The 57,487-nt window shown below is 43.0% G+C and carries 60 protein-coding genes and 1 tRNA gene (1 of these 61 cut by a window edge); 42 read left to right on the top strand and 19 right to left on the bottom strand.

Annotated elements, in window-relative coordinates; genetic code table 11:
• The 6 genes from queC to H3V11_RS09420 all read left to right on the top strand — a co-directional run.
• Window positions 1–493: the 3' portion of a 7-cyano-7-deazaguanine synthase QueC gene (queC, locus tag H3V11_RS09445; protein WP_198224626.1), read on the top strand. The gene continues 170 nt to the left of window position 1, outside the view; 493 of the gene's 663 nt are visible here — the last part of the coding sequence; the start codon falls outside the window, past its left edge; the stop codon is at window positions 491–493.
• A gap of 110 nt (window positions 494–603) precedes the next feature.
• A complete protein-coding gene (locus tag H3V11_RS09440; protein ID WP_025330038.1) occupies window positions 604–876 on the top strand; it encodes a YbeD family protein in 273 nt (90 codons plus the stop codon).
• Window positions 873–1,517, top strand: a complete 645-nt coding sequence (lipB, locus tag H3V11_RS09435; RefSeq protein ID WP_025330039.1) for a lipoyl(octanoyl) transferase LipB — start codon at window positions 873–875, stop codon at window positions 1,515–1,517. The genes H3V11_RS09440 and lipB overlap by 4 nt, the downstream gene beginning before the upstream one ends.
• Entirely contained in the window at window positions 1,514–2,470 is a 957-nt protein-coding gene (gene lipA, locus H3V11_RS09430) for a lipoyl synthase (protein WP_025330040.1), read from the top strand. Before lipB ends, lipA begins: the two co-directional genes overlap by 4 nt.
• Before the next feature lie 460 nt (window positions 2,471–2,930).
• Window positions 2,931–7,397, top strand: coding sequence for a glutamate synthase large subunit (gltB, locus tag H3V11_RS09425; protein WP_198224611.1), 4,467 nt, complete (start codon window positions 2,931–2,933; stop codon window positions 7,395–7,397).
• Between the two features lie 49 nt (window positions 7,398–7,446).
• Window positions 7,447–8,856: an FAD-dependent oxidoreductase gene (locus H3V11_RS09420; protein ID WP_198224609.1), complete on the top strand. Its 1,410-nt coding sequence runs from the start codon at window positions 7,447–7,449 to the stop codon at window positions 8,854–8,856.
• A gap of 77 nt (window positions 8,857–8,933) precedes the next feature.
• On the opposite strand, the gene H3V11_RS09415 is transcribed toward H3V11_RS09420, so the two are convergent.
• Both H3V11_RS09415 and H3V11_RS09410 read right to left on the bottom strand, forming a co-directional pair.
• The gene (locus H3V11_RS09415; RefSeq protein WP_198224607.1) at window positions 8,934–10,562 is read right to left on the bottom strand and encodes an FAD-dependent oxidoreductase; all 1,629 of its coding nucleotides are present in this window, start codon (window positions 10,560–10,562) and stop codon (window positions 8,934–8,936) included.
• A gap of 13 nt (window positions 10,563–10,575) precedes the next feature.
• Window positions 10,576–12,087, bottom strand: coding sequence for a polyamine aminopropyltransferase (locus H3V11_RS09410; RefSeq protein ID WP_198224605.1), 1,512 nt, complete (start codon window positions 12,085–12,087; stop codon window positions 10,576–10,578).
• 194 nt (window positions 12,088–12,281) lie between these two features.
• On the opposite strand from H3V11_RS09410, the gene H3V11_RS09405 reads away from it, so the two are divergent.
• From H3V11_RS09405 to speD, 4 genes are read left to right on the top strand one after another with little or no spacing between them, the layout of a single operon-like run.
• On the top strand, window positions 12,282–12,680 hold the full coding sequence (locus H3V11_RS09405) for a DUF350 domain-containing protein (protein WP_110413902.1): 399 nt from the start codon (window positions 12,282–12,284) through the stop codon (window positions 12,678–12,680).
• Between the two features lie 31 nt (window positions 12,681–12,711).
• Window positions 12,712–13,755 (top strand): SPFH domain-containing protein, encoded by a 1,044-nt coding sequence (locus H3V11_RS09400; RefSeq protein ID WP_370570182.1) that lies wholly within the window; start codon window positions 12,712–12,714, stop codon window positions 13,753–13,755.
• An 8-nt stretch (window positions 13,756–13,763) separates the two neighbouring features.
• Window positions 13,764–15,602, top strand: a complete 1,839-nt coding sequence (locus tag H3V11_RS09395) for a DUF4178 domain-containing protein (RefSeq protein ID WP_198224603.1) — start codon at window positions 13,764–13,766, stop codon at window positions 15,600–15,602.
• Complete coding sequence (speD, locus tag H3V11_RS09390) at window positions 15,590–15,967, top strand: adenosylmethionine decarboxylase (protein ID WP_084551310.1); 378 nt, start codon at window positions 15,590–15,592, stop codon at window positions 15,965–15,967. The genes H3V11_RS09395 and speD overlap by 13 nt, the downstream gene beginning before the upstream one ends.
• A 287-nt stretch (window positions 15,968–16,254) precedes the next feature.
• Here speD and H3V11_RS09385 read toward each other — a convergent pair whose 3' ends face one another.
• On the bottom strand, window positions 16,255–17,061 hold the full coding sequence (locus tag H3V11_RS09385) for an outer membrane protein assembly factor BamD (protein ID WP_038648650.1): 807 nt from the start codon (window positions 17,059–17,061) through the stop codon (window positions 16,255–16,257).
• On the opposite strand from H3V11_RS09385, the gene rluD reads away from it, so the two are divergent.
• From rluD to H3V11_RS09285, 20 genes are all read left to right on the top strand, one after another.
• Window positions 17,060–18,190, top strand: a complete 1,131-nt coding sequence (rluD, locus tag H3V11_RS09380) for a 23S rRNA pseudouridine(1911/1915/1917) synthase RluD (RefSeq protein WP_198224601.1) — start codon at window positions 17,060–17,062, stop codon at window positions 18,188–18,190. The genes H3V11_RS09385 and rluD overlap by 2 nt on opposite strands.
• A 9-nt stretch (window positions 18,191–18,199) precedes the next feature.
• Window positions 18,200–18,991, top strand: coding sequence for a peptidoglycan editing factor PgeF (gene pgeF, locus H3V11_RS09375; RefSeq protein WP_198224599.1), 792 nt, complete (start codon window positions 18,200–18,202; stop codon window positions 18,989–18,991).
• 319 nt (window positions 18,992–19,310) lie between these two features.
• Window positions 19,311–19,838 carry a DUF6882 domain-containing protein gene (locus H3V11_RS09370; RefSeq protein WP_198224597.1) on the top strand — a complete coding sequence of 176 codons (528 nt, stop codon included), beginning with the start codon at window positions 19,311–19,313 and terminating at the stop codon, window positions 19,836–19,838.
• Window positions 19,839–20,239: 401 nt separating this feature from the next.
• Window positions 20,240–20,971: a beta-ketoacyl synthase chain length factor gene (locus H3V11_RS09365; protein ID WP_037392580.1), complete on the top strand. Its 732-nt coding sequence runs from the start codon at window positions 20,240–20,242 to the stop codon at window positions 20,969–20,971.
• 41 nt (window positions 20,972–21,012) lie between these two features.
• Complete coding sequence (locus H3V11_RS09360; RefSeq protein ID WP_232335809.1) at window positions 21,013–21,738, top strand: 1-acyl-sn-glycerol-3-phosphate acyltransferase; 726 nt, start codon at window positions 21,013–21,015, stop codon at window positions 21,736–21,738.
• Window positions 21,739–21,741: 3 nt separating this feature from the next.
• Window positions 21,742–21,999, top strand: coding sequence for a phosphopantetheine-binding protein (locus H3V11_RS09355; RefSeq protein ID WP_037392583.1), 258 nt, complete (start codon window positions 21,742–21,744; stop codon window positions 21,997–21,999).
• A gap of 37 nt (window positions 22,000–22,036) precedes the next feature.
• Window positions 22,037–22,294, top strand: coding sequence for an acyl carrier protein (locus tag H3V11_RS09350; RefSeq protein ID WP_025330056.1), 258 nt, complete (start codon window positions 22,037–22,039; stop codon window positions 22,292–22,294).
• Entirely contained in the window at window positions 22,287–22,835 is a 549-nt protein-coding gene (locus tag H3V11_RS09345; protein WP_025330057.1) for a membrane protein, read from the top strand. Before H3V11_RS09350 ends, H3V11_RS09345 begins: the two co-directional genes overlap by 8 nt.
• Window positions 22,836–22,837: 2 nt before the next feature.
• Window positions 22,838–24,541, top strand: coding sequence for an AMP-binding protein (locus H3V11_RS09340; RefSeq protein WP_172397100.1), 1,704 nt, complete (start codon window positions 22,838–22,840; stop codon window positions 24,539–24,541).
• Window positions 24,538–25,278: a glycosyltransferase family 2 protein gene (locus H3V11_RS09335; RefSeq protein ID WP_084564741.1), complete on the top strand. Its 741-nt coding sequence runs from the start codon at window positions 24,538–24,540 to the stop codon at window positions 25,276–25,278. The genes H3V11_RS09340 and H3V11_RS09335 overlap by 4 nt, the downstream gene beginning before the upstream one ends.
• Window positions 25,271–26,221: a glycosyl transferase family 2 gene (locus H3V11_RS09330; protein ID WP_078474298.1), complete on the top strand. Its 951-nt coding sequence runs from the start codon at window positions 25,271–25,273 to the stop codon at window positions 26,219–26,221. The genes H3V11_RS09335 and H3V11_RS09330 overlap by 8 nt, the downstream gene beginning before the upstream one ends.
• Window positions 26,205–26,654, top strand: a complete 450-nt coding sequence (locus H3V11_RS09325; RefSeq protein ID WP_084551338.1) for a thioesterase family protein — start codon at window positions 26,205–26,207, stop codon at window positions 26,652–26,654. Before H3V11_RS09330 ends, H3V11_RS09325 begins: the two co-directional genes overlap by 17 nt.
• 1 nt (window position 26,655) lies before the next feature.
• The gene (locus H3V11_RS09320) at window positions 26,656–27,258 is read left to right on the top strand and encodes an outer membrane lipoprotein carrier protein LolA (protein ID WP_078474300.1); all 603 of its coding nucleotides are present in this window, start codon (window positions 26,656–26,658) and stop codon (window positions 27,256–27,258) included.
• On the top strand, window positions 27,242–29,590 hold the full coding sequence (locus H3V11_RS09315; RefSeq protein WP_078474301.1) for an MMPL family transporter: 2,349 nt from the start codon (window positions 27,242–27,244) through the stop codon (window positions 29,588–29,590). The genes H3V11_RS09320 and H3V11_RS09315 overlap by 17 nt, the downstream gene beginning before the upstream one ends.
• Window positions 29,577–30,830, top strand: a complete 1,254-nt coding sequence (locus tag H3V11_RS09310; protein ID WP_084551340.1) for an NAD(P)/FAD-dependent oxidoreductase — start codon at window positions 29,577–29,579, stop codon at window positions 30,828–30,830. Before H3V11_RS09315 ends, H3V11_RS09310 begins: the two co-directional genes overlap by 14 nt.
• Window positions 30,824–31,264: a hypothetical protein gene (locus H3V11_RS09305; RefSeq protein ID WP_025330065.1), complete on the top strand. Its 441-nt coding sequence runs from the start codon at window positions 30,824–30,826 to the stop codon at window positions 31,262–31,264. The genes H3V11_RS09310 and H3V11_RS09305 overlap by 7 nt, the downstream gene beginning before the upstream one ends.
• A complete protein-coding gene (locus H3V11_RS09300; protein ID WP_198224595.1) occupies window positions 31,257–32,477 on the top strand; it encodes a beta-ketoacyl-ACP synthase in 1,221 nt (406 codons plus the stop codon). The genes H3V11_RS09305 and H3V11_RS09300 overlap by 8 nt, the downstream gene beginning before the upstream one ends.
• Window positions 32,458–32,925 (top strand): hypothetical protein, encoded by a 468-nt coding sequence (locus H3V11_RS09295; RefSeq protein WP_078474304.1) that lies wholly within the window; start codon window positions 32,458–32,460, stop codon window positions 32,923–32,925. Before H3V11_RS09300 ends, H3V11_RS09295 begins: the two co-directional genes overlap by 20 nt.
• Window positions 32,918–33,652: a 3-oxoacyl-ACP reductase FabG gene (fabG, locus tag H3V11_RS09290; protein WP_025330068.1), complete on the top strand. Its 735-nt coding sequence runs from the start codon at window positions 32,918–32,920 to the stop codon at window positions 33,650–33,652. The genes H3V11_RS09295 and fabG overlap by 8 nt, the downstream gene beginning before the upstream one ends.
• Complete coding sequence (locus H3V11_RS09285; protein ID WP_198224593.1) at window positions 33,646–34,872, top strand: beta-ketoacyl-ACP synthase; 1,227 nt, start codon at window positions 33,646–33,648, stop codon at window positions 34,870–34,872. The genes fabG and H3V11_RS09285 overlap by 7 nt, the downstream gene beginning before the upstream one ends.
• On the opposite strand, the gene H3V11_RS09280 is transcribed toward H3V11_RS09285, so the two are convergent.
• Window positions 34,856–35,500 (bottom strand): 4'-phosphopantetheinyl transferase superfamily protein, encoded by a 645-nt coding sequence (locus H3V11_RS09280; protein ID WP_198224591.1) that lies wholly within the window; start codon window positions 35,498–35,500, stop codon window positions 34,856–34,858. The genes H3V11_RS09285 and H3V11_RS09280 overlap by 17 nt on opposite strands.
• A 33-nt stretch (window positions 35,501–35,533) precedes the next feature.
• Between H3V11_RS09280 and H3V11_RS09275 the strand changes: the two genes are divergently transcribed.
• The 11 genes from H3V11_RS09275 to H3V11_RS09225 all read left to right on the top strand — a co-directional run bounded on the left by H3V11_RS09275 (window position 35,534) and on the right by H3V11_RS09225 (window position 45,845).
• Window positions 35,534–35,959, top strand: a complete 426-nt coding sequence (locus tag H3V11_RS09275; protein WP_025330071.1) for a hypothetical protein — start codon at window positions 35,534–35,536, stop codon at window positions 35,957–35,959.
• A 239-nt stretch (window positions 35,960–36,198) separates the two neighbouring features.
• A complete protein-coding gene (locus H3V11_RS09270; RefSeq protein ID WP_025330072.1) occupies window positions 36,199–37,989 on the top strand; it encodes a 2-isopropylmalate synthase in 1,791 nt (596 codons plus the stop codon).
• Between the two features lie 480 nt (window positions 37,990–38,469).
• A complete protein-coding gene (gene ureA / locus H3V11_RS09265) occupies window positions 38,470–38,772 on the top strand; it encodes an urease subunit gamma (RefSeq protein ID WP_025330073.1) in 303 nt (100 codons plus the stop codon).
• Window positions 38,773–38,863: 91 nt separating this feature from the next.
• Window positions 38,864–39,178: an urease subunit beta gene (locus H3V11_RS09260; RefSeq protein ID WP_025330074.1), complete on the top strand. Its 315-nt coding sequence runs from the start codon at window positions 38,864–38,866 to the stop codon at window positions 39,176–39,178.
• Window positions 39,179–39,281: 103 nt separating this feature from the next.
• Window positions 39,282–41,003 (top strand): urease subunit alpha, encoded by a 1,722-nt coding sequence (ureC, locus tag H3V11_RS09255; RefSeq protein ID WP_198224589.1) that lies wholly within the window; start codon window positions 39,282–39,284, stop codon window positions 41,001–41,003.
• A 30-nt stretch (window positions 41,004–41,033) separates the two neighbouring features.
• Window positions 41,034–41,555 (top strand): urease accessory protein UreE, encoded by a 522-nt coding sequence (gene ureE / locus H3V11_RS09250; protein WP_198209803.1) that lies wholly within the window; start codon window positions 41,034–41,036, stop codon window positions 41,553–41,555.
• A gap of 13 nt (window positions 41,556–41,568) precedes the next feature.
• On the top strand, window positions 41,569–42,288 hold the full coding sequence (locus H3V11_RS09245) for an urease accessory protein UreF (protein WP_198207580.1): 720 nt from the start codon (window positions 41,569–41,571) through the stop codon (window positions 42,286–42,288).
• 22 nt (window positions 42,289–42,310) lie between these two features.
• Window positions 42,311–42,868 (top strand): HupE/UreJ family protein, encoded by a 558-nt coding sequence (locus tag H3V11_RS09240; protein WP_198209801.1) that lies wholly within the window; start codon window positions 42,311–42,313, stop codon window positions 42,866–42,868.
• A gap of 151 nt (window positions 42,869–43,019) precedes the next feature.
• Window positions 43,020–43,655, top strand: a complete 636-nt coding sequence (gene ureG / locus H3V11_RS09235) for an urease accessory protein UreG (protein ID WP_041879290.1) — start codon at window positions 43,020–43,022, stop codon at window positions 43,653–43,655.
• The gene (locus tag H3V11_RS09230) at window positions 43,655–44,467 is read left to right on the top strand and encodes an urease accessory protein UreD (protein WP_198224587.1); all 813 of its coding nucleotides are present in this window, start codon (window positions 43,655–43,657) and stop codon (window positions 44,465–44,467) included. The genes ureG and H3V11_RS09230 overlap by 1 nt, the downstream gene beginning before the upstream one ends.
• 268 nt (window positions 44,468–44,735) lie before the next feature.
• Window positions 44,736–45,845, top strand: a complete 1,110-nt coding sequence (locus H3V11_RS09225) for a hypothetical protein (protein ID WP_198209797.1) — start codon at window positions 44,736–44,738, stop codon at window positions 45,843–45,845.
• 100 nt (window positions 45,846–45,945) lie between these two features.
• Here H3V11_RS09225 and H3V11_RS09220 read toward each other — a convergent pair whose 3' ends face one another.
• From H3V11_RS09220 to mltG, 6 genes are read right to left on the bottom strand one after another with little or no spacing between them, the layout of a single operon-like run.
• Complete coding sequence (locus tag H3V11_RS09220; RefSeq protein ID WP_198224585.1) at window positions 45,946–46,737, bottom strand: MBL fold metallo-hydrolase; 792 nt, start codon at window positions 46,735–46,737, stop codon at window positions 45,946–45,948.
• A gap of 2 nt (window positions 46,738–46,739) precedes the next feature.
• Window positions 46,740–47,516: a TatD family hydrolase gene (locus tag H3V11_RS09215; protein WP_198224713.1), complete on the bottom strand. Its 777-nt coding sequence runs from the start codon at window positions 47,514–47,516 to the stop codon at window positions 46,740–46,742.
• Window positions 47,516–47,875 (bottom strand): PilZ domain-containing protein, encoded by a 360-nt coding sequence (locus H3V11_RS09210; RefSeq protein WP_025330085.1) that lies wholly within the window; start codon window positions 47,873–47,875, stop codon window positions 47,516–47,518. Before H3V11_RS09210 ends, H3V11_RS09215 begins: the two co-directional genes overlap by 1 nt.
• A gap of 9 nt (window positions 47,876–47,884) precedes the next feature.
• Entirely contained in the window at window positions 47,885–48,874 is a 990-nt protein-coding gene (gene holB, locus H3V11_RS09205) for a DNA polymerase III subunit delta' (protein WP_198224583.1), read from the bottom strand.
• Window positions 48,871–49,497, bottom strand: a complete 627-nt coding sequence (tmk, locus tag H3V11_RS09200) for a dTMP kinase (protein WP_198224575.1) — start codon at window positions 49,495–49,497, stop codon at window positions 48,871–48,873. Before tmk ends, holB begins: the two co-directional genes overlap by 4 nt.
• 15 nt (window positions 49,498–49,512) lie before the next feature.
• Window positions 49,513–50,517 carry an endolytic transglycosylase MltG gene (mltG, locus tag H3V11_RS09195; protein ID WP_198224573.1) on the bottom strand — a complete coding sequence of 335 codons (1,005 nt, stop codon included), beginning with the start codon at window positions 50,515–50,517 and terminating at the stop codon, window positions 49,513–49,515.
• Between the two features lie 239 nt (window positions 50,518–50,756).
• Here mltG and H3V11_RS09190 point away from each other — a divergent pair.
• Window positions 50,757–50,832, top strand: a tRNA-Ala gene (locus H3V11_RS09190).
• Between the two features lie 167 nt (window positions 50,833–50,999).
• Here H3V11_RS09190 and H3V11_RS09185 read toward each other — a convergent pair.
• The 9 genes from H3V11_RS09185 to H3V11_RS09150 form a co-directional block, all read right to left on the bottom strand.
• A complete protein-coding gene (locus tag H3V11_RS09185) occupies window positions 51,000–51,671 on the bottom strand; it encodes a site-specific integrase (RefSeq protein ID WP_174829821.1) in 672 nt (223 codons plus the stop codon).
• Between the two features lie 776 nt (window positions 51,672–52,447).
• Window positions 52,448–52,855, bottom strand: a complete 408-nt coding sequence (locus tag H3V11_RS09180) for an ORF6C domain-containing protein (RefSeq protein WP_174829822.1) — start codon at window positions 52,853–52,855, stop codon at window positions 52,448–52,450.
• Between the two features lie 96 nt (window positions 52,856–52,951).
• A complete protein-coding gene (locus H3V11_RS09175; RefSeq protein ID WP_084585135.1) occupies window positions 52,952–53,521 on the bottom strand; it encodes a hypothetical protein in 570 nt (189 codons plus the stop codon).
• Between the two features lie 143 nt (window positions 53,522–53,664).
• A complete protein-coding gene (locus H3V11_RS09170; RefSeq protein ID WP_084585134.1) occupies window positions 53,665–54,132 on the bottom strand; it encodes a single-stranded DNA-binding protein in 468 nt (155 codons plus the stop codon).
• 12 nt (window positions 54,133–54,144) lie between these two features.
• A complete protein-coding gene (locus H3V11_RS09165) occupies window positions 54,145–54,396 on the bottom strand; it encodes a hypothetical protein (RefSeq protein WP_174829823.1) in 252 nt (83 codons plus the stop codon).
• 215 nt (window positions 54,397–54,611) lie between these two features.
• Window positions 54,612–54,746, bottom strand: coding sequence for a hypothetical protein (locus tag H3V11_RS11985; protein ID WP_255454428.1), 135 nt, complete (start codon window positions 54,744–54,746; stop codon window positions 54,612–54,614).
• 235 nt (window positions 54,747–54,981) lie between these two features.
• A complete protein-coding gene (locus tag H3V11_RS09160) occupies window positions 54,982–55,806 on the bottom strand; it encodes a hypothetical protein (protein ID WP_084551454.1) in 825 nt (274 codons plus the stop codon).
• Window positions 55,807–55,968: 162 nt separating this feature from the next.
• On the bottom strand, window positions 55,969–56,307 hold the full coding sequence (locus H3V11_RS09155; protein WP_084551453.1) for a hypothetical protein: 339 nt from the start codon (window positions 56,305–56,307) through the stop codon (window positions 55,969–55,971).
• Window positions 56,308–56,390: 83 nt separating this feature from the next.
• Window positions 56,391–57,227 (bottom strand): hypothetical protein, encoded by an 837-nt coding sequence (locus tag H3V11_RS09150; RefSeq protein ID WP_198224571.1) that lies wholly within the window; start codon window positions 57,225–57,227, stop codon window positions 56,391–56,393.
• Window positions 57,228–57,487 lie beyond the last annotated feature (260 nt).

The raw sequence follows: 57,487 nt of genomic DNA, 5'->3' as shown, positions 1-57,487 counted from the left end.
TCTGGGCGTGGCACAGACAGTGATGGATTTGTCGCTGTTGCAAAGTATTACCCATAATGCGCTGATGGATAAACAGCAGGCGATTGAGGCACCGGCTGAAGGGTTGCCCAATACTTTTGTCGACGGACGGAATGCGCTGTTTTTACTTTATGCGGCTATTTTTGCTAAGGGTCAGGGTATTCATGATGTTATTGCCGGTGTCTGTGAAACAGATTTTTCCGGCTATCCTGATTGCCGTAATGTGTTTGTCCAGTCTATGAATGTAACGCTGAATCTGGCTATGGATTATGAATTCAGGCTGATAACGCCGCTGATGTATCTGGATAAGGCGCAAACATGGGCATTGGCGGATGAGCTGGGCTATCTGGACTATGTACGGAAACACACACATACCTGTTATGATGGTATAGAGGGCGGTTGTGGTAAATGCCCGAGCTGTGTGTTGCGCGAACGGGGATTACAGGCCTATCTGGCACAAAAAACAGGTGTTTAGTCTGGCTGTACAGCTGTTCTTAGCTTTGGATTAAAAAAATTTACGTGAATAAGCCTGTTTTGCATGGGATTTACATGGTACAAACGTGAGCAGACAGGAAAGGTACAGAAATGAGTGATAATCTGAAAACCAGTATTATTGAATTTCCGCTGGATTTCCCGATTAAGGTAATGGGTGCACAGCATCCGGAATTTGAGGCTAAAGTGCTGGAGGTGGTGCAGCAGCATGCACCGGATACAGCGGCAGAAAATATTAATACCCGTCCGAGCAGTAAGGGTAATTATATTAGTGCAACGGTGGTGGTTCGTGCTGAAAATCAGGAACAGCTGGATAATATTTATCGTGCTTTAAGCAGCCATCCGATGGTGAAAGTTGTACTATGAAAGTGGTGCAGCTGGGTTTACGCTCCTATCAGCCGGTTTTTGCGGCTATGCAGGAATTTACTGCACAGCGTACGGCTGATACTGAAGATGAATTGTGGGTAGTTGAACATCCGCCGGTTTTTACTCAGGGTATGGCTGGTAAGCCCGAACATATTCTGGTGCATGATGATATTGAGGTAGTGCAGATTGACCGTGGCGGACAGGTCACTTATCACGGTCCGGGGCAGCTGGTGGTATATACGCTGATTGATTTCAAGCGCCGGCATATTACTGTGCGTGAGCTGGTCAGCCGGCTGGAAAACAGTATTATTGCTACGCTGGCTGATTACGGAATTACAGCGGTGAATGATCCGAAACGTCCCGGTGTTTATGTGAACGGGCAGAAAATTGCTTCGCTTGGTCTGCGTATTAAACAAGGCGCGGTGTATCATGGGCTGGCACTGAATGTGAATATGGATCTGACTCCGTTTACACATATTAATCCGTGCGGTTATGCCGGTTTGCATATGACCCAGATAGCGGATTTTGTTAAGCCCTGCCCTGAGCTGGCCGATGTGGCTGAGCGTTTAACCGGCTACCTGACTTTAGAATTGAATGCACCTCCGCCTGAGCGGAAATCTACACAGAAAGTTGTACTATGAATCAAGATAACAGCCAAGGGGTAAAACATAAAGGTGCGGAAAAAACTGCGCGCATTCCGATTAAGGTTGTGCCGCTGGAAGAAAAACTGAAAAAGCCGGAATGGATACGGGCACGACTGCCAAGCAGCCAGAAGTTTTTTGAAATTAAAAGCATTGTGCGTGAGCAGAAGCTGCATACTGTATGCGAAGAAGCCAGCTGTCCGAATATTGGTGAATGTTTCAGCAAAGGTACGGCAACATTTATGATTATGGGTGATATCTGCACCCGCCGCTGTCCGTTCTGTGATGTGGGGCATGGCCGTCCTAATCCGCTTGATCCGCAGGAACCAAAGCATCTGGCTGCTTCAGTGAAGGCAATGAATTTACGTTATGTAGTGATTACTTCGGTTGACCGTGACGACTTACGCGATGGCGGAGCACAGCATTTTGCCGACTGCATTACTGCCATCCGCGAATCCAGCCCGCATACACAGATAGAAGTGCTGGTGCCTGATTTTCGCGGCCGTCTGGATACTGCGCTGGATATTCTGGCACAGACACCGCCGGATGTACTGAATCACAATCTGGAAACCGCACCGCGCCTGTATAAGCAGGCTCGCCCCGGAGCCGATTATCAGCATTCACTGAAACTGCTGAAACAGTACAAGGCATTAAGGCCGGAAGTGGCGACCAAATCCGGTCTGATGGTAGGGCTGGGAGAAAGTGATGAGGAAATTCTGGAAGTTATGCAGGATTTACGTGCTCATGATGTGGAAATGATTACTATCGGCCAGTATTTGCAGCCAAGTAACAGCCATTTGCCGGTATTGCGTTATGTTACGCCGCAGCAGTTTAAGGAGTTTGAAAAGCGTGCTTACGAGATGGGCTTTAAGCATGGTGCCATTGGTGCCATGGTACGCTCCAGTTATCATGCTGATGTTCAGGCTGAACATGCGGGTGTCGTTAATGAGTAATATTTATCAGGGAGATGCCGGCATCTCCCTTTTTTATTCATTACAGCGGAAAAGTATAAAAACAGGATGCGCCTGTTTTTTTATATTTAAAGCCGGAAATAATTAAATCAGATAATTTTATATTGTTGAATTAGAATAATAATTGATTATTATTCTCAATTAAAATAATTTGCCAATAGCATAATTTGTGCTTTTGGCAATTTTTTTTGGCTGTTTAGGCCGTTATTATTAATTATCTCTAAATTGGTGAAAAATAGCAGATATTGTACTCAATTCCATTTTTATACGCAGTAAAACGGATTATCGTAGTGATTTAATCTAAATTTAAATGAAATCACAGAGTTTTTTTTGCGGTGCCGGAGAAAAAAGGTTTTGACGCTTATAGGTAAATTTTTGTATGTTTGTTACCTTGTCTAATTAATTTGTGCTTTGCAGTTAGTGCAGCAAATGAGGTTTCCCGATGTCCAGCTTATACGACCATTCTCTGGTAAAAGAAAACTGCGGTTTTGGATTGATTGCCAATATTGAAGGCGAAGCCAGCCACAAGGTGGTGCGTACCGCAATTCTTGGGCTGTCACGCATGCAGCATCGCGGTGCGATTTTATCGGATGGCAAAACAGGTGATGGTTGTGGCCTGTTACTGCAAATGCCGAAAAAATTCTTTCAGGCTGTTGCCGAAGAAGAAGGAATTACGCTGGCCAAAAACTTTGCCGTAGGGATGATTTTCTTTCCCCGTGATGAGGCTTTGCTAGAAGAATATAAAGCAATAATTGAGGAAGAACTGACCCGTGAAACGCTGAATATTTCATTCTGGCGGCCTGTTCCCACTAATCCGAAAATGCTTGGTTCCATTGCTCTGGCGGATATGCCTTATATTCAGCAGGTGTTTGTTAATGCGCCTGCCGGCTGGCTGCCGCGTGATTTGGAACGGCGGCTGTTTATGACCCGCCGGCGTGTTGAAAAACGGATTAATCATCGTGATTTTTATATTTGCAGCTTATCCAATCAGACGATGATTTATAAAGGGCTGTGTATGCCCAAGGATTTGCCGCGGTTTTATCCTGATCTGGCTGATTTGCGCATGCAAAGTGCTATTTGTCTGTTTCACCAGCGGTTTTCAACCAATACATTGCCACGCTGGCAGCTGGCACAGCCATTCCGTTATCTGGCACATAATGGTGAAATTAATACTATTTCAGGGAATCGTGCCTGGGCGCGCGCACGCTCGTATAAATACCATACTCCGCTGATTCCCGATTTGCAGACTGCTGCGCCGTTTGTCAATGAAACCGGTTCGGATTCCAGCTCTCTGGATAATATGCTGGAGCTGTTTGTGAACGGCGGTATGGATTTGTTCCGGGCTATGCGTCTGCTGGTACCGCCGGCATGGCAGCACAATCCGGATATGGATGAGGATTTGCGTGCATTTTACGATTTTAATTCCATGCATATGGAACCGTGGGACGGTCCGGCCGGTATTGTACTGAGTGACGGCAGGTATGCGGCCTGTACGCTGGACAGAAATGGTTTACGGCCGGCACGCTATGTTATTACTCAGGATAAACTGATTACGATTGCCTCTGAAGTAGGTATCTGGGATTACGCACCGGATGAAGTACTGGAAAAAGGCCGTGTCGGACCGGGTGAGTTGCTGGTGATTGATACGCGTGAAGGCCGGCTGATGCATTCGGCGGATATCAATACTGAGCTGAAAACCCGGCATCCGTATAAAGAATGGCTGGATAGAAATGTATTATCGCTGATTCCGTTTGAAAAACTGCCGGATGAAGAGGCCGGTACCTCCAGTTTGTCAGCAGACCAGTTGATGGTTTACCAGAAACTGTTCGGTTATGACATGGAAGAGCTGGAAAATGTGGTGCGGATACTGGGAGAAAACGGACAGGAACCGGTAGGATCAATGGGTGACGATACGCCATTTGCGGTGTTGTCACAACGGCCGCGGGTACTGTACGACTATTTCCGTCAGTATTTTGCTCAGGTAACCAATCCGCCGATTGACCCCCTGCGCGAAAAACATGTGATGAGCCTGAATACTTGTATCGGGCGCGAAATGAGTGTGTTTTTTGAAGCTGAGGGAATGTCACACCGGGTGAATTTTAAATCGCCGGTATTGCTGTACTCTGATATGCAGCAGTTATTGCAGCTATCAGCTGAGCATTATCAGCATCATCATCTGGATGCTGTCTATAACCCGAATGAAACCAGTTTGCAGGAAGCGCTGGTACATTTATGCGATGAAGCTGTGGCTGCTGTCAGAAACGGTGCTGTTCTGCTGGTGATATCAGACCGCAATGTCAGCCGGAATGCTATTGCTATTCCTGCTGTTTTCAGTGTCGGTGCTATTCAGCAGCGTCTGGTCGAAACCAATTTGCGCTGTGATGCCAATATTATTGTTGAAACTGCCTCGGCACGTAATCCGCACCATTTTGCGGTACTGATTGGTCTGGGTGCCACGGCAGTGTATCCGTATCTGGCGTATGAAAGTCTGGCCAGAATGGTTAGCATTGGTGCAATTACCAAACCATTACGGCAGGTAATGCTGAATTTCCGCAATGGTATTAATAAGGGACTGTATAAAATCATCTCCAAAATGGGTATTTCAACGATTTCTTCCTATCGTTGTGCCTGTTTGTTTGAAGCAGTGGGCTTTCATCACGAAGTGATGCAGTTATGCTTTAAGAATATGATTAACCGGATTGAAGGTGCAACATTTGCCCAGCTGGATGATGAGCTCAGATGGCTTCACAAGCGGGCATGGCAGAAAAGCCGCGGACTGGAAATCGGCGGTTATCTGAAATACAAGCCGCAGGGTGAGTATCATGCCTATAATCCTGAGGTGGTGAATACATTGCAGGCGGCCATAAATACCGGAGACTATAGCCGTTACCGTCGCTATGCAGATGCAGTTAACCACCGTCCGCCTGCTATGCTGCGAGATTTGCTGCGTCTGAAAACTGATAATGCAACGCCGGTTAAACTGGAACAGGTAGAAGCCGCAGAAAATCTGTATAAGCGCTTTGACAGTGCGGCAATGTCTATCGGTGCACTGAGTCCGGAAGCGCATGAAGCGCTGGCTACTGCGATGAACCGTCTGGGCGGTTTCTCCAATTCAGGAGAGGGTGGCGAAGATCCGAACCGCTACGGCACTGAACGGGTATCACGGATTAAACAGGTGGCTTCCGGCCGTTTTGGTGTAACACCGGCTTATCTGATGAGTGCAGATGTTATTCAGATTAAAGTGGCACAGGGTGCCAAGCCGGGCGAAGGTGGTCAGTTACCCGGCGATAAGGTGACTCCGTACATTGCTCAGCTGCGCTTTGCCGTTCCCGGGTCTACGCTGATTTCACCGCCACCGCATCATGATATTTATTCAATTGAAGATTTGGCACAGCTGATTTTTGACTTGAAACAGATTAATCCGCGTGCGCTGATTTCAGTTAAGCTGGTGTCTTTACCGGGTGTGGGTACGATTGCTACCGGTGTGGCTAAGGCATATGCGGATCTGATTACTATTTCCGGCTATGACGGCGGTACCGGTGCCAGTCCGATAACCAGTGTGAAATATGCAGGCAGCCCGTGGGAACTGGGTCTGGCTGAAACTCAGCAGGCTCTGGTAGAAAATAATCTGCGCCATAAAGTGCGCTTACAGGTTGACGGTGGTCTGAAAACCGGGCTGGATATTGTGAAGGCAGCTATTCTGGGGGCTGAAAGTTTTGGTTTTGGTACCGGACCGATGATTGCACTGGGCTGCCGCTATCTGCGCATTTGCCATCTGAATAACTGCGCTACCGGTGTAGCGACACAGGATGATACTCTGCGCCATGAACATTTCCACGGCCTGCCTGAGAAAGCAATGAATTATTTCAAATTCATCGCACAGGATGTACGCGAAATTATGGCGCAGCTCGGTGTAACTCAGTTAACGGATTTAATCGGCCGTACTGAGTTACTGGAAATTGTTTCCGGAATTACGCCTAAACAAGGTACGCTGGATTTGAGCAAGCTGCTGTATTCCCCGAAAGTACCGGATGGCAGCTCACGCTACTGTACTCAGACCAATCCTCCGTTTGATCCGGGACGCCTTAACCGTACCATCATGCAGGATATTGGTGATGCGATACAAAGCGGTGAGGATGTTGAATTAAATTATGATATTAATAATACCGACCGTTCAGTAGGTGCCTCATTGTCCGGCCGGATTGCAGAAACTTACGGTAATCGTGGTCACGTACCTCAGCGTTTTGATATCTATCTGACCGGAACAGCCGGACAAAGTTTTGGCGTATGGCTGGCCGGAACTGTAAATTTATATCTCACCGGGGATGCCAATGATTATGTGGGTAAAGGTATGGCCGGCGGCAAAATTGTGATTCATCCGCACGGCGGCACAGCTTTCCGTCCTGAAGACACGACAATTATCGGCAATACCTGTCTGTATGGTGCTACCGGTGGCAAGCTATTTGCTTCCGGTAAGGCCGGTGAACGTTTTGCCGTGCGCAATTCCGGCGCTACGGTGGTCGTAGAAGGCATTGGTGACAATGGCTGTGAATATATGACTGGTGGTGTGGTATGCGTACTCGGTAAAACCGGAATTAATTTTGGTGCCGGTATGACCGGCGGCTTTGCCTATGTACTGGATGTAGACGGCTGCTTTAAACAGCGGATTAATCCGGAGCTGGTGGAAGGGCTGGATATCAGTGAATTAACTATGCATCAGGAAAATCTGCGCGGGTTAATTGCCGAGCATGTAGAAAATACCCACAGTCCGTTAGGGGAGCGCATTCTGGCAGAATGGGATAATTATGTCAGCCGTTTTGTGCTGGTTAAACCGAAAGCCAATGATGTTGATGCGTTACTGGGACATAAGCCGCGTACAGTTACAGAACTGCGTGCAGTGACCCAGTAAGCTCGCCGGATAATGCAGAAATAATTAGAAATATTGCAAGGAACACCAGATGAGTCAACGCGAAAATGTTTATCAGTTTATTGATGTGCCGCGTGTGGATCCCCCGAAAGAACCGCTGACTGTACGTCGGCATGAGTTTGCGGAAATTTATCAGCCGTTTACTACTGCACAGGCTATTGCGCAGGCAGACCGCTGTCTGGCCTGTGGTAATCCGTACTGTCAGAATAAATGTCCTTTACACAATAATATTCCCAACTGGCTGCGACTGGCCAATGAAGGAAGAATTATCGAAGCAGTTGAACTGGCACACTCTACCAACAGTCTGCCGGAAGTCTGCGGACGGGTTTGCCCGCAAGACCGCTTGTGTGAAGGTGATTGCACGCTGAATGCTGAATTCGGAGCGGTTACGATTGGAGCCATTGAGAAATACATTACTGAGCAGGCTTTTGCACAGGGATGGCATCCCGATATTAGTAAGGTGGAAAAAGTAGGCAAAAAAGTGGCGGTAGTCGGTGCCGGTCCGGCCGGGCTGGGTTGTGCCGATGTACTGATTCGCAATGGTGTGGATGTTACAGTTTACGAACGGGCGACAGAAATCGGCGGTTTACTGACTTTCGGTATTCCGGCTTTTAAACTGGAAAAAGAAGTGATGATGCGCCGCCGTCATGTACTGACTGATATGGGTATTGAGTTCAGACTGGGGGTAACAGTAGGTGAAGACGTTACCCTGCAGGGACTGGAACAGCAGTATGATGCGGTATTTCTGGGTGTAGGTACTTATCAGGGGCTGCGTGCAGGAATTGAAAATGAAGATGCCGCTGGTGTTTATCTGGCATTGCCTTATTTAATCGGCAATACCGAACATTTACTGAATATTCCCAGTAAAGATTATGTTTCTATGGCTGATAAGCGCGTAGTGGTTCTTGGCGGTGGTGATACTGCCATGGATTGTGTGCGTACAGCTTTACGTCAGCAGGCAAAAGAGGTTATCTGTGCCTATCGCCGCGATGCGGCCAATATGCCCGGATCAAAAAAAGAATTCAATAATGCGCGTGAAGAGGGTGTTCAGTTCAAATTCAATGTGCAGCCACAGGCAGTAGTGACTGATGCTGATGGCACAGTAAGCGGTATTCAGGTAGTAAAAACCATAATGGGCGCGCCGGATGAGCGCGGGCGCCGGCGTGCTGAAATTGTTGCCGGCAGTGAAGAAGTGATTGCCTGCGATGCGGTGATTGTGGCGTTTGGTTTTGCTCCGCACAGTATGCCCTGGTTAAACAGTGTTGGCGTTACTGTGGATGAACGCGGCCGGATTCAGACCTGTGGTGAATATAAACAGCAAACAGCCAACCCTAGAATTTTTGCCGGTGGTGATATTACCCGTGGTTCTGATCTGGTAGTTACTGCTATTGCGGAAGGTCGTGATGCGGCACAAAGTATTATGGATTATCTTGAAGTTTAGAAAGTTTGTTATCTGAATCAAACAGCCTGTTGTCATATTTCTGGCAGCAGGCTGTTTGATTGTTCTGATACCGCATATTAGGGTTGTGCCAGTATCTGATCTGCCGCACGTTTACCCCAGTAGCAGGCTTCTTCAAAAATCGAATAACCGGATAAATCACTGTGTGCAAACTGTAAGCGACCGGTATAAGTACGCAGTGATTGTAACCCCTGATTGGACAGATAGCCCGGTTGCGGTACAGCCATGGCATGACCACGTAAACTTAAACGCGCCTGCAACATATGCCGGCGTAGTTTAACTCCATAGATTTGCTCCAGTTCAGCGGCCGCACACTGATAAATTTCATCGGTTGAGGCAGACAGCATCCAGCGGCGTACATTAGCAGGGGTATCATGATTCAGCGCAGTATAGGCGGTAAATGAGGTATAGGCCGGTGGACCCTGCCGGATTTGCTGGTGGGTTGCCACCACATAACCCAATCCTTTTCCCTGATAGAGGATATTATCCCAGGCGAGTTTGCTGCCCTTGCGTTCTGCCGGAAAACCACGCAGCAGAAAGTTCGCCACAATCCATGGTGCATATTGCGGCATATGAATATCCGGTTTGAATCCGTACTGCTGAATATCTTTAACTACATGGGCTGCAATATAAAGTGGCATGGCACATACAGCATGCTGAGCCTCAAGCCAGTAATATTGTTGCCGCTCTGTACAGATAAGCAGGCGAACACCCTGATTATGCTCCTCAATTGAAACAGCAAAGGCATTGATACTATATGGCTGAGTGCGTGGCAAACTAATATCCGCCAGACTGGTTGCCGGATGCAGGCGGCAGAACGTGCGTATCCGTTGTGACAGTTCATTCAAACCATCAGGCCATGTCATTATTGTGCCATGCTCATTTTGCTGATTACCGCGCGCACAAAAATAGTGCAAACCTGCCCAGGCACTGATTTGTCTGATACCTTGTCCATAATCATCACGGCAGCAATAGTCCAGATACCATAAAAATGTCGGCGAACGATAGTTTTGCTGCTCAAGCCAGTCAGCAAATGTTATTTTTTCCAGACGGCGCCATTGACTATCCATGCTGGCTAAATCAAGCGGAATAGTGAATAAACGCTTACCATCCGTACCACGCTGATTACTGAGCATGTGTATAAACTGAAAAAAGCGTTTACTGTCGGCATCTGTATGCGGCAGTAAATCGTTCTGCCATTGTTGCTGATAAAACAGACGCTCATTAGGTACTTGAAGCAAAGCCCGCTCATCATAAACACCATGCTGACAAAGCTGTAAATCATTAAGTAGTTCGCGAATATGTTCTGATTCAGGCGAAGGCAGGGGCAGATAATGGGCTCCGGTCGGATAGTTTACGCCAAACTGCTGTTCGCCGCGGTTATTGCCATTGCGTTCAGCCCCGTCAAGTAAAATATAATCCTGCATGCCTTGTCTGGATAATTGCCACGCCGCAGCCAGAGCTGCCGCCCCGCTGCCGACAATCACAGTATTCACGCTGAATCTGGGTATCTCTGCCGGGACATTTATACGGGCATCACGAATAGCATGGCCGGTTGTCTTACCGGGAAAATCTATACTGACTGGCGGCTGCCCGGGTCTGAAATAGCGCCATGCCTCATAGCCGGTTAGACCTACCATACTGGCACCGAGTACATGGCTGAGAAAACGGCGACGACTGATTTTCATTTCTGCTATTCCTTTAGCGCATGACAGCGCGCCAGTCAGCCTCAAAATACTCTACCAGCTTTTGTGTATTCAGATGATTGGGTTCAACAGAGCGGCGTTGCATATCTTTCGGAAAAATAAACATTTCTCTTGTACTATCGGCATCCAGATAGCGTGTTGGTACCTGATAATGATCAGGAATCAGAAATTCACCGCTCTGATTTGCCATTACATAACCCCATTCACCGAATGACGGAACATAAACATGGTAAGGCAGAGTCTTTAAGCCGGCCGTTTCCAGCGTGTTCACAATACACCAGAACGCATTCGGGGCAAAATAAGGTGAAGTGGACTGCACTACGATATTGCCCTGCGGATTTAAATGCTGTGCAACCATCCGGTACATCGGAACTGAATACAGCTTGCCCAGAGAAAAATTAGACGGGTCGGGAAAATCGATAATGATTGCATCAAATTTCTGCTGATTGTGTTCCAGCCATTGTGCCGCATCCGCATTGATAATATGCATTTTCGGATTATTCAGTGAGTTCTGGTTTAGCTGGCGCAAATGAGTTGAGTTACGGAATACTTTAGTCATGCTGGCATCCAGATCGACCAGAGTAACCTGCTTAACCTGAGGGTATTTCAGTACTTCACGAGCAGCCAGTCCGTCACCGCCGCCCAGTATCAGAACGCTGGCAGTCTGAGGATTCTGTTCCATTACCGGCAAGACCAGTGCTTCGTGATAACGGGCTTCATCCATTGAAGAAAATTGTAAATTGCCGTTGATAAATAAACGGGTATCATTATGCCATTTTGTAATGACCAGACGCTGATAAGGAGAGGCTGTGCTGTATACGACCGGATCGCCGAAATAATGCTGTTCTGCCTTATCGGTAATTTTATTGGCATAGCAGAAAAGAAGAATCAGAATAAGCAGAACCACATTACCGCGCAGATACAGGCTGCGGTAGCGGCGTAAGTTTTTTTTAAATAACCGTGCAGTTAATAATGCAACAACCGTATTCAGAATACCGAACAGCAGGGCACTTCTGGCCATACCGAGTTTGGGTGCCAGAATCAAAGGAAAGAGTAGGGAAACAGCCAGTGCACCCAGATAATCAAAAGTCAGCACCCGGCTAACGACTTCTTTAAATTCAACTTCACGTAAATTGAGTACCCGCATGACCAGCGGCAGTTCCATTCCGGTAACAATACCGATGGTTAATACCATTCCGTACAGTATTGAACGAAAAGGTGTCTCAGAGAAGCCAAACAGAACAAACAGCAGCAGCGCAGAAATACCGCCAACGATACCCACCAGAATTTCGATATCAATAAAACGGTTTAATGCATCTTTGTCCTTAATATAGCGTGTCATATGTGCACCGATACCCATCGCAAACATGTACACGCCGATAATTGAAGAAAACTGAAGTATCGAATCACCAAGCAGATAACTGGCCAGAGCAGCAATAATCAGTTCATATGCCAGACCGCAGCTGGCTACCACAAATACCGATACAATTAAAGCAGGATTCACCATTTATCCTTTTATTCATTTTGTCTGCTTCAGGCACAGGCTGCTGTGAGGCATCCTGTCTGACTAAACTGTATATACTGATAAGGCAGCAGTTATATTCAGATGTTAAATTTCTGCATAATAAAGTAAATTCAACACTATACAAAATAATTATTATACGGTATGTTTAACATCAGAAATAATCGGGATAATAAATAATGACAATTCCTTTATTGCAATATCTCCAATATTTAAAATATTTTGCGGTGGCGCTGTCCATGCTAATCGCATTTGCTTTGTTATATATGCGTATTACTCCTGTAGCTGAGCTGAAATTAATTAAACAGGGGAATATTGCCTGTGCTGTTTCACTGAGCGGCTCAATGATTGGTTTTTGCATCACTCTGACTTCCAGTATGCTGCAATCAGTTAATCTGGTCAGTTTTATTATCTGGGGCATAGCAGCCATGATTATTCAGATTCTGGTGTATTTGATTGCTACCTTGCTGATACCTAAAGCTAATCAGGAACTGGCAAATAATAATATTGCAGTCGGAATTCTGTTTTTTGGTTTGTCTGTGGCTATCGGTATTCTTAATGCTGCAGCATTAAGTTAATAATTAACTGTATTTAAACTGGATACGAACAATGGTAATGAATTCAATTTTTGGCAGTAATGGTCTGGGTGGCTTCATTAAGAAACAATTTATTGACGTTATCCAGTGGGAAAATCCTGACCCGGATGTATTAATGTGGCGGTTTCCCTTACAGGATCAGGAAATTCAGAATGGTGCCGCTCTGGTGGTGCGTGAAGCACAGTCTGCTCTTTTTGTGGATGAAGGTCAGATTGCAGATCAGTTTGGTACAGGAACATTTACCCTTAATACCCAGAATCTGCCTTTACTCACCAATCTGAAAAACTGGAGTAAATTATTTCAGTCTCCATTTAAATCGGATGTGTATTTTTTCAATCTGCGTCAGCAATTATCCAGACGCTGGGGAACTGCACAGCCGGTTACCATTCGCGACAGTGATTTTGGTGCCATCGCTGTACGCTCGTTTGGCATGTACACTTTTCGCATTGCCCAGCCGGCAGTTTTCTTTCGTGAAGTAAGCGGTGTCTGTGAAGAATACCGAACTGAAACACTGGAAGAGCAGTTGCGTAATCTGGTCATTACTCAGATGGCCACTGCTTTTGGCAATTCTTCTATTCCTTTTCTGGATATGGCTGCTAACCAGCTAATGCTGTCACAGCAAATGATCACATTACTAAAACCGGCTTTTGCAGAGCTCGGACTGGAGCTGGAAAAGTTTACTGTGGAAAGCATTACTCTGCCGGAAAATCTGCAAAAGCGTCTCGATGAGCGTATCGGCATGGGTATTGTCGGGGATATAGCACGTTACACCCAGTATCAGACTGCACAGGCCATTCCGCTGGCAGCGGAGAATGAAGGCGGTATTGCCGGAATTGGTGCCGGACTGGCTGCCGGTATGAATATAGCCACTGTGATGACTTCCGGTCTGACCGGAACGGTGGCTGCACAGACTGCACCGGTCGGTAGTACTGAAAACGGAACTTCAGATTTAACTGCCCGGCTCGCGCAACTGAAAACATTGCTGGAGCAAAACCTGATTAGTCAGAATGATTATGATACTGCCAAGGCTGAGATTATCAAAAAAATCACCGGTTAATTCGCAGTATGAATAGTTCATCCTCTTATCTGCTGCACACAAGCTGTCCCAGCTGCGGGGCTGAAATCGGAATCCGTTCAGCCACCGCAGTCACTGCGGTTTGCGGCTATTGTCATTCTGTTTTATTAGTTAATCAGAATAAACTGCTTCAATCAGGGCGCCATTCTGCAGTATTGAATGATTTATCTCCGCTGCAAATCGGTACTACCGGTAAGTGGCAGGGTAAGTCATTTATTCTGATCGGGCGTATACAAGTACATTATGAAGCAGGTTTATGGAATGAGTGGCATGCACTGTTAGAAGATGGCAGCAGTGCATGGCTGTCTGAAACTAATGACCGTTTTGCTTTTACCCGTTTGCAGCCCGCATCTGCCGGTGAGGAAAAATTACCCGAATTCAGTAGTCTGAAAGTCGGTAAAACATTTTTTAAGTATCAGTCACGTCGGTATGCTGTAGCTGATATTCACAAAACCAGCCGCGGTCAGTATGTGGCTGAAGGTGAGTTACCTGTATCGCTGCCAAATTCTGAAACAGCACTGGTAGCTGATTGCCGTAATGGTTTGTCATTTATTACGCTGGATTACTCATCCGGTCAGCAACAGCCTGAAGTATTTGCAGGCCGGGGAGTGACCCTGAAATCACTGAAACTGCAAAACACTCGCAGAAAAGAACAGATACGCAGCCAGGCCGGTTATGTAAAAGGCAGTACTAAAAGAGGTAAATGCCCGAGTTGCGGCGGTGAAATTCTCTGGGTAAGCGGGGTAACCGATTACGTACTATGCCAGTATTGCCACGGTCAGATGGATATGAGTGAAGACGCGGCATTACAGAAAAACGTCAGTGAGAAGCGTGAATGGTATGAGCGTCAGTTAACCATTAAAATTGGCAGTAAAGCACGTATCAACAATGAAGACTGGTGGGTACTGGGTGCAATGATACTGGTGGAATTACCAGTACAGATAGCTTTTCCGGATGTACCTTTGTATGTTCAGGTTATGCGTGAAGAGACAGAGGAAGAAGACGGTCTTGGCTGGACTGAATATCTGCTTTACTCACCCAGAAAAGGCTTTTTATGGCTGCTGGAGCTGGAAAATAATCAATGGGCAATGGCTTCAACACTGGACGATTGGCCTATTTTAAACGGACCATTGCAACCTCTCGATTTAAAAAGAGAAGATATTCCGTTTTTATATGATTATGCTGCCCATGTAATGTATGCTGCCGGTGCATTTTACTGGCAGGTTGCTCCGGGCGACAGAATGTATTATATCGATTATGGTTGCAAGGCACATAAACTGTCTACAACGCTCACGGACAACGAACAATCATGGTCTGTGGTCAGCACCATCCCTGCTTCTCTGGTGGCTGCATGGTTTCAAAATGATAAAAATATCAGTATTAAAGCAAAACCCCTTGAGCGGGATAAAGCTATTGAAATTGTGCGTGAACATCAAGGTATTAAAGCAAAAGATTTTAATGCTGACAATATCAGAAAATGGTCCCGGCAAACCTTTATAAATTCTCTGTTTAATATTTATAACCCTAATTTCTGGATAGCTTTATTTGTTGTTTTAAATTTACCAGTAATTTTTATAATATTGGTCGGCGGACCGGCTGATTATGACTATGGAATTGATGCGGTACTAGTGTTTATACTTGCTTTTAGTTTACTGTCGACTGTGCCCAAATTAAAAACTCGTCAATTAAATAAAACCAGAAAATATAATATTTATATTGCTGCAATACTATTAATTGCATTTACATGGATAGATTATGCCGCGCATGAAACAGATACAAACTCTTCGGGCGGGCATTATTATAGTAGCAGCGGGCGATGGCACAAATAAAACAGCTTAGTCATAGTGTAGGGCAGCACTGTTTACTGGATGTTTATCAAACAAACGGTAACTGGTTGCAGGATGCTGTTGCCATCGAAGAATTATTGCGTCAGGCTGCGCAGGCAGCACAGGCGCATATTCTTACCAGTTATTTTCATACTTTCGGCGGCAACGGTGGTGTTACGGGTGTATTGTTATTGGCTGAATCACATATCAGTATCCATACATGGCCTGAATATCACTATGCTGCCATTGATATATTTATGTGCGGACAGTTACTGACTGAAGCTGCTGTGGCAAAATTACAAAAATTATTACCGGATGCACAGATGCAGATTCGCTGGTTAGCACGCGAATATTTGCCAAAAGTATAAAATTTTTTCTGAACTGAAATCAGGGTAACAATAATCAAAACATACTTTTCAATTTCAGAAACGATGCCTGCAGAAATTCCGAATATATTGAATAAATATTTGCTGTAAAAAAGAATACAGATTACTTGTATTTGTAAGTCCTGATTACTTCTGTGCACCATGTGCAAAAACTATACAGAGCAGAATAATCAATTGCGCATATACAAAAAATCAGACCAATACCTGCGAATTGGTCTGATTAAGAAGTGTAGCTTATCTGAGACTGAGTACCGGAATATCAGCCGTAATTACTTCCAGTAACGCCACCATGGAATGGTATTGTGATCCTGCCATGGTTTCTGTAAATACGGGCTGTTCGGGAAATTCTGTGCCAGTACACGTTTGGTATCATCACTGAGTTTCTGCTCGCCCAGATTTGCATATGCTGAAACCATTATTGCCAGAGCTTCTTCAACATTTGGCGTATTCTGAAATTGAGAAATTACAGTCTGTGCCCGTCCTACCGCAGCAAGCCATGCACCGCGCTTCATATAATAGCGTGCCACGGAGAGTTCATTACCACCCAGTGCATCCAGCAGTTTCTGCATTTTGGCACGGGCGTCATCAGCATATTTGCTCTGTGGAAAATACTGTACGAGCAGAGCAAAAGTAGCATAAGCTTCACGGTTTGCTTTAGGATCGCGGTCAGACCAGTCCTGTTTTGCCAGTTTGCTGACAAATGATTTGTCTTCATTGAGCTGAATCAGCGCTTTCAAATATAGCGCATAATCCATATTCGGATGTTGCGGATAAAGACGCTGGAACTGTTCAATAGCAGCCAGTGCCTTATCGTTCTCATCATCCTTATAATAAGCATAAGCCGTATCCAGCTGAGCCTGTTCGGCATAAGAACCATAAGGAAAACGTGCCTGCAGAATTTCGTATAATTTCTCTGCATGAGTATAATTACGGTGCATCAGCTCATCATGTGCTTCATTGTACAGACGCTGAACTGACCAGTCCTGGGTAATCTGGGAATCTTTATCTACCGTACTTGTGCTGGCACAGGCACTCAGTAACAGGCCTAAGGCCACCGCCAAAAACAAATTTTTCATGAAAGACACTTCTTTGTTAGAGAATGATGACGATTATAACGATGATTTGCCATTTACGGCAGATGATAGTACACAAAGTTATAAAAATTGGACAGTACCTAATGAACTGGCCGGCCTGCGTCTGGATGCCGCACTGGCAAAACTGGCACCGGAATTTTCCCGCAGCCGGCTGACTGCGTGGATAAAAGACGGACATGTCACAGTCAATGGCAGCGTAGTCCCGCCCAAGTATAAACTGATTGGCGGCGAAGCCATACAGGCAGCCATCCAGCAGGATGAAAGTCAGCTGGCTTTCATACCGCAGGCTATGTCACTGGATATTATATATGAAGATGATAGTGTACTGGTACTGAATAAACCGGCCGGGCTGGTTGTACATCCTGCAGCAGGAAACTGGCAGGGCACATTACTCAATGGTCTGCTCGCGTATTGCCCGGCACTGACACAAGTACCACGAGCCGGTATCGTGCACCGTCTGGATAAAGATACCAGCGGATTAATGGTTGTTGCCAAAACCATAGTCGCACAAACTCATCTGGTTCGTCAGTTACAGGCACGGACAGTCAAACGTACCTATCGTGCTGTTGCTGACGGGGTAGTGCCGTTTGACGGTAAAATTGAAACACTGATCGGACGTGATCCGCATAATCGTACCCGTATGGCTGTAGTCCCTTTTGGCGGCAAAGAAGCCATTACGCATGTAAAAGTACTCGAACGTTATGCCGATTTCAGCTATATCGAATGTCAGCTGGAAACCGGCCGTACTCATCAGATTCGCGTGCATATGAAAGCTGCCGGACATCCGCTTGCCGGAGATGCTCTTTATGGTAATCCGCGCCATCACGCCACAACAGAAGTCAGAGACGCTGTTAAAATGCTGGCACGTCAGGCACTGCATGCCTACCGGCTGAGTTTTATTCATCCGCAAACTCAGGAGAATATGCAATTTGAAGCTCCGTTACCGGCTGATATTTATCATTTACTGTCTGTACTGCGTTTACAGGCTGGCATGGACTCTTCCATTAAAACCGAAGACCAATGGCAGCAGCGGCTGAGTGCGGAAGCAGCAGAAGATGATGACTGGGACGACGATGATTATGATGTGGATGTTATTTATGTACGCGAATAGGACAGAGGAATGAATCAATGGGACATGAATCAGGCACTCGGTCTGAATCAGAATAAAAATGTCTTTTTTAATGCACAATGGCCGGCGCCAGCCAGTGTGCATACCCTGTTTACAACACGTCAGGGCGGTGTGAGCCAGCCACCGTTCAATTCCTTGAATGTCGGAGCACATGTCGGTGATAACGCAGATGCCGTGCAGCATAATCGTGCATTAGTACAACAACAGGTAGCAAAACCTCTGGCTTATCTGAATCAGGTGCACAGCGCAGATGTTATTAATGCTGTGTCTGCGTTAACTGCATTGCAGTCAGGTACACCGGCCAATGCTGATGCAAGCTTTTGTCACCGCGGCGAATCGGTAGCCTGTGCGATTATGACAGCCGATTGTTTGCCGGTATTATTGTGTGACCGTGCCGGAACTGTAGTTGCTGCTGCACATGCCGGCTGGCGCGGACTGGCAGACGGAGTATTGCAGAATACTGTAGAGGCTATGCAGGTTAACCCTCTGGAAATATTAGCTTACCTTGGTCCTGCAATCGGGCCGGAAGCTTTTGAAGTCGGCGCTGATATATGGGAGGTGTTTTGTCTGAAACAGCCAAAGGCACAGACTGCATTTACGGATATTGGTAACGAGCACTATCTGGCTGATATTTATGCCCTGGCACGGCTGGCTCTCGCAGATGCCGGCGTGCATCAGGTATATGGTGGAACGGAATGTACCGTATTGCAGCGTGAGCGTTATTTTTCTTATCGTCGTGACGGGAAAACCGGACGTATGCTCAGTGCAATCTGGCTCGAATAAAACCGCAATGGATTAAATTGTTTACAAATCGAATTCATTTTTTAGCCAGAGCATCAATGTTTTTTAGGAAAGAATCAACTTAAAAATAAATTGTTGATGCTTCCGGCGAAAAACTTAATCTGATCATGCATGCTAATAAAGTGGTAAGTATCTAATAATAAATGCTAAATAATGTTGTAGGTATATACTTTGTTAAATTAACTATAAAAAACTGATTTAGAAGTTGATAATTATCGTGATATAATTCAAATAGTTATAACAAGCAATAAATATATAAAATAATTTTTTCTTAACCAGCATTATAAACAGGGGATAAAACATGGGTAATTTCTTAAAAAAACTTTTTGGCAGCAAAGAAAAAAATACTGATCAGCATACAACAGAGCTTTCCGAGCCAGAGCTTACCATTGCACGCGCAAATAACGAGATACAATTACGCACGCAGATAGCAATAAATACTTGGGGTCTTGATACTGCTGAATGGAGTGCAGACCTTGATACCGGTACGATTACTTTTGTCAGTCATGAAAAAAAACTGATGGTAACTGCCCCAGTACAAATAGTTGGTACATACAATACTGAAGACAATACCTGGTTATGGGGATGGGATCATCCGTCTGTCAGTGAATCGCTCAGTGTAGCTGCACAAAAAGTACGAGATTTTGGTACAGAATATCATCTGGAAGCACTCACCACTCGCAAACTTGAGATTTCTATGGAAGATGCATGGGGATTTGCTGCACTTGCGTGTTACCTCAGCGGTGGTGAAGGCTGCTATACCGGTTCGGCAGACACAACGAAAATATTCATGGTCTATGGTACGGTAACAATAAGTAATAAAGACTAACTAGCAAACTATTATCGGAGTAATCAGTAAGATTAGATGTGCATTGCTTTGCGGATATGACATTGAAATTTACATAAATAAGCGCTTTAACAGAGGAGCACGGCTTTTATGTGCTGATAGGTATACACTAATATCTGCAAATACATTAATTTAAAATCCAAATAATAATTAACACTTAATTTAAATTTTAAATTACATTTAACCATTTACTCTTAATATTTTTAATCATTAACTATTAGTTATTTATGGCATTTAATATTGTATAATCAAATACTTTAAAATTTACCAAATATATTGAAATTAAATTGATTCAAATGACATTAACAATTAACAAAAAATCTTATTGTTTATTGTTATATATTTACATATAATGTCAAGTTTATAAGATTTTCAACAGATATATGAAATTTTCAATATCTGACTGGCATGCTGTTAGTCCTTTTCATCATACGCCGGAAGACTGGCAAAAATGGGTTGCTCAGCGCAGAAATGTAGGTGGTTTACCGGTTAAAGATGTGGATTTATCTTTTTTGCCGGCAATGAAAAGACGCCGCTTAAGCTCTGCTGCTCGTTTGATGTTTGCTGCGTCATGGCCGCTGCTGCAAGAGGATGCTTCCTGTCCGGTAGTTTTTGTTTCTCATGATGGTGAGATCAACCGCAGTTTTCAATTGTGGAAAAGCCTGATACAGCAAGAAGAGTTATCACCCACTTCGTTTGCCTTATCAGTACATAATGCCATTATCGGACAATGGTCGCTGATGCGGGGTGATATGAGCGAAAGTATTGCGCTGACTGCCAGATACAATGGTTTGGAAATCGGAGTTACTGAGGCTGTAGGTCTGCTGGAAGAGGGGGCATCACAGGTTTTGGTAGTTGTAGTAGAAGAACCTCTGGCTGAGGAATATAACGTAGCTGCTGTACGTGCTCCGTTTCCGCTGGCACTGGGGTTAATTATTACCAGAGGTGAACAGGTAAGCCTGACTTATTCAACAGCAGATACTGGCAACGAATTATTATCTGGTGAACTGAATTATTACAGTAGTGCACTGGAATGGATTACACAGCAGATTACAGCGCAACCGGTGCGTCATCAATCTGCGGAGCAAGGTATCTGGCAGTGGCAAATTGGTTAACGGATTGGTGTAACTGGCTGTGGCGCTGGTGTGCAACAGCAATGGGTTTTGTAATTTTTGGTGTATTCGGGCTGCTGTTTAAAATAATTCTGTGGCCTTATACCTTACCTGCTGCAAGAAAAAATGCAGGCAGCCAGATAAAGGCGCGACGGCTAGTTGCATCTGTCTGGGCGTTATTTATCCGTTATCTGAGTATCACAGGAGTTATTGCTGTCCGCTATCATGGTTTTGAACGTTTGGGTCGCCCCGGGCAACTGATTTTAGTGAATCATCCTTCATTACTGGATGTTGTGTTTATGCTGGCCAAAGTACCGGTGCTCAACTGTATTGTTAAGAAGGATTTGTTGCATAATCCGGTAATGAAAAACTCGATACTTGCCTGTGGATTTTTACCGAATGATGAATCCTTACAGGTTATTGAGGATGCGGATGCAATACTGCGCAGCGGGCAGAGTATGCTGATTTTTCCTGAAGGCACACGTACCGGATGGGATAATAAAATTTGTTTTAATCGTGGTGCTGTGTCTATCGGATTACGCAGTGCCAGCGTAATTACTCCGGTCGTGATTGTCATGAATCCGCCGGCACTGAAAAAAAACCAACCCTGGTATCAGATACCAAAACAGAAAATTCATTATGATTTTTATGTTGGTGATGATATCGATCCACAGCAGTGGTTACAACACAAACCTTTGCCAATTGCGGCAAGACAACTTAACCAGCAGTTGCAGGAATATTTCCAGCAGGAATGCAGTAGAAGAAAGTAGTAAATGAGCGATTTAGTTATTCAGATTAAAGAATTAATTATTGACAGTTTAGGGCTGGAAGATATCACAACAGATGATATAGGTGATGATATGGCCTTATTCGGGGATGATGGTCTAGGACTTGATTCAGTAGATGCTCTGGAGTTAGGTCTGGCCATTCAGAAAAAATTTGGTTTGCAAATGGAAAGTGACAGCAGCCAGCTGCGCGAGTATTTTTTTAGTGTTAATACACTAGCAAATTACATCCAAAGCAAACGTTAAAGATAACCTGTTTTTATTTTAAAAGGGAAACCTGTGTATGACTGAACAGGAAATTTATGCCATTCTGGCAAATGCACTGGAAAATCTGTTTGAAATTGCTCCAGAGCGAATCAAACCGGAAGCAGATTTATTTGCAGATTTAGAAATTGACAGTATCGATGCTATTGATCTGATTGATTATATCAAGCGCCAGACTGGACACAAATTACAGGCAGAGGATTTTCGCAATGTGCGTACAGTAGCTGATGTAATTCAGGCAGTCATGAACAAGGCCAAACAGGCCGAGAATGCCTAAATTATATCCGGTAATTAATACTGTACTCGTTCTGGTCAGTATCCTTTACCCGTTTATCTGGTATTTTGGTCAAAAATACACCGGTGTTATTCCGGTTGCAGTATTGATGGCACTGATCTGGCTGTTACGGGCATTATTTAACCGTCAGCCATTACAAAAGCTGTTGTCATGTGCAGTAATGTTATTGTTTATCGTTTTAGCATGGCTGCATTCAGCTAAAGCTATGTACTGGTATCCGGTAATGGTAAGTGCGCTGCTTTTGTTGGTATTTGGTGCAAGTCTGTATAGCCGGCAGTCCTTAATTGAGCGTCTTGCCCGCTTACAGCGTCCTGATCTGCCTGCTTCAGGTGTGCGCTATACCAGACGTATTACTCAGATATGGTGCGGTTTTTTTTGTGTGAATATCATAATTACCGCTGGTTTGATTACCGGTGAATACTGGCACGCATGGACTGTATATACAGGGCTGATTTCTTATCTGCTGATGGGAATACTGTTTGGCGGAGAGTTTCTGTATCGGCGGTTAATATTAAAAATATAAATATGATGACGTCAGAGCAATTCTGGGCAGAGCGGGCCCGAAGTCAGGCTTTATTTACTACTGGTCAGAGCAGCCTGAGCTGGCAGCAGGCCATGGCACAAATAACGGCATTAAGCCAGTATTTGTCTGATCATTCTGTCAAACGTGCCGGTCTGTATTTTGATGATAGTGCTCATTTTGCTATCGCTTTACTGGCATGTGTGCAGGCCGGTACAGATGTTTATCTGCCGGCTAATCTTTCTGATGAAAATGCTCAGTGGCTGGAGCAGACTGTAGATATTTATCTGTCTGATGAAATTAATAATCAACTAAATATTCCGTCATTACCGGCATCTGCATGGATTTCACAGAGTTACAGTGAGTCTGACAGAAAGCCGATAAATAATATCGCGGTATTTTTGCAAACATCAGGTTCTACCGGTAAAGCCAAACTGATTAAAAAAGACTGGAACGTACTGTGTCTTGAGGCACAGATTCTGGCAGCGGTATTACCGGATTCAGTTATCAAAGACCGGCCGGTTGTGCTGGGCAGTGTCAGTGTACAGCATATGTATGGGCTGAGCTTTCTTATTATGCTCAGCATGTATCTTGGATTGCCGCTTTATCGCCAGCGCCTTATTTTTCCGGAGTTATTGCTGGTAACTAGTCAGGCTTTTAAAAAAGTGATCTGGATCAGCAGTCCGACTTTACTGCATACATTCCGGCAAACTCATGATATCTCTCTGGCTAAAGGGCATGTAAGTGCTGTTATTTCTGCCGGCGGAATACTGGCACAAACCAATAAAGATTTTTTGCATGAACATATCTGCTCTGAAGTAATTGAAATTTACGGTAGTACTGAAACTGGCGCAGTAGCCAGTCGAATCAAACAGCCATACTGGCAGTTTTTTCCTGATATTAGTTATAGCGTTAGTCAGAATGGTTTGGCTGTTCAGTCGCAGCGCTGTACTACCGAGCAATTACTGGCTGATGCAGTGGTGGAGCATGAAAATGGTTTTGATTTGTTAGGCAGGATAGACCGGATTATCAAACTGGCAGATAAACGTATTTCCCTTATGCAACTGGAAAATCAGCTTATGCAGCATGAATGGGTTGCTGATATTCATATTCTAAAGCATCCTGAGGGTACTCATCTTGCTGCATGGGTGGCTTTGACCGATGCCGGCATTCAGGAATGGTGCAAACAGGGGCGCAAAGTTATTATTCATCAGTTAAAAAACTATCTGGCTAAAAGTCAGGAAAAAATTGCCTTGCCGCGCCATTGGCGGTTTACAACAGTGTTACCGCGCAATACACAAAGTAAACTGAATCCGGAGGATGTACAACAGGCCATTTTACAGCCAGTTATCAATCCTGTTGTTCTGGATCAGAAAATGATTTCTGCAGATGAATACTGGTTACGTATTCAGGTCCCTCTGGATCTGGAGTATTTCAAAGGTCATTTCGATGTATTTCATCTGGTACCGGGCGTTATTCAGATTAAATGGATAATAGAACTGCTACAACAATGTTCGTGGCTGGTTCAGGCACCGTTACAAATGGAAAATCTGAAATTTCAACATTTTCTTCGGCCGGCTGATGTTGTTGAACTGGTATTTAAGCGTGATTGTGTCCGCAGAAAAATTTCCTTTCAATGCACAATGCAGGATAAAAAAATTACTTCCGGCCGGTTGGTGATACCTGATAGTGAAAGTGATGCATCATGAAAGTGCTGGCATTGATTCCGCATTATAACCATTTGCATACAGTAGGTAAGGTAGCTCAGTCGATGCTGGGCTACGGGATAGATTGTCTGATTGTAGATGACGGTTCTGATGAAACAATTCGTACGCAATTACGTGAATTATTACAACCCGGTATTGAAATAATTTATCGTGCCAGTAACGGTGGCAAAGGTGCAGCGGTTAAGGATGGCATAAAGTATGCTGCCGTACATGGCTATACACATATTTTGCAGGTAGATGCTGATGCACAGCATTGTCTGGAAGATACGCAAAAACTGATAACTGCCGCTGAAGCACAGCCTCATGCAGTTATTTGCGGGCGACCGGTTTACAATGACGATACACCAAAAGCACGTCTTTATGGACGTAAAATTACTAATTTCTGGTTGGCAGTAAATACGTTATCAATGGATATTCAAGATGGAATGTGCGGATTCCGTATTTATCCGCTGGTTCCTACCTTTGATGTGATCAGAGAAAAAAAAATCGGTAATTACATGGATTTTGATGCTGAGCTTCTGGTGCATCTGCATCGGCGGGGCTGTGTCTTTATCTGGATTGATACCCCGATTACTTATGCTTCCGATGGTATTTCCCATTTTCGGGTCTGGAAGGATAATGTTCTGATTTCCAGAATGCATGCACGTTTATTTGTCAATATGTTATTGAATTTACCGGAGATTTTGAGGCAGCGCCGGAAAAGGAAGCTCCATGGCTAATTCAATCCGACACTGGGCTAATCAGCAGGAACGGGGAAGTAGCTTTGCCTTGCTTCTGACCCGTTATCTGGTTAAATATTGTCCTGTACTGCTTTTGTCACCGATAGTTTGTATAGTAGTGGCATATTTTTATCTGACCGCGTCATCGGCACGCCGAAATGTTGCCTGTTATCAGCATTTATTAGCAGAAAACCATACAGAGCTGTCCCGGATTCTGTCCGTAAAAGGATCTGTATTCCGGCAATTTTATGCTTTTGCTCAGGCTATAGTCGACCGCTTCGCGGTCTGGCAGGGGCGCATCAGATATGAAGATCTGATTATTCATGATCCGGATAATCTTACTCAGTATATTGATCAGCCTGTTGCAGGTACTACGGGTCAGATATTTGTCTGTTCACATTTAGGAAATACAGAAATCTGCCGTGCATTAGTCAAAAAACATAAGAGTCTTATACTGAATGTGCTGATTCATAGCAGCCATGCAGTGAAATTTAATCAGGCTTTAAAAGACGCCGGTGCTTCACGGATTCGTTTAATTCAGGTGACATCTCTGGATACAAAGGTAATGATGGAGCTGAATGAAAGAGTGCAGCGTGGTGAGTGGCTGGCTATTGCTGCTGACCGTGTACCGGTAAGAGGAGAGAAAATTGTAGCCATCCCATTTCTCGGGCAGACAGCAAACTGGCCGCAGGGACCATGGTTATTAGCCGGATTATTAAAAGTACCAGTCAATACCTTGTTCTGCTTTAAACAGCAGGGTAAGTATCATTTACATATTCAGCGTTTTGCAGCAAATGTGAACTGGAAACGGCAAAAAAGGGAGCATTGTATTAAACAATATGTTCAGCAATATGCTCAATTGTTAGGTACTTATTGCTGTAAAGCACCAAGACAATGGTTTAATTTTTTTGATTTTTGGAATCAGAATGACAGAGCAATATAAGCAGTTACGGCACAGTGTGATTATTGAAGTACCTTTCTTTGATGTCGACTCAATGGATATTGTCTGGCACGGACATTATGTCAAATATCTGGAAGTAGCACGCTGTGCTTTTTTAAGTGCTATAGGTTATGATTACAACGTCATGAAAACCAACGGTTATGGCTGGCCGATTGTGCAACTGAATCTCAAGTATGTACGACCGGCTGTTTTCGGACAGAAAATCCGCGTTGAAGTTGTATTAAAAGAATATGAAAGCTGTTTGAAGTTTGATTATGTCATTAGTGACATTATCAGCGGCAAAAAGCTTACCAAGGCATCAAGTATGCAGGTTGCTGTGTGTATGCAGACACGGGAAACTCAGTTTCAGACGCCTGAAAGCTGGTTACAGGCAGTGCGAAATGCCATGCAAAATGGTTTGAAAGGGGAAGATTAATATGTTGAGAAAAATTTTATTTATTTGCTGGTGTTGCCTGTTTAGTGGATTGTTATGGGCTTTTGATTTAACTGAGCTACAAAATCAATTGCAACGGCCGCAAAATATAAAAGGTGATTTCACGCAGCAGCGTTTTTTGCGCGGTACCAATAAACCCATTATTGCACAGGGACAGTTTGTACTGGTACCAAAAGCCGGCTTATTATGGCAGATGAAAAAACCTTTTGCAGATACCATGAGGGTGCGTAAATCAGGTATTGATCAGCTAAACGCCAATAATAAATGGATTGCCAGCAAACAATCAGCCAGTGCGCAAAAAAATCAGGTAAAGCTTTTTCTGGATCTGCTTGCCGGGCAAACCAATAGCATACAAAGCCAGTTTACTATGCAGTTGCAAGGTACTGCTCAAAACTGGAAATTACAATTACAGCCGAAAAGTGTATTGATGAAACAAATTTTCACCAGAATTGATATTCAGGGTGATGAGTCGGTGAAAAAAATTGTACTGTCTGAAGTGCAGGGCGATCGTACAGAAATTACATTTTCCGCTTTGAAAATTAATACAGCCCTGAACAGGTTTGAGCAAAATGCCGTTTTACCGTAAACGCGTCTGGGCTGGTCTTTATTTACTGCTGATATTTTTTGTGGCGGCAGCGTTATTTTATAGCTTTCTGCAACAGAATCGTCTGGATACTGATTTAACCAGCCTGTTGCCTGATGACGGGCAGAATACACAGGCACAGCAAATGGCTAAAATGCGCATGAATCAGCGCATGAACCGTGATATTGTGGTTTTAGTGGGCAGTAAATCGCCTGACAAGGCGGTTGAGGCGGCACAGATGATTCAGCAAAAATGGCAGGATAGTCATATATTCCAGTCTGTTACAGGTAAACTTGAGCCAGATATTGCCGCTTTGCAGGCCAGTATGCAACGACTGAGCCTGGCTGTCGTTTCAGAACAAAGCTGGCGCAATATTATCAATCAGCCTGAAGAAGCTTTTGCCAGACAGGCGCAAACACTCGTTAATCCGTTTGCTGAGCGTAGCATATTGCCTGTTGATCAGGACTGGCTCGGACTGGGTAACATCATTATGCATCAGGCCAGTCAGGACGGACCTGTTTATTATAATTTTCAGACGGGCTGGCTGAATATAGATGATGGTGATACTACATGGGTTTTACTACGGGCGCGTTTACCGGAAAAAGCCGGACTGATTAATGTACCAGATGGTCTTCTTAAAGTAATTCATGATACTCAGGCATCTCAGGATGTGCAGGTACTGATGGCTGGTGGTGCTATTTTTGCCGCAGAAAATAAAGCCACCGGAGAGAAGGAAAGCCAGTATATGAGTATACTGGGTATGGGCTTAACTTTTCTGCTACTGTTGTTGCTTTTCCGCAGTCTGCGTATTTTATATTTATTACTTCCTCTGGCAGTAGGCATCTTATTTGGTCTGGCAGCTACCGTAATGCTCTTCGGACATATCCATATTCTCACTCTGGTAGTGGGAACCAGTCTGATGGGTGTATTGCTGGATTTTCCTTTGCACTGGCTGGCCAGTGGCGTGATTCAGCAGCAATGGAATCGCTGGCAGGCTTTACATATTGCAGCTAAAGCCTTTTTATTAAGTTTGATTATTACTTTACTGGGTTATGCGGCTTTACTGATTACACCTTTGCCGATATTGCAGCAGACGGCGATATTTTCTGCTGCTGCGCTGATTAGTGCATTTTTATTCAGCTTACTTTGTTTACCTGCATTTTTTTCTACTACTCAGGCATATATCTATCCTCAGGCTTTGAGTGCCATGTTGTCTTTCGGTAAATTTATCGTCCGCAAGAGGCAGATTATGGTACAGAAAAAATGGCCGGTATTACTGATTCTGCTGCTTATTGGCGGAGGCTTATTGCGGCTGAACACTCAGGATGATATCCGCCAGTGGGCCAATCTGTCACCACAATGGATGGCACAGGCACAAAAAATCGGTTTACTTACTCAGACGATGCCGTCCGGACAGTATTTTGTATTACAGGCAGATAATGATGATGAATTGTTACTGAAAAGTCGTACTCTGGGCAAATCATTACAGGATTTGGTTATACAAAAACAATTATCTGGTTTTCAGTCTCTTGATCAGTGGGTTATGCCGCTTAGCATCCAAAAGCAGCGCCAGCAGGATGTAAGTCGTCTGTCAAGCAATACAGATAACTGGCGTGATTTAGTTAATTTGGGCATAGATGATCACAGTATCCGGGATTATCTGACTGGTTTACAAAAACTACCTTTGCAAACAATTTCCCAAAGTCTTGATAATGAACTGGGAACCGCATGGCAGGATTTGTATCTGGGCAAAATGAGTAACGGAAAAGTTGCGGCTATTGTCAGTTTGTCAGGAGTAAGTCAGGTTACTGCTTTACAGAAGCTGGCCGATAAAAATAACGGTATTTATTTTGTTAATAATTTACAGGCATTAAATCAGTTATTTACACATACGCGAAATCAGGCAATTGCTTTGAAGATAGCTTCTTATCTGGTGGCCATCGTATTGCTGGCTTATGCTTTTGGCTGGCGTAAAGGACTTTTAATGCTGGCTGTACCTGTTCTGTCTTCATTAGCCTGTCTGGCTGTATTTGCTTATGCAGGCTGGCCATTGTCTTTATTTGCTATTTTTGGTCTGTTTCTGGTAACGGCAATAGGTATGGATTATGCAATCTATGTTTCCGTCAAACAGATGGCAGTAGCCGAACGTCTGGCCGGTGTATTGCTGGCTGCGACAACAACAATGATTTCGTTTGCTATTCTTGGTTTCAGCGCAACTCCGGCTATTGCCAGTTTTGGTCGCAGTGTTGCTCTTGGGGTATTTTTTAGCATGATACTGGCTCTGGCCTTGTTGCCCGGAGCCGATAACAGGGGGAGGTGTAATGAGTCAGTTTGATGTAGTAATAATTGGTGCAGGTCCGTCCGGAGCTATTGCCGGTGCTTTATTAAATAAAAAAGGTTATCGGGTTTGTGTACTTGAAAAACAAGTTTTTCCCCGGTTTGTGATTGGTGAAAGCCTGTTACCTCATTGCATGGAATTTATTGCAGAGGCCGGAATGCTGGAAGCAGTAAATGCAGGTGTTGACGATGGTTTCCAGTTTAAAAATGGTGCGGCATTTAGCTGGGGTAATCGCTATACCACTATAGATTTTACCGATAAATTTTCACCGGGTCCGGGTACTACCTTTCAGGTAATGCGGGGGCGTTTTGATCATATTCTTATTAGTGAAGCACAGAAACAGGGCGTAGAAGTTCGTTTTGAGCATAGTGTTAACGGGATTGAGTTTGAGGAGGATGCTGCTGTTCTGTCAGTAACGGATACACAGGGAATGCCTTATCAGATTCGGACGCAATTTGTGCTGGATGCCAGCGGATACGGACGGGTATTGGCAAAATTGCTTGATCTGGAACAGCCGTCTTTCTTGCCTGAACGCATGGCTTATTTTACTCATATTGATGATAATGTTACAGATCCGGTATTTGACCGTAACAAAATTCTGATATGTACCCATCCTGATTTACGTGATGTGTGGTTCTGGTTTATTCCGTTCAGTAACAATCGTACCTCTATTGGTGTGGTCGGCTTGCCGGAATGTCTGAACAATCATGGAGCAGAGGGAGCGGAGGCTATTTTACAAAAATTTGTCAGTGAAGTGCCAATGCTTAGACGCATTCTGGTCAATGCACAATGGCACAACGATGTACCATTCCGGACCTTACGCAATTATTCTGCTAACGTTAAAAGTCTGTATGGAAAACGCTTTGCTTTATTAGGAAATGCTTCAGAATTTCTTGATCCGGTTTTTTCATCCGGCGTAACGATTGCCATGCATTCGGCCAAACTGGCTACAGATGTGTTGCACCGGCAGTTTTCCGGAGAAACAGTAAACTGGCAGCAGGATTTTGCTGATAAATTACAGATAGGTATTAACACCTTTAAGACTTATGTCAATGGCTGGTATAGCACAGCTTTTCAGGATGTTATATATGCTGAAAAAATTAATCCTGAAATCAGACGCATGATAAGCTCTATTCTTGCCGGCTATGCATGGGATGAAACCAACCCTTATGTTATCAATTCAGAACGTCGTTTGGCTGTTCTGGCAGAAATTTGTGGTCAAGCCAAAATATGTTAAAGAATTTTGTTATTTGGCTGATGATGTTATTTTGTCTGAGCGCCTGTCAAAGTTTACCTGTGATTGATTCGTTACCGGTATTGAAGCAAACGCTCACTTTGCAGGTTACAGATAAAGATGGCAGTAACAGTCTGCTGTTAATAGAACCGTTGTCGGAGCAGCAATGGCGGTTTGTACAGGTTGATGGTTTAGGTGCGCCGATATCCAGACAGATTCTGCAACAGGGAAAATGGCATAATGACGGTTTTTTACCTCCTAATCCCAAAGCACGTCAGCTATTTACTGCTGCCTATGTTTATCTTGGTCATCAGTATCACTGGTCTGTACCTGCTGAACTGAATGATGTAAGAGTTTCTTCTGGTACAGATGGTATGGCTGCAGAAATAGAATGGCATAAACAGCATTGGAAAATCCGGGAGGTGACTGATGAATAAACCGGTTTTTCTAAGTCGTCCTGCTATGGTCAGTGCTCTCGGCTATGGTGTGCATGAGCATATAAGTGCTTTGCTGGGTGAAGCAGACAGCTATCTTACCCGTAGCGATTTCTGGGTAAACGGTAAATCATATTTATTCGGATCAGTCCAGACAGCATTAAGACCTTTTCCGGCCGGATTGAATCCGAATTTCTGTAGTCGTAATAATCAGTTGCTCTGGCACGCACTTTTACAGATTGAAGATGACATTCAGGCTGCCATTACTGAATATGGGACCGATCGGGTAGCAGTTGTACTCGGTACATCGACAACTGGCAGTGATGATAACAGGGCCGCTATTGAGTATGGTTTTACGCGGCAGGACTGGGCAAACAGTGGTTATAATCAGACCTTGCAGTTAATGTCTTCACCGGCAGATTTTGTGGCTGAGATGTATCAGCTGCGTAATGTCCGCTATGGTATATCAACTGCCTGTACTTCAGGAGCACGAGCACTCATAAGTGCGGCACGGTTATTGCGTACTGGTATGTGCGACGCTGTAATTTGTGGCGGAGTAGATACTCTTTCAGCGCTGACTATTAATGGTTTTCATGCATTACAGGTATTATCTTCCGGGCAATGTCAGCCATTTACCGCCATGCGTGATGGTATCAATATTGGTGAAGCAGCAGCTGTATTTGTAATGACCCGGAATCCGTCCAGAGGTCTGCCTCTATTAGGATATGGTTCAAGCAGTGATGCCTATCATATGTCCAGTCCGCGCCCTGATGCAGAAGGAGCCAGAAAAGTAATTCAGCAGGCTTTACTTAAAGCACAGTTGCCAGCCAGTGCTATTGGCTGGGTTAATCTACATGGTACTGGCACTACTCAGAATGATGCTATGGAAGCGCTGGCTATTCATAACGAATTGGGTGAGGAAGTATCCTGTGCTTCAACTAAAGCACTTACTGGTCATACACTTGGGGCAGCAGGTGCACTCGAAGCAGCTTTCTTATGGACAGTAATCAGTCGCCAAATTAATCCTGATGGTAAATTACCCCCGCATCGGGCAAAAACAAATCTTGATCCTGAATTAGCATTCATTCATCTGACACAATTTCAGGAAGCATTCAATGCTGATAGTCCGCGCATAGCATTAAGTACTTCATTTGCTTTTGGTGGTAATAATACCGCACTGATTATGGGGAGCAATAATGCAAACCCCGATTTATGATGTGGCTTCCCTGCTGCCGCATAGTGGCAAAATGGTGCTACTGGATGAAATTGTAAATTACAATGAACATAGCTTAACAGCCTATGCATACGTAAAACCAAATCAGATCCTGGTAAAGGGAGAATGTCTTCATTCATGGGCAGCAATGGAAATCATGGCTCAGGGCGTAGCAGCATGGGCCGGAGCATTAGCTCATGACGCCGGTGAACCGGTGCGACTGGGTTTTTTACTGGGAACAAGAAAGCTTCAACTTTATTTTTCAGCATTACCAGTACCCGTTATTTTGCAGATTAAAATTCATGCTTCTTTACAGGATACAAACGGCTTTGGCGTTTTTGACAGCCAGTTATGGTTGTGTGATGAAGCCAGAAATCCGAATCAGTTGCTGGCGGAAGCAGCACTTAATGTATACAGTCCTACTGAAAATGATCTAATACATGATGAATAATGATAAAACTATTCTGGTTACCGGTTCCGCGCGTGGAATTGGCAGAGCAATCGCACTGACGCTGGCTCAGGCTGGCTGGGATATTGTACTGCATTGTCGCAGCCGGCGTGCTGATGCTGAAAAAGTAGCTGCTGAAATAGCGGCATTTGGCTCTCACAGCCGCATACTGACTTTTGATATCAGTGACCGGCAAGCCTGTCAGGAAGTTTTACTAAATGATATAGAACAGCATGGTGCTTATTATGGTGTGGTACTGAATGCTGGTATTACTCGTGATAACGCTTTTCCGGCACTAAGTAACGATGACTGGGATCAGGTGCTGGATACCAATCTGGATGGTTTTTTCAATGTACTGCATCCGCTGATGATGCCCATGATACGCCGGCGGAAAGCCGGGCGTATTGTTTGCGTTGCTTCTGTTTCCGGAATAATAGGTAATCGGGGGCAGGTAAATTACAGTGCATCCAAAGCCGGTATGATTGGGGCAGCCAAGGCACTGGCAGTTGAGCTGGCCAGACGCAAAATTACTGTTAATTGTGTAGCGCCCGGGCTGATCGAAACAGAAATGATTGATGAACATGTACCTGTTGCTGAGATTCTGAAGGCTATACCTATGAATCGTATGGGACGGGCAGAGGAAGTAGCCCATGCAGTAGCTTTTCTGGTATCAGAACAGGCTGCTTACATTACCCGGCAGGTGCTGGCTGTAAACGGAGGTTTATGTTGAGACGTGTTGTGATTACAGGCATGAGCGGTGTCAGCGCGCTGGGAAATGACTGGTCTACAGTTAAAAGCGGTTTGCTGGCTTATAAAAATAAAGTAGTCCGTATGGAAAGCTGGGATCGGTATCAGGATTTAAATACCAGACTGGCTGCGCCGGTGACAGACTATTCTCCTCCTGCACACTGGACGCGCAAACAACTGCGCAGTATGGGAAAAGTAGCCCAGATGTGTACACAGGCTGCTGAAAATGCACTGGCAGATGCAGGACTGCTCGGAGATGAGTCTATTAAGGACGGGCGGATGGGTGTAGCATGTGGTTCGTCTACAGGCAGTCCGCAGGATATTCGCGACATCAGCGAACTTGTTCTTAATGGCAGCTCTGCAAATTTTAATGCCAATACCTACGTACGTATAATGCCGCATACTACGGCTGCTAATCTGTCAATTTTCTTTGGTCTGACCGGAAGGGTGATTCCTACATCCAGTGCCTGTGCTTCAGGTAATCAGGCAATTGGTTATGCTTATGAAGCAATTAAATCTGGCAAAATTGATATGATGCTGGCCGGAGGTGGTGAGGAATTATGTGTTTCTGAAGCTTTCGTGTTTGATTCGTTATATGCAACAAGTTTGCGTAATGAGACTCCGGAGCTATCACCAAGTCCTTATGATGCTGATCGTGATGGTCTGGTTATTGGTGAAGGTGCAGGTATTCTGGTGCTGGAAGAGTACGAAATGGCTAAAGCACGCGGAGCCAGAATTTATGCTGAAGTTGTGGGATTTGCCTGTACTAGTGATGGCTCGCACATCACCCGACCGGAACGTACGACAATGCGCCGTTGTATGCAGATGGCACTTGAAGATGCGCATCTGCCGCCTGCTGAGGTTGGTTATATTAATGGTCACGGTACAGCAACTGAACAGGGAGATATTGCGGAAACTCTTGCTACGGCGGATGTATTCGGATACGTGCCGCTCAGTTCGCAAAAAAGTTATCTTGGACATACTCTTGGCGCCTGCGGTGCACTGGAATCATGGTTTTCAATTCACATGATGAATGAAGGCTGGTTTGCACCAACTTTGAATCTTAATCAGATTGATAGCCGGTGCGGTGAGCTGGATTATATTGTCAACAAAGCCCGCAAAATTGATACAGAATTTGTTATGAATAATAATTTTGCTTTCGGAGGGGTAAATTCATCTCTGATATTTAAACGGATGAGCTAACGGGCCATTGATGCCAGTTAAATTTGTAGTTATGCCAGTGACCAAATCCATAAGTACAATTTAACGGGGATGTAGAGCATACAGCAGGATAGACTACACTGATATACCAGCAATTATCGACAATACAGCTGTATGCCTGAACCGGATTATCCAATGCCGGAATATAAATTCCATCATATCCGTCAGGTATTAAATTATATTGGTGCATATCAGATAACTGACCATGTCTGACTTTAATCAATGCTTCTTTAAGCGTCCATAACTGGTAGAAAGAGCAAGATAGATTCTGCTGTTCAGATAGCCATTTCTGTTCGTTATCTGTACAGCAGAGCTTTGCCAGTGATATAAAATCACGTTCCTGTGCATACTCCATATCAATACCTGGAATATGCTGTATTGAAGAACAGGCGATTAAACCGGCAAAACCTTTCTTATGTGTTAGAGAAAGCCGTTTATAGAAAGCTGAAAGTTGCTGTTTCAAAAACCGGCTGCTTTGCCAGTCGGTACGCTGAGCTAAATGCGGATTTTTCTGTAAACGCTGTTTGTCTGCCTGATCCAGTTTCAGGTTACTATATTGTCCGGAGACTTCGGATGATGCAAGCAAAATCAGACAATCTTGATTCATCATGTAGTACACTTCATTAATTAAAAGGAGTAAGGAATGAAAAAGTTTTCTAAAGTAATAACGCTGGCAGCATTGCTGGCTTGTGTGTCTGCTGCTTATGCACGTGATGATAAATTGCTTTTGTCTATTCAGGATGCAATTAATGCACCGGAAGCTGCACAGGTATTGAATCCGAAAATAAAAGTTTATTTTGCTCAGAGTTCCGGACGGGTAGTGCGTGCCGGTCTGGTTAGCAACCGTAAAACCAATAGTGTAGGCAAAACAGATGAAGAAGCCTGCCGTTGGGCATTTCTATCTGCTGTAAAACAGCTACAGGAACAGGCCGTTGCACATAATGCCAGTAAAGTAACCAATATTGTCAGCTATTATAAGAAAAACAGTATGGCTAGTACAAAAGAATATGAGTGTCATGCCGGCGGAGTGGTTGCAGGTGTTGCTCTGAAAGGGGATCTGGCAAATTAAAATCACAGCTGTTTGCCATACAACCGCCATTTATCTGAATAAAAGATAAACCGGCGGTTTTTTATCACAAGTATAAACTCAAAAATAATTATCTCTCTTTTGTCTAAAATGTCTAAATAAAATTATTCTATTAAGAAAAATAGAAATTTAACTTGCTTTAATGTCTAATTTTACGTATATTAGCTTAACGGAATATATTGTAGCACAATAAAATGAGTAAATTGGACAAAAGGTCAGTTATGCAATTGAATATAGACCGCTTAATTGCCTATTTTGGTGGCGTCAATGCTTTGGCAGAAGCACTCAAACAACATTATCCGGATAATGCTGCTTCTACAGCTGCTATTTATAAATGGCGTAAGCGTGGTTCATTACCATTAAATCAGTTACAAAAAATTATTCTAATGGCTGAGAAACAAAATAAGCCGCTGGATATCAATGCATTTATGCAACACAATAACACTACCTTGGAGAGACCAAGAATGACCAGTACCAATAATCGAGTCATTATATTTGACACCACTCTGCGCGATGGAGAACAGTCGCCGGGTGCAGCCATGACCAAAGAAGAAAAAATCCGCATCGCACGCCAGTTGGAGAAGTTAGGTGTAGATGTCATTGAGGCAGGATTTGCTGCTGCCAGTCCGGGTGATTTCGATGCTATTCACAGTATTGCCGAAATTATTCAGAATGCCACGGTATGTTCACTGTCACGGGCTAATGAACGAGATGTACGTAAGGCCGGCGAAGCCATTGCACCGGCAAAGCGCAAACGCATTCATACTTTTATTGCTACCAGCCCGTTGCATATGGAACATAAACTGCGCATGAAACCGCAACAGGTTAAAGAAACCGCAGTTAAAGCAGTAAAAATTGCACGTGAATATACTGATGATGTGGAATTTTCCTGCGAAGATGCATTGCGCAGTGATATCAATTTTCTTGCCGAGATTTGTCAGGCAGTTATTGAAGCAGGTGCTACTACCATCAATATTCCGGATACAGTGGGTTATGCCATTCCTTTTCAGACTGAAGCATTTTTCCGTGAATTGATTCAGAAAACACCCGGCAGTGATAAGGTTATCTGGTCGGCACACTGTCATAATGATCTCGGGTTGGCCGTAGGAAACTCACTGGCCGCAGTAAGTGGTGGTGCACGACAGGTAGAGTGTACTATTAATGGTCTGGGTGAACGGGCAGGTAATGCCAGTCTGGAAGAAGTAGTAATGGCACTGAAGACCCGTCACGACATTTTTGGTCTGGAAACCAATATTGATACCACACAAATTGTTCCTACCTCAAAAATGGTTTCTACAGTTACCGGTTATCCTGTCCAGCCAAATAAAGCCATTGTAGGCGCAAATGCTTTCGCCCATGAGTCCGGTATTCATCAAGATGGAGTGCTGAAATGCCGCGAAACTTATGAAATTATGTCTGCTGAATCAGTTGGCTGGAGTACAAACCGGCTTACACTGGGTAAACTTTCCGGTCGTAATGCTTTCCGGACTAAATTACAGGAGCTGGGTATCGAGCTGGATAGTGAAGAAGCACTGAATGCAGCCTTTGCCCGCTTTAAAGAGCTTGCAGATAAAAAACGTGAAATTTTCGATGAAGACCTGCATGCGCTGGTTTCAGATGAGCTGGTTAGCCGCGCACCGGATCGTTACAAATATGTATCTCTGAGTATTCACAGTGAAACCGGAGAAGAGCCGGTGGCAGAAATTGTTTTTAATCTGGACGGAAACGAAAAACGGGCCAGCGGTCATGGTTCAGGACCGATAGATGCGGTGTTTAAAGCCATTGAGTCTAAAGTTAACAGTTCTGCCGATTTACAGCTTTATTCGGTAAATGCGATTACTGCTGGCCCTGAAAGTCAGGGTGAAGTAACCGTGCGTTTATCACGCGAAGGCTATATAGTTAATGGCCAGGGAGCTGATACCGATATTCTCGTCGCCAGTGCCAAAGCTTATTTGTCTGCTTTGAATAAGCTGGATAGTCAGCCGCGGATTAAAGCTCAGGGTGTGATTTAATCAGTGTAAAGCAAGTTAAAAGACTTAAAAATTAAATATTTTAAAATGCCTGCTTCTGTTACGGTAAAAGTAATCAGAACAGGCATTTTTATATAAGGATTTACGATTTAACTGTACAAACTGTTTTATTTAAGTTTATTATGTTTTTATAACATTTGTTTAATAAATTTAAGTTTAAATAAGCATTTTGAAAGCTAATTTTTTAACTCAAATTTAATCAGATTATGAAATACATAAAACATTTTTTATGGTCAAGTGCCATATTTACTATTCCTATAACAAATGCTTTTGCGAATGTGGATGAAAATAGTACCACCTATAAAACTGGTTTCATCTTAGGCAAAATATTTTTAATTATTTTTCTAAGTCTGATCATTTATAAAATTTATCAATATTACAAAGATAGATAAATCTATCTAAGATATATAATAAAGTCATATAAAATTAATTCATCAATCCAATAATTTACAGAGAGAAACTATGCACTTAACCAGTCGTGAACAGGAAAAACTGATGCTGTTTCTGGCAGGAGAACTTGCGGCCAAACGCCGGGCGCGAGGAGTAAAACTAAACTATCCGGAAGCGATAGCTTATATCAGCAGCCAGCTACAAGAAGCTGCACGGGACGGTATGAGCGTGGCCGAACTTATGCAGTACGGAGCAACACTGCTCACCACTGCTGATGTTATGGAAGGTGTTGCCGATATGGTAGATGAAGTCCAGATTGAAGCTACTTTTCCGGACGGGACAAAGCTGGTTACCGTACATCAGCCTATCCGCTAAAATAAACGTCAGTTATTCTGAGATTAGCTGCAGGCGAATTATTATTAAACAGCAAATAATATCTGCTCAAAACAAATTCAGGAGAAACAGCATGATTCCGGGAGAATATATTCTGGCCGCAGATGACATTATGGCCAATCAGAACCGCCGTACAATGACCATTGTTGTCATTAATCGTGGTGATCGTCCGATACAAGTGGGTTCCCACTATCATTTTTATGAAACCAATCCGGCACTTGAGTTTGAGCGGGAACAGACACGCGGCATGCGTCTGAATGTTCCTTCCGGTAACGCAGTCCGGTTTGAACCCGGAGAATCGAAAACGGTAGAACTGACGGAATTTGGCGGGCACAAAAAAATATTTGGTTTTCATAATGCCATAAATGGCAGCGTAAACAGTGAATAATTTATCTGTCTGAGCAATAACAGATTGATGTATATATTCTGATTAATAGCAAAAATAACTTACCGAAAAATCGATACAAATTATTTAGACAGAGAAACCAGCTATGAGCCTGAAAATTTCCCGCCGGCAATATGTTGCTACTTACGGACCAACAGTAGGCGATAAAGTACGTTTGGGTGATACCGAATTATTTGCAGAAGTAGAGCGTGATTTGCTTACATATGGTGACGAAGGAAAATTCGGTGGTGGTAAATCCATCCGGGACGGAATGGCACAGTCTGCTACAGCAACGCGCTGTAATGAAAATGTGCTTGATATGGTTATCACTAATGTATTGATACTGGACTATTGGGGCATTGTAAAAGCTGATATTGGTATTTGTGACGGCAAAATTGTTGCTGTAGGTCAGTCAGGTAATCCGGATACAATGGATGGAGTGCACCCCAGGATGATTATTGGTGCTGCTACCGAAGTGCATAATGGCGCCAACCTGATCGCGACCGCAGGCGGGATTGATACCCATATTCACTTTATTTCTCCGCAACAGATTACTCATGCCATCGAATCGGGTATTACTACCATGATTGGCGGTGGTACCGGTCCGGCCGATGGTACCAATGCCACCACAGTCACACCGGGCGCATGGCATATTCAGAAAATGTTACAGGCTGCTGAACAAGCGCCGGTTAACCTTGGTTTTTTCGGCAAAGGTAACTGTGGCACTCTGGAGCCGCTGCGTGAACAGATAAATGCCGGAGCACTGGGGTTAAAAATCCATGAAGACTGGGGTGCTACAGCCGCTGTCATCGATGCATCATTACGGGTGGCCGATGAGATGGATGTGCAGGTGGCAATTCATACTGATACGCTGAATGAAGGCGGTTTTCTTGAAGATACCATGCGGGCAATTAATGGCCGTGTAATCCATACCTTTCATACCGAAGGCGCAGGCGGCGGACATGCTCCGGATATTATCAGGGCTGCGATGTATCCGAATGTATTACCGGCTTCCACCAATCCTACCCGTCCGTTTACAGTTAATACCATAGACGAACATCTGGATATGCTGATGGTGTGTCATCATCTGGATAAAAGTGTAGCTGAAGATGTGGCGTTTGCTGATTCACGTATTCGTCCCGAAACCATTGCTGCCGAAGATATTTTGCATGATATGGGTGTATTTTCGATTATGAGTTCAGATTCGCAGGCTATGGGCAGAGTGGCAGAAGTCATTCTGCGAACATGGCAAACTGCCGATAAAATGAAACAGCAGCGCGGACGTCTGGCCGAAGAAACAGGTGCGAATGACAATTTCCGTATTAAGCGGTATCTGGCGAAATACACCATTAATCCGGCTATTGCTCAGGGTATTAGTGATTATGTCGGCTCAATTGAAGCAGGTAAAATTGCCGATTTGGTTCTGTGGAAACCGGCATTTTTTGGAGTTAAGCCGGAAATTATTATCAAGGGCGGCAGCATCAGTTATGCACGTATGGGTGATCCGAATGCCTCCATTCCGACACCGCAGCCAGTTATTTACCGGCCGATGTTTGGTGCGCTGGGGCGTGCTGTTCAGGATACTGCCGTGTTATTTGTCTCTCAGGCAGGCGTGGATAATGATATTCGCAAAAAATACGGTTTATATAAACAGACTCTGCCAGTGCATAATTGCCGTGCAATCGGTAAAAAAGACCTGATTCACAATAATGCTATGCCGGAAATCAGTGTAAATCCGGAAACTTATGAAGTACGGGTGAATGGCGAGCATATTACCTGTAAACCAGTAAATAAAGTGGCTTTGGCACAGCGATATTTTCTGTTTTAATATGCAATAATATTTTTTATAAAACCACAAATGAATCTAATTATCCAAACCATTATCGGTAATCTACAAATACTTAAACAGGAAAAGCAGATTACTACTCAGATGCTGGATACTGTCTGCCTGCAATGGTTTGAAGCAGACCGGCGCATTATCCGTACTACAACTGCCAGCGGGCGCGAAATTGCTTTTCGCCTGCTGAAAGAGGGGCAGCGACTGCATCATGATGATGTGGTTTATCTGGATAAACAGCTGGTCATTGCAGTGCAAATCGAGCCAAGTGAAGTCATGGTACTTGCTCCGCAAACTTTGCCGGAAATGGCACGTGCCTGCTATGAAATCGGCAATAAACACACACCATTGTTTCTGGATGGTAATGAATTACTGTTGCCGTTTGATAAACCTTTATTTGAGTGGCTGCAGGCTGCCGGATTTGCACCGACACGTCAGCAACGAAGATTAAGTGAACAGTTGCGGGCTAATTCAGCGCCGGGTATCGGTGCAGGACACAGCCATAGCCATAGCCATGATATAACCGGTCATCACCATCATTAATGAATTGCACTATATGTCCGGCTTAGACCGAAAAATTGATATTGAAACACTGACACGTGCAGGATTATTGCTGCAACTGGCCGACCCGACGCTGCCAATCGGTAGTTTTAACCATTCCGGAGGGCTGGAGACTTTTGTTCAGCAGGGCATTATTTATGATGCTGTTACACTGAAAGCATTTGCTGAAACACAGCTAAAGCAAAATTGGTTACATAATGATGGTGCTTATATGTCTCTGGCTTATACTGCTGCTACTGAACATAATCTGAATGCCTTGATATCTCTGGACAGGCAGATAGGGGCGACAAAAATTGCACGTGAATTACGGGAAAGCAGTTATAAGCTCGGCATACGTCTGCTGAAAATTTTTGCACCACATACCAGCGCAGCAATAGTGGCTTCCTATCAGGCTGCGTTAACAGCACAGCAGGTACGCGGGTTTTACCCGCTGGTATTTGGATTACTTGCTGCGTCCCTGCAACTGGATAAAGCGGCAGCATTGCAGGCATTTTATTACAATGCCGTAATAGGTTTAATTACCAACGGGGTTAAGCTGATACCGCTGAGCCAGATGGCCGGACAGGAAATGTTAATTGAATTGCATGCAGTAATAGCTCATATCGTTATTGCAAGTATGCAACCGCAACAACAGCAACTTGGCGCTACAACACTGGCAACGGACATTCGGGCAATGCAGCACGAGCGTTTGTATAGCCGTTTGTATATGAGTTAATGTCTCAACACTGGAGGAAAACATGAAAAAAATATTTGCTTTGTTATTATTAACCCCGGCATTTGCTTTTGCTCATCCCGGACACCTTACCGAAGGCTGGATGGCAGGTGTTCAGCATCCGCTCAGTGGTTGGGATCATCTGCTGGCTATGGTAGCAGTGGGTTTATGGGCGGCAACTTTTCAGGGTAAAGCACGCTGGCTGATTCCTGTTACTTTTGTCAGTGTGATGACTGCCGGATTTGTGATGGGGGCGCAGGATATCCGAATACCAATGCTGGAGCAGGGGATTGCCGCTTCTGTACTGGTATTGGGGCTGGCTGCTGCCTGGCTGAAAAAAGTACCGGCAGGTGCTGCTATGCTGCTGGTTGGTCTGTTTGCTTTGTTTCATGGTATCGCACATGGTGCCGAAATGGGCTCACATGGTGCATTCAGTTATGCCTGTGGCTTTATTATTGCAACGGCGGTTTTGCATGCCATCGGATTTGCACTGGGTACTGTAATGAGTAAACATCAGTGGGTATTACGTTTTACCGGCAGCGTGATTGGTCTGATTGGTTTCGGTATGCTGTTTGCAGGCTGATAACAATACCCGGATAAAATCAGTTCAGACAGAAATGGCTTCTGAACTGATTGTTTAATAAACAAGCTGTTCTGTCTGAATAGAAGCAGCTGAGTTAGTCGTGAAATACTGTATCAATCCGAATAAACGGAATCGATGCAGAAGGAACACCATGCGTGAATACATTAAAATCGGCGTTGCCGGTCCGGTAGGTTCCGGTAAAACTGCACTGATTGAAAAACTTACCCGTCATATGGCTCAGGAATATAGTATTGCGGTGATTACCAATGATATCTATACGCAGGAAGATGCTGAATTTCTGACCAAAAACAGCCTGTTGCCACCAGAACGAATTATGGGCGTAGAAACCGGTGGTTGTCCGCATACTGCCATTCGTGAAGATGCCAGTATGAATCTGGAAGCAGTAGATGAAATGACAGCACGCTTTCCAGATATTCAGATAGTATTTATCGAAAGTGGCGGTGATAATCTTTCTGCTACTTTCAGCCCTGATCTGGCTGATGTTACGCTGTTTGTTATTGATGTGGCGCAGGGAGAAAAAATTCCGCGCAAAGGCGGACCGGGTATTACCCGTTCTGATTTGCTGGTTATTAACAAAACTGATTTAGCGCCGTATGTGGGTGCCAGCCTTGAAGTGATGCAGCATGATGCACAGCGTATGCGTAAAGGGCAGCCATTTGTATTTACCAATCTGATGGCAGAGGAAGGTATTAACACTGTAATCAAATGGATTAAAAAATACGCCTTACTTGAGAACACAGACGAACCAGCCGGTCTGATACGTTAATGCACAGCCGTTTACATCTATCTACTCAGCTAAACCGGCACGGACAGACCACCTTTGCCAGTTGCTTTTATACACCACCGTTGAAAATTCTGCCTTTACCGAAAATGATATCACCGGTATGGTCGCAGGCTTTGCCGGCGATACAAATGAGTTCATCACCGGGATTACTGGCAGGGGATAGTATTGATATTGATATAGAGCTGGCGGAACAAACTCAATTGTATTTGTTTACCCAGGCATTTACCCGGGTGCAATCCATGCCGGCTGCTATGGAAGCACAGCAGCATACCCGTATCTACTTGCATGAACACAGCCGACTATGCTATCTGCCTCATCCTTTGGTATTGCATCGTGATGCAGCTTTAACACAAACTATGCACATTACTCTGGCTGATAACTGTCAGCTCATGCTAGGTGAAATCATAGCCTGCGGTCGCGTGCTTAATCAGGAAAGCTGGGATTTTCGTTATCTGTCTTCACGCATTAATATTGATTACCGGCAGCAGACATTGCTTAATGACAATATATACTGGCAGCCGCATCAGCAGCCATTGAATGTACTGGGACAGATGGAGCAATATACCCATCAGGCTTGTCTTTACTATGTCAATACCGCTGCCAGCAAAAACGAAATCCAGCAACTGGTTAACGAAATCTATTCTGCACTACATCCAGACTGGCCGTTAAAAAATAATCAATATCTGTGGGGGATTACTCAGGCGGCTGATTATGCTTTATGTATGCGTGCATTAGGGTTGAGCGCAGAAACATTACAGCAGATATTAGAACAAACAGCACATTATTTAAGTTAATACAATCTTATATTTATCCGGATAGTGATTAAAATGAACTAATGCTATTGTTAATTTTTTAATAATTTTTGTATAAATATTTTTTATTTTTGGATAATATAGTTAATAGAGAAATTTATTTTAGTAAATTGTGTATAACTCTGTATCTGAATCAGTAATTATTAAAAATAATCGTTTTATTTAGTTTTATTCAGAGCTGTCATTAATTTTTATGATTCTGATATAGACATAATAGTTATCATAATTAAATGTGGACAGGATGCGGTCTATGGCTTACTACACCGAAATTTTTACTCCGGAAACATATCAGGCTTTTACTCAATCAGATCGAACGATTGATGGTTTTTATGAACGACATAAAGAGGTTGCGAAACGGGTTAAAGCCGGAGATATTTTAGTTTGTTATGTTACCCGCATCTCTCGCTGGTGTGGTTTACTTGAAATACTTGATAACGAGCCGTTTAGGGCTATTAAACCTGATTTTGTAGAAACAGACGATCAGCATGTTTTGTGTTTTCATGTACGACCAAAAGTATGGTTATCCTTGCCTGATTCAATCCCAATTCGTGACGATAAAATCTGGCAGCATCTTTCTTTTACTCAGTCATATCCTAAAAATAGTAGTATCTGGACCGGTATTCTGCGAAACAGTTTAAATAAACTTAATGATAAAGACGGAGAGTTATTGGCAGAGATGCTATCGATGCAGGCTAATAATCCTTTTCCTTATCCTTTAGATGAAAAAGAGTTGAAAAACTTAAAAAAACATACTGTGAATCGTGTAGATAAGGTCGTTCAAGTTTCTGTGCCTGAAAATGATGAATCTATAGATGATAATGAAGGCAGTCAAAATAATGATGTTCGTGAATCAATTAAAATGCAGGCATTACTGGCTCAGATAGGAGCTTGTATGGGACATCGAATTTGGTTACCTAAGGCAGATCGCAGCAGAGTCTTAAAAGAATGGAACAAAGGTACCAAAGCTTTATTGGATAGATTACCGCTTAATTATGATGAAGCGACAATAAGTACGATTGAGCAAATAGATGTTATTTGGTTAAAAGGGCGTTCAATTGTTCGGGCGTTCGAAGTAGAGCATACGACTTCAGTTTATTCGGGTTTATTAAGAATGGCCGATTTACTTGCACTGCAACCGAATATGAATATTAAATTACATATTGTTGCACCTGATTACCGACAGGAAAAAGTTTTTCAGGAAATACTCAGACCGGTTTTTTCTCTTTTAGAGAAAGCCCCTTTATCTGAAATTTGTAGTTATATTTCTTATAGTAAACTGAAAGAACTCAGTAAACAAAAGCATTTAGACAGAATGAATGATGGGGTATTGGATGATTATGATGAGCAAGCAGAATTGTAATTTTGATTTATTTTTCAAAATTTAAATTGATGATTTTTATAATTAAAATATAGTAAAAATTTATTATTAGTAATGTTAAGATATTTATGATAAAAGTATATTAATAATAGCTGCTTACAATTAAACCATCATAAGCCGGTGCACAATTTTTGGGGCAGCGTCGTTTTAGTGCCCGGTATTCCTGATGATGAGTCATATGAATAAAGTAAGTTTGTCTGGCATTGATACGCTTAGCATAAGTAAAAGCTTGTTCAGTACTCAGATGACTTGGATATGGGGTATCCATCAAGCAATCGAGAAAGAGATAATCTAGCCCGTTTAAGTACAGAAATATAGATTCATCTATATGGTTAAGATCGGTAAACCAGGCGATATTGCCGATACGAAAGGCACTGGTTGTCCAACTACCATGCGGTACACCGAAGTGCCATACAGGTACACCTTCAATAGTCAGAACGCTATTTTTACCTTGATTCAATGGCAGTTCATATGCACGTAATACCGGCCGGTTCCAATGGTTATTCTGTTCCAGAAAGGCATAATCGAAACGGTTCTGAATATTAGACAAGGTATCATGATGTCCGTAAATAGGAATTGCTGCACGTTGTCTGTAGCAGAATGCACGCAAATCATCAATGCCGTTGAGGTGGTCTGCATGCGGATGAGTATAAAGCACCCCATCGATACGCTGCAGTTCATGTTGTAAGACCTGATGGTAAAAATCAGTACCAGTATCAATTTGCCAGTATTGTTCACCAATCTGTACATGTGCACTGCAACGGGTACGCCGGTTTTTGGGATCTGTGCTGATACATGTAGGACAGTCACACCCAATAACCGGTGTACCGGATGAGCTGCCGCAGCCAAGTACAGTAACGGTAATCTGTGTCATGGCTAATTGCGGATTGGTGGAATTTTATTAAAAAGCCGATAGGTATTAGCCGTTGTAGCTTCTTCTATGTTGGTAATGCTGTCTCCGCGCAGTTGTGCTACAAATTCGGCAGTATAACGCACGTAAGCCGGTTCATTTTGTTTACCGCGTTTAGGCACAGGTGCCAGATAGGGAGCATCAGTTTCCACCAGTATCCGGTCTAACGGAACATAGCGACAGGCTTCCTGTATCTGTATGGCATTTTTAAAGGTTACAATTCCGGAAAAGGAAATATAAAAACCTAAATCCAGTACAGCTTTGGCAAATGCAGTATCTTCTGTAAAACAGTGAATCACACCTTGTTGTGCTTGATTTTCATGCAATAGGTGCAATGTATTGCTGGCAGCTTCCCGGGTATGGATAATCAGAGGTAAGCCGGTCTGATTTGATGCCTGAATATGTGTACTGAAACGTTGATGCTGCCATGCCAAATCTCCGCTACACCAATGATAATCGAGTCCGGTTTCTCCAATACCTACTACTTTTGGATGTCGGGCAGCGGCAACCAATTCATCCACACTCATTTCTGCTGAATTCTGATCTTCAGGATGAACACCAACACTGGCAAACAGATTGGTATGCTGTTCTGCCAGCGCCAGTACTTCAGCAGCGCTGGTACGGTCTACACTAATAGCAATAGCCTGACCTATGTCTGCCTGAACCATATTGTCCAATATTTGCGGCAATCTGGCTGCTAGATCAGGCATATTTAAATGACAGTGTGAATCGATAAGCATGATTACAAAGTATAGGTAGGGCGTTCGCTTAACAGTATTCCGGGCAAAATATCTTCAATTGACTGCTTTACTGCAATGCTATCTTCATCTTTACCAAATGCCAGCCCGATTCCCTGTGGCTGCCCGGTAGAAGTGGTAGCAGTGTTGATCCATACTACTGTGGTACGCAAATATTTGGCTTCGTTGAATTCTGGCAAGTTAACGACCAGTAATACTTCTTCACCCATATTAAATGTATCAGTGGTAGGAGCAAACAGACCGCCATGCTGCAGAAAAGCCATGTAACTGCGATACAGTTCCGGTTTGTCGGGTATTGTTAAATTGAGCATTTTGCCCGGCAGATTAACAGGAGCTTCAGCCATAGATTTCCTTTAAGATTTTGTGTTTTTTTGCTGCCAAATATTCAGATATTCAATTAATAAATCTTCCAGCTGCATTTTAACATTGAGTGTATGTTTACCGTAAGGGGCAAGCTTATTTACTTTATCAATTAAGGCAAACAACGATAATGTATCTGCTTGCCGGCTAATCTCATTTAATGCTTTACTCCATACAGGATAATACATGGGTTGCATATTTTGCTGGGCTAGTGACAGATCAAGTAACCATTTAGCCAGCCAGTCGAGAAAAGTAGCCAATGCCAGTTTGTGTTTATCAAAAGTAGCGGCATAATCCAATAAAGCAATCAGACGCGGCTTAACCAGCAAGGCGATTAATTCGTTACGCATCCGAGTATGGCTGTCGTTTTCATTAAACAAGGGAGCTCCGCCGTGAAAGGCTAGCAGTTCAGCTGCATTATCTCCGTGTTGCTGCTGTGCATAAGCCAGTGCTTGTGCTGGCGCAGGTATGGTTAATACCACTTGCCGGCAACGGCTTTTAATTGTTGGTAACAGACGGTCTTTCTGATGGCTTACCAGAATAAATACCATACCTGGCGGCGGTTCTTCCAGAATTTTCAGCAGAGCGTTGGCTGCTTGCAGATTCATATTTTCTGCCGGATAAATCAGAGCTACACGCTTGCCGCCACGATGAGCACTCAGATGAGCAAAATCCAGAACGTTACGTATAGTTTCCACCTTAATCAGTGGCTGTTTACGCTCTCCGCCTTCGCCATCTGTTTCTTCGGGGGTAACCAGCAGAAAATCGGGATGGCTGTGCTGACTGTATAAATGACAGGATGTACACTCACCACATGGCTGATGATTAGTACCCGGAGACTCGCACAACAATGCTTGTGCCAGATATTCAGCAAATTCCCGTTTACCAATTCCCGGATGACCATAAAGCAGCCATGCATGCGGTTGTTGCTGCCAGTGCCGGGCTATCTGTTGCCAGACTGGTTCAAGCCATGGATAAATCATGAATCTAATCCAAACAACTGTGCTAACCCTTGGTTAATTTGCTGTGCCACATCCTGAAGATTCAAACTGCTATCAATAACAGAATAGCGTTGGGGTGTGGCCGCAGCTCGTTCCAGGTAAACAGCGCGAGTATGCTCAAAAAACACAGCATCCAGTTGTTCAAAACGGTCAGGATGGCTATTCTGGCTGAGACGTTGCTGTGCAATTGTAAGAGGTACATCCAGTAATAAAGTTAAATCGGGATGAAAACCTTGCTGCACCCAGTTTTCCAGAATAGTGATATCTGTCAGCGGTAAACCACGGCCACCTCCCTGATAGGCGAATGTAGCATCGGTAAAACGATCACTGACTACATGTATGCCTTTTTCCAGTGCCGGTTTAATAACCTCATCCAGATGCTGCTGGCGTGCAGCAAATATCATCAGAGTTTCAGTACGGGCATTAGCATGAGTAGCCGGGTTTAATAATAATTCGCGTAATGCCTCACCAATGGGCGTACCGCCGGGTTCACGGGTAAAGAGTACCGGCAGCTGATGTTTTTCAAACCAGTTACGTATGGTATTGAGGTTGGTTGATTTACCGGCGCCGTCAATTCCATCCAGAGTAATAAATTTTGCTTTCATCTATAGTAAACCCGGTTAATGCTTTTTCAGGATATATTGGCGGACAGCAGCATTGTGTTCATTCAGATTGTGGCTGAACTGGCTGCGTCCTGTACCATCATTTCGCGCTACAAAGTAAAGATAATTGTTACTGGCCGGATGTGCCGCAGCTTCGAGCGCTGCTTTACCCGGCAAAGCAATAGGAGTAGGCGGCAGACCGGAACGAGTATAAGTATTGTATGGTGTATCACGGCGTAAATCCGCTTTTCCAATCTTACCTTTATAACGGGGACCCATACCATAAATGACAGTAGGATCTGTTTGTAATCTCATATGCTGATTAAGCCGGTTGACAAATACAGCTGCTACATTGTTTCTGTCTTCAGCATGGCCGGTTTCTTTTTCAATCAGGCTGGCCATAATTAGTAAATCATAGGCAGACTGATAGGGTAAATCACTGCGACGCTCTTCCCATGCAGCCTGTAAATGTCGCTGCATCGTATTAAATGCCTGCTGATAAAGAGATAAATCACTACTGTCTGAACTAATATCATAAGTAGCAGGAAAAAACAGTCCCTCCGCCTGAGTATAATTACTTTCAGCATTTAGCTGCTGTAGCAATTTGCTGTCCGGCCAGTCTTTCGTAATATGCTCAATATCCGGTGTGTTATCAATTAACCTGCGCATTTGCGCAAATGTACTGCCTTCAATAATCTGCACTGTAATACTGTCTGGTTTACCGTTGCGCAGCCTTTGTAAAATCTGCCAGCTGGAAGCTGAATGGGGAATGCGATAATTACCCCGATTGATTTTATCTCCCATACCCAGCATATAAGCAGTACCGACAAAAACCCAGCGGCTGTAAATCACATCATTAGCAGATAAATTACGACTTACTCCGCTAATGCCGTAGCCAGCCGGTACTTTTAACCGATAGCCTGTATTGCTTTTAGGCAGAAATAAAAGTGTTGCCCACATCAGCGCAAATACCAGTAAGCCTGTTAATATTAAAAGTATAGTCTGTCTTTTTTTGCGCTGCATAAATGCTTTCCTGTTTGAGAACAAAAAATCTGGGTTAGCATGTAAGTATAAATTTAATTATCAGATGCGACTACTTTATCAATCCATGTTTATTATGGGATAAGTGTTATATTTAAAATCATACCGGTTGAAAACCATATTTTCTCTTATTCTCAGCAAAGATTGAATCAGGGCTTGCAAAATTCGGTAGTTCAGGTAAAATGCGCAACCTGTTCAGCAGTAACTCGCTGCACACAGTGGGGGGTATAGCTCAGTTGGTAGAGCGCTTGCATGGCATGCAAGAGGTCAGCGGTTCGATCCCGCTTACCTCCACCAGTTAACATATTGTTTAGTAAATACAATTAGACGCTCGCCAGCGTCTATTTTTGTATTTACTAAATCTTTGTGCGGGTTTTGCGCGGGTCATGGCACTTTCTTTCTTACGATTGTTAGGGATTTGCTCAGTTACAGGTCTGTTTCCAGCACTTTATTTGTCAACTCAATCATACATTCATGCGCGCATATCTTTTTACCATCTTTTCACCAGACCAGCCGTCTAACTCAGTTAGTTGCCGCGTGGGTGTCCCTTGTACTGCGTGATTAGTTGCCCACGTATGCCGGTTATCATGAAATCTATAATTTTCAATCTTGGTTCGCTTTAATGCTTTTTTCCATGCGGTGCCGGCAGGGTTTTTAATTGGCTTACCGTTGTAAGTAAAGACATTCGTTTTATGCTTACCTCGCTGGCTTAAAATTGCGCTCATGGCTTCATCATTTAGCTGAATTCCTATGGGCTTTGATGATTTTGCCTGAGTAGCAAAAATCCATGCGATCCTTCGCGATAAATCAATTTGCGACCATTTCAAGCCTGCAACATTCGCCCTTTTAAAACCTGTCGCCAGTGCAAAAGTTACAATTGGTTTTAAATGCTCTGGCAGCTCCTTGAACAATCTTTCTTTTTCCATAGCGGTAAGCCATCGCTCCCTTGGTTCTGGCTCCTTGAGCATCTCAATATCTGGTACTTTAGGCAGCCATCCCCATTTATTAGCAGCTAATAAAACAGTTTTAACTTGATTTAAATACGCATTTACTGTCCTTGGTTTACGTCCTTGATTCAGCTTAGCGTCGCGTATTTCGCGAATATTTACACGCTCAATCTGATTAACCGTGAGCATACCAAGAAAATGATCCAGCCAGCGTAAATATGATAATGTGGTTTTATCCTCCTGTTTATGCGGGTTTTCTTTTAATCATTCAACAACACATTCGCGCCATGTGTATTCACGGCTATAACCAAGCTTTTGCACCTCAAACATTTCATAATAATGTTTAGCTGCTAATTCATTCGCTTGTTTTTTGTCGTCAGTCCCAGCAGCCTGCCGTATTCGCTGTCCGTTACATTCACTAGGTACAATTTGCTCTCTCCGATAAATATAAACTGTTATATTTTCATGTGTATGATAAATTAAAATATCTCGAACAAAAAAACAAAAAAGATGGCTTCTTCTATAGAGCAATGCACGTAATTTTTATTATTTCCAGGATCTCCACTTACAAAAATTCCATATAAATATTTATCTGGTTCCTTTAAATAATTGCCAATCATGGTAATCCCCATTAAAAAGTCGCTTAAAAGCGGCTTATCATATTAAAAAATTTAATATTGATTACTTATTTTGTATTTTGGTTACAACGTAGCTATTTTAAAGTGAGGCCAAAAACTGTCATAGGGATATTTTCAAAATGCAGTAAAATGTGTCCCTTTTGTGCCTCCTTATCAAGTTTGACATTTGTTCAATAATCCAGCTATACCTGTTCGATAATTCAGCTATATCGGTTCGATAATTCAGCTATATCGGTTCGATAATTCAACTATATTGTTTTATAGAACAACAAATAAATTTCTCCAAAATAAAAGCCAGCAATTAGCTGGCTTATTTTTGTTACAGAATCAAATAATAATTTTAGGATGTAGCTCCTCAATCGGGTAATCTAACCTTGAGCTGTTGCAGTCTCCTGATATTACCTTCATGCGGCTTGCCAGTTCTGCCAGATACTCTGCCTGCTGCTTTGTCTGTTTCAGCAGCTTTCTAAACACATCGGCCTTGATACGGTTATAACCGTTGATATTCTCTGCATATGTAACTTTGTAATTTTCGACAATTACCAGCCGGCGTCCGTCCTGATTCATATTAGATAATGCAGACTGATTATTGATTGGCTTAACTGAGCCACCTAAAAATGAAAGTGCCTCATCAAAATTCTTAGCAAGAATGTCTTGGTATCTGGGTACTTTAAACTTGGTATAGAGACTTCTATACACAGACTGATATGTTTTGCCTGTTTGGGCAGCATTCATTATTAAGTACAGCCTCTTTAATCAAATATTGCTGCTGCTTATTTAATGTTAGAGAGTAGCCGCCTGTTTTACGGATAGAGGGCAGGACTTCACTAGTTACCCATTTCTTAAACTGTTTAGCCTCAGTTTTGTGACTATGTAATATAAGTCAGTAAAAGCCGCTTTCATTGATGATGTTATAGCTCTGAGCACCTCGTCCAGCTCGATCCTCATTATTAATGAGGGTTGTCTTTTCATTACTATACTATCATCTTCATCAGTTTTAATTTCAAAAATACCCAAATCTCGTCGTTTTCTATTGACTTTTTTCCCACCCGGACACAAATCCGATTGCCCGGATTCTTCAATTTGTAATTGTATATGTGTTTCATCAATTTTTTTAAAGATACCGTCCGAATAATAAAAACAATCGTTACCACATTCAGAAGTGGTCGTTGAAAAGTAAGTACCATCAGCCTTAAGATATAAAATTGGACTATAACGAAATCTAAAACTATCTGAATCCTGTTTTACATCTTTATATATCATATATGAATCAACTTTATCATTTATAACGGAACTAATACTAATTGCCCGAGTGCCATTGCCATATTCCCAAAAATTACTTATTTCACTTTGTGCGAAACAGGTAATTGGAAGCAATAATAAAAAAAGGATTTTTTTCATAGTTATTTTCTTTCCACAATAAGAAAATTTATATATTTATAATATTACATTTACATTTCTTTGAGTATATAAAAAAACCTTTAAATATTTCAATATTTAAAAGGTTTAATATTTTTGATTTTGATCAATTTAATTTTTTTCAATCAAAACGGAATATCGTCATCAATATCATCTATTGGCGCGGTTGTAGATTCATGTTGAGGCGGTTGCCGATGTGGTGCTGGTGGTGGGTTCGATGATGTAAGTGGTGCAGCGTTATTATTGCCAGAATCAGAACCATCATTACGATTGCTCGGCATTTTCATCTCATTGCCGATAATATTGTATGCCATGCGTTCGATACCATCTTTATCGGTATATTTACGGCTCTGAATTTTGCCCTCAACAAACACTTGGCTACCTTTTCTCAGGTACTGGTTAGCTATTTCTCCTAGTTTGCCGTACAGGGATACGTTATGCCACTCTGTACGAGTCTGGCGTTCTCCATTACGGTCACGCCACTGTTCATCAGTTGCTAGCGAGAAATTCGTTATGGCGTCGCCATTGGGCATATATCGTGTTTCAGGGTCGCGCCCAAGGCGACCAATTAGAATTACTTTATTAACAGACATAATGAAATCCTTTTATGCGACCTGTTTTAGCAGCAAGTCATAATATTCCTGGCAAATTTCTACTTTTTCTTTAATCTTTTCGATTATTTTTTCATCTCTTGTTACCGTAACCGTTGTTAACCTCTTAGCGATAGGAATATCTTCAACCGCATCAATCAACATGGCCGGATTATCGTAAGTACCCAGCAGATTTTCAGGGCAGGGGAATAGCCAAAAATCTATATCAGCTTTATCACAATCAAATAGCCACATATAACCCTGCATCTGATAGATATATCCTGCTTTTTCTGCCTTTTTTTGCGCCTCTTCAATAAAAAACGGGTGAGTGCCTATATCCCAAGAACATTTTGTATCAATAATAAAACGTTCTTTAGGGTCATAAATATCACATTCACCTGTGATCCAGTCATTTTCTAAGCGCGTCTCATAAAAAACCAGCTATTTAGCTGGGCGGGAATGTCAACAATCATCACCTAAAATCATTTAAGCTCTGCATCACCTTTCATGCGTTCGCTATCACTCATGCGCGCATATGTATCAGCTAACCGTTTTACTTCCAGATCTGCCTGGTATTCTTTCTGCTGCATTTGTCTTGCTGTATAACTGCGCTGCATATCTAATTGCTCCTTATCAGACAAAGCAGGGGACACTGAAAGAGCAGCAGACATTAAAAAAACTGCAATAAATCCAGTTATAGAATTTTAATCATGTACAATTCCCTCGTTGTTGCTGTTACATGGGTTAATTTATCGTGTTGGAATATCACCTCTATAGCTAATAAAAAAGCCAGCTATTTAGCTGGCTTATGTTGCTTACTTTATTACTTATTCATATGTTGTGATAACTAAATCAATCGTCATCACTATCTGCATAAATTGTTATCTTTTTCCGATCTGCCTTTATTTTCGCGATTACGTTATTTATAGATCTAGTTAGCTCTTCTCTTTCAAAATTATTTTTAGGAGCAGGTCCCCAAGTAAGTGATCTAAGCTCTTCTAAATAAGTGTCTGTAGTTTTCACTACCTTAATCAACTCGGCAGGATCAGCATTTAAACAGCCTACTCTATATGTAAAACTATCAGCATATTCAAGCATTATATCATTTGATCTTTTATTTGAAATTACAATGGCTTTTTTAGATTTTAATCTATATACAAATTTTTTTATACCGGTATAACCACCATCAAGAGTTTTCCCTTCCACTTCACCGCAAACATATAGATGTTCTTTGTAGTGGGTATTTACAGACATTTCAACATGATAAAACTCAGCTGAATCAAGATTTTTCAATGTATTTCTAACCGCCTCTTTTGCTTCCGCGATGAGTTTAGAGTGCATGAAGTAAACTGCTGTACCGGTAATCAGTGCAATTACAACAACCAAAATCAGATACAGTTTTTTATTACCCTGTTTTGTCTTTGCTGGTGGCTGTGGTTTTGCTTTTTCTACTGATTCAGGCTCAGGCGGAGGGGTTAAAAGTTCTGGATATTCTGCAAATAAACGAGCATTGTATTGTTTGCGCGCCTCTACATCTAAAAGATTTAGTTTGCATAGTTTTAAATCCTCTAAAGTAATTGTCTGTTGCTGCGCTGCTTGCTTCATTGCCTTGGCAATGTCTGAGCGTGATGCTGTCGGCTTTATATTTAAAAGTGCATATAAATTTTTAATGTCCATTATGTTCCCCTTGATACATTTCAAAATGTTAACACAGCACACAGAAAATGTTAAATAATGTTAAATATGTCTACTAATCAATCCAAGCACACTTGTTTAAATGTGCTTGGATTGATTAGCTTAGGCTTGAAATTAAAGCCAGCATTTTGGCTGGCTTTTGATTTAATTAGCATGCTTTAAAATATAATCAGTTAGGATTTTTCTTGCTTCTAATGATAGATGGCTTAATAGTTGTCTTACTGTCATATCTTTATGGCAGCCCAATACAAGTGCCTTAACTATTCCATTTATAAGTCTGTCCGCTTCATCAGAATATTTTGTAGCTTCTCCAGCGATATATACCAGTTCATCGTCTCCAAGCTTTTCCAGTATTTCTTGTTTCTTTTCTTTGGCTGCGTCACTTACTCTTTGCGAGGCTTCCTCATACGCTATCAAATCATGGTATCCGACAGGTTCTGGGTTTGTTGTATTTTCATTCCAACTATTAATAACCCTATTCATTTTTTTAACCTATTAAAAAAGCCAGCTATTAGCTGGCTTGTGTTGCTTACTTTGTTACTTATTCATATGCTGTGATAACTGAATCAATCGTCATCACTATTTGTATAAATTGTTAGCTTTTGCTCTTCTGCCTTTGTCTTCGCGGATAAGTTAGCTATAGATTTAGCTAGCTCTTCTCTTTCAAAACTATTTTCAGAAACTTTTCTTTTGTCAATAAGAGATAAAACCTTTCCTGCATAATCGCCTGTAGTTTCCATCGCCTTAAGTAATTCTGCAGGATCAGTATTTAAACAGCCTACTCTATATAAAGTACTATAATAATATTCAACAATTATACTATCTGGTCTTTTATCTGGGATTACAGTGGCTTTTTTAGATTTTAATTCATATACAAATTTTTCTTTACTAGCATAACCTCCAGCAAGAGCTCTCGCATTCATTTCACCGCAAACATATATCTCTTTGTTGTGGGTATTTACAACCTTTTTAACATCATAAAACTTGGCTGAATCAGGATCTTTCAATAAATCTCTAACCGCCTCTTTTGCTTCTGCGATGGGTTTAAAATGTTTGAAATAAGCCACAGTACCAATCAGCACAATTGCAGCGGCTACAACAACCAAAATCAGATACAGCTTTTTATTGCCCTGCTTTGTCTTTGCTGGTTCTAATGGCTTAACTTCTTCTGCTTTTTCGGGTTTCGGTTCAGGCGGAGGGGCTAAAAGTTCCGGGTATGCGGCAAATAAACGTTCGTCGTATTTATTTCGTTCCTCTTCATTTAAAAGATATTGTTTACACAGCTTTAAATCATCTAAAGTGATTGTCTGTTGCTGCGCAGCGTGCCTCATTGCCTTGGCAATGTCTGATTGTGATGCTGTCGGCTTTATATTTAAAAGTGCATATAAATTTTTAAAGTCCATTATTTATTCCTTTGCTGGGTAATGAAATGTTAACACAGCACCCGATGAAGGTTAAATAATAGACTTTAAACCTAGGTATCTAATTTACATGTTTTCTTCCTTTTCGTTAGAATTAAAAAGCCAGCGGTTAGCTGGCTTTATTCACCTCATAGTTGAATTGTTAAAATTTCGATTGATTCATAGATCTATTAATTAGATACAGAGGCTTGTCTTTCATTCTGCAGACGGCACGCCGAAGACATAATATGTGTTAAGCAATT

It is taken from the genome of Snodgrassella sp. W8158 (genome assembly GCF_016100435.1).
Classification (GTDB): Bacteria; Pseudomonadota; Gammaproteobacteria; order Burkholderiales; family Neisseriaceae; genus Snodgrassella; species Snodgrassella alvi.
This window is presented reverse-complemented; position numbering and strand designations above follow the sequence as displayed.

Bases quoted from the DNA above. Each gene is read 5' to 3' on its own strand.
- H3V11_RS09330 (WP_078474298.1), top strand. From the start codon at position 25,271: ATGGCTAATTCAATCCGACACTGGGCTAATCAGCAGGAACGGGGAAGT.
- ureA (WP_025330073.1), top strand. From the start codon at position 38,470: ATGCACTTAACCAGTCGTGAACAGGAAAAACTGATGCTGTTTCTGGCA.
- H3V11_RS09300 (WP_198224595.1), top strand. From the start codon at position 31,257: ATGAATAAACCGGTTTTTCTAAGTCGTCCTGCTATGGTCAGTGCTCTC.
- H3V11_RS09355 (WP_037392583.1), top strand. From the start codon at position 21,742: ATGAGCGATTTAGTTATTCAGATTAAAGAATTAATTATTGACAGTTTA.
- H3V11_RS09335 (WP_084564741.1), top strand. From the start codon at position 24,538: ATGAAAGTGCTGGCATTGATTCCGCATTATAACCATTTGCATACAGTA.
- mltG (WP_198224573.1), bottom strand. From the start codon at position 50,517: ATGCAGCGCAAAAAAAGACAGACTATACTTTTAATATTAACAGGCTTA.
- fabG (WP_025330068.1), top strand. From the start codon at position 32,918: ATGAATAATGATAAAACTATTCTGGTTACCGGTTCCGCGCGTGGAATT.
- gltB (WP_198224611.1), top strand. From the start codon at position 2,931: ATGTCCAGCTTATACGACCATTCTCTGGTAAAAGAAAACTGCGGTTTT.
- speD (WP_084551310.1), top strand. From the start codon at position 15,590: ATGGCACAAATAAAACAGCTTAGTCATAGTGTAGGGCAGCACTGTTTA.
- H3V11_RS09285 (WP_198224593.1), top strand. From the start codon at position 33,646: ATGTTGAGACGTGTTGTGATTACAGGCATGAGCGGTGTCAGCGCGCTG.
- H3V11_RS09245 (WP_198207580.1), top strand. From the start codon at position 41,569: ATGTCCGGCTTAGACCGAAAAATTGATATTGAAACACTGACACGTGCA.
- H3V11_RS09310 (WP_084551340.1), top strand. From the start codon at position 29,577: ATGAGTCAGTTTGATGTAGTAATAATTGGTGCAGGTCCGTCCGGAGCT.
- H3V11_RS09270 (WP_025330072.1), top strand. From the start codon at position 36,199: ATGCAATTGAATATAGACCGCTTAATTGCCTATTTTGGTGGCGTCAAT.
- H3V11_RS09395 (WP_198224603.1), top strand. From the start codon at position 13,764: ATGAATAGTTCATCCTCTTATCTGCTGCACACAAGCTGTCCCAGCTGC.
- tmk (WP_198224575.1), bottom strand. From the start codon at position 49,497: ATGAAAGCAAAATTTATTACTCTGGATGGAATTGACGGCGCCGGTAAA.
- H3V11_RS09420 (WP_198224609.1), top strand. From the start codon at position 7,447: ATGAGTCAACGCGAAAATGTTTATCAGTTTATTGATGTGCCGCGTGTG.
- H3V11_RS09415 (WP_198224607.1), bottom strand. From the start codon at position 10,562: ATGAAAATCAGTCGTCGCCGTTTTCTCAGCCATGTACTCGGTGCCAGT.
- H3V11_RS09410 (WP_198224605.1), bottom strand. From the start codon at position 12,087: ATGGTGAATCCTGCTTTAATTGTATCGGTATTTGTGGTAGCCAGCTGC.
- H3V11_RS09240 (WP_198209801.1), top strand. From the start codon at position 42,311: ATGAAAAAAATATTTGCTTTGTTATTATTAACCCCGGCATTTGCTTTT.
- H3V11_RS09170 (WP_084585134.1), bottom strand. From the start codon at position 54,132: ATGTCTGTTAATAAAGTAATTCTAATTGGTCGCCTTGGGCGCGACCCT.
- H3V11_RS09260 (WP_025330074.1), top strand. From the start codon at position 38,864: ATGATTCCGGGAGAATATATTCTGGCCGCAGATGACATTATGGCCAAT.
- H3V11_RS09345 (WP_025330057.1), top strand. From the start codon at position 22,287: ATGCCTAAATTATATCCGGTAATTAATACTGTACTCGTTCTGGTCAGT.
- pgeF (WP_198224599.1), top strand. From the start codon at position 18,200: ATGAATCAATGGGACATGAATCAGGCACTCGGTCTGAATCAGAATAAA.
- H3V11_RS09275 (WP_025330071.1), top strand. From the start codon at position 35,534: ATGAAAAAGTTTTCTAAAGTAATAACGCTGGCAGCATTGCTGGCTTGT.
- H3V11_RS09175 (WP_084585135.1), bottom strand. From the start codon at position 53,521: ATGAAAAAAATCCTTTTTTTATTATTGCTTCCAATTACCTGTTTCGCA.
- H3V11_RS09340 (WP_172397100.1), top strand. From the start codon at position 22,838: ATGATGACGTCAGAGCAATTCTGGGCAGAGCGGGCCCGAAGTCAGGCT.
- H3V11_RS09405 (WP_110413902.1), top strand. From the start codon at position 12,282: ATGACAATTCCTTTATTGCAATATCTCCAATATTTAAAATATTTTGCG.
- H3V11_RS09280 (WP_198224591.1), bottom strand. From the start codon at position 35,500: ATGATGAATCAAGATTGTCTGATTTTGCTTGCATCATCCGAAGTCTCC.
- H3V11_RS09365 (WP_037392580.1), top strand. From the start codon at position 20,240: ATGAAATTTTCAATATCTGACTGGCATGCTGTTAGTCCTTTTCATCAT.
- H3V11_RS09150 (WP_198224571.1), bottom strand. From the start codon at position 57,227: ATGGACTTTAAAAATTTATATGCACTTTTAAATATAAAGCCGACAGCA.
- rluD (WP_198224601.1), top strand. From the start codon at position 17,060: ATGAAAGACACTTCTTTGTTAGAGAATGATGACGATTATAACGATGAT.
- ureG (WP_041879290.1), top strand. From the start codon at position 43,020: ATGCGTGAATACATTAAAATCGGCGTTGCCGGTCCGGTAGGTTCCGGT.
- H3V11_RS09350 (WP_025330056.1), top strand. From the start codon at position 22,037: ATGACTGAACAGGAAATTTATGCCATTCTGGCAAATGCACTGGAAAAT.
- H3V11_RS09370 (WP_198224597.1), top strand. From the start codon at position 19,311: ATGGGTAATTTCTTAAAAAAACTTTTTGGCAGCAAAGAAAAAAATACT.
- H3V11_RS09440 (WP_025330038.1), top strand. From the start codon at position 604: ATGAGTGATAATCTGAAAACCAGTATTATTGAATTTCCGCTGGATTTC.
- H3V11_RS09180 (WP_174829822.1), bottom strand. From the start codon at position 52,855: ATGAATGCTGCCCAAACAGGCAAAACATATCAGTCTGTGTATAGAAGT.
- H3V11_RS09325 (WP_084551338.1), top strand. From the start codon at position 26,205: ATGACAGAGCAATATAAGCAGTTACGGCACAGTGTGATTATTGAAGTA.
- H3V11_RS09210 (WP_025330085.1), bottom strand. From the start codon at position 47,875: ATGGCTGAAGCTCCTGTTAATCTGCCGGGCAAAATGCTCAATTTAACA.
- H3V11_RS09315 (WP_078474301.1), top strand. From the start codon at position 27,242: ATGCCGTTTTACCGTAAACGCGTCTGGGCTGGTCTTTATTTACTGCTG.
- H3V11_RS09160 (WP_084551454.1), bottom strand. From the start codon at position 55,806: ATGGACATTAAAAATTTATATGCACTTTTAAATATAAAGCCGACAGCA.
- lipB (WP_025330039.1), top strand. From the start codon at position 873: ATGAAAGTGGTGCAGCTGGGTTTACGCTCCTATCAGCCGGTTTTTGCG.
- H3V11_RS09225 (WP_198209797.1), top strand. From the start codon at position 44,736: ATGGCTTACTACACCGAAATTTTTACTCCGGAAACATATCAGGCTTTT.
- H3V11_RS09305 (WP_025330065.1), top strand. From the start codon at position 30,824: ATGTTAAAGAATTTTGTTATTTGGCTGATGATGTTATTTTGTCTGAGC.
- H3V11_RS09230 (WP_198224587.1), top strand. From the start codon at position 43,655: ATGCACAGCCGTTTACATCTATCTACTCAGCTAAACCGGCACGGACAG.
- ureE (WP_198209803.1), top strand. From the start codon at position 41,034: ATGAATCTAATTATCCAAACCATTATCGGTAATCTACAAATACTTAAA.
- H3V11_RS09385 (WP_038648650.1), bottom strand. From the start codon at position 17,061: ATGAAAAATTTGTTTTTGGCGGTGGCCTTAGGCCTGTTACTGAGTGCC.
- lipA (WP_025330040.1), top strand. From the start codon at position 1,514: ATGAATCAAGATAACAGCCAAGGGGTAAAACATAAAGGTGCGGAAAAA.
- H3V11_RS09360 (WP_232335809.1), top strand. From the start codon at position 21,013: ATGGGTTTTGTAATTTTTGGTGTATTCGGGCTGCTGTTTAAAATAATT.
- H3V11_RS09155 (WP_084551453.1), bottom strand. From the start codon at position 56,307: ATGAATAGGGTTATTAATAGTTGGAATGAAAATACAACAAACCCAGAA.
- H3V11_RS09320 (WP_078474300.1), top strand. From the start codon at position 26,656: ATGTTGAGAAAAATTTTATTTATTTGCTGGTGTTGCCTGTTTAGTGGA.
- H3V11_RS09165 (WP_174829823.1), bottom strand. From the start codon at position 54,396: ATGCAGGGTTATATGTGGCTATTTGATTGTGATAAAGCTGATATAGAT.
- H3V11_RS09185 (WP_174829821.1), bottom strand. From the start codon at position 51,671: ATGCTCACGGTTAATCAGATTGAGCGTGTAAATATTCGCGAAATACGC.
- holB (WP_198224583.1), bottom strand. From the start codon at position 48,874: ATGATTTATCCATGGCTTGAACCAGTCTGGCAACAGATAGCCCGGCAC.
- H3V11_RS11985 (WP_255454428.1), bottom strand. From the start codon at position 54,746: ATGCAGCGCAGTTATACAGCAAGACAAATGCAGCAGAAAGAATACCAG.
- H3V11_RS09400 (WP_370570182.1), top strand. From the start codon at position 12,712: ATGGTAATGAATTCAATTTTTGGCAGTAATGGTCTGGGTGGCTTCATT.
- ureC (WP_198224589.1), top strand. From the start codon at position 39,282: ATGAGCCTGAAAATTTCCCGCCGGCAATATGTTGCTACTTACGGACCA.
- H3V11_RS09295 (WP_078474304.1), top strand. From the start codon at position 32,458: ATGCAAACCCCGATTTATGATGTGGCTTCCCTGCTGCCGCATAGTGGC.
- H3V11_RS09220 (WP_198224585.1), bottom strand. From the start codon at position 46,737: ATGACACAGATTACCGTTACTGTACTTGGCTGCGGCAGCTCATCCGGT.